Raw genomic sequence first — 55717 nt, 5'->3', positions numbered from 1 at the left:
GGAATGGATGAGGGCGGCGGCGGGGCACGGTCATGCTCTGGCGATACACACGCTTGGCATCATGTACATGAACGGCGAAGGCGTTGAGCCCGATGCGCACACCGCGTTGACGTTCACCCGTCGCGCGGCGGAGCTGGGGGTCACCGATGCCCTCAACAATCTGGCCTGGATGTACGAGAAAGGAAAAGGCGTGACCGCGGATCAGACCGTGGCCAACCGCTACTATCTGGATGCGGCGCGGGCAGGTGTCGGCAGCAGCCAGGCCCGCTATGGTTACATCCTCGAAACCGGTATCGGCATGGAACCTGACCCGCGGCAGGCAGCGTACTGGTATCGGCTTGCCGCGGCGCAGGGAGTCTCCGAGGCACAGGTGCGTCTGGGCGCGCTGTATTATGAAGGCACGGGTGTGGATGAGGATCTTGATGAAGCCTGTTTCTGGTTTGCGGTTGCTGCTGAATTGGGCGATCAACAGGGCATGAACAATAAGGAAATCGCCTGTGCGATGCTGTCTGCGGCACGGCGCAATGAGGTGGAGCCGAGAGTGCGGCAATGGCTCACGCAATACCGGGGCGAAACGCAATGATCATGGTATGGCGAGCATGCGCGTTTGCATTGCTGATTCTGTCTCTGGGCGGCACCGCGGCAGCCGATGAATCGACAACGCTGATCTCGTTGAGACCGGAACAAATCATCATCAAACCTGGCCGTAAAGAGCCGGTTGATCGCCCCCGCTATTATTATGATTTGTATCAGGCGGACATTCCGGAAACGTTGCCGGTGGAGCCGGTCTCCGAGGATGACCGTTATCGAGCCGCGCTCTTCCATCTTTATCGTTCCAGTGGACAGAATATTCAGGCGGTGGCTGATGCCCGGACCACTTTGGTGACTCTGGCCGAGGCCGGGCATGCCGCCGCTCAGGTCTGGTATGGCGTGCAGTGGGAGTTTGGAAGGTTGCCCCAGGGCCGCGATACGCGAAAGGCGGTGGGCTGGTATCAGCGCGCCGCGGATCAAGAATACGCCGACGGCTTGCTACTGCTTGGCATGCATCGCCATACCGCCGTCTCCGACGGTGAGGTATCTGAATCCATAAGGCTGTGGCGCCGGGCCGCCGTCGCCGGTGATCGGCCATCATCGGCCACCGCCGCCTACGCGGTGGGCTGGAGCTATTTCCATGGTGAAAACGCGCCGCGCAATCACGAGCGGGCGCTGCATTGGTGGCGCCGTGGCCTGGAATTGGGGCACGTACCGTCACGCTACGCCGTGGCGTATATGACGGAATTCGGATTGGCTTCGAAGGCCAGCTTGCGGGCTGCGCTGCCCCTTTATCAGCAGGCCGCGGAGGAGGGGGATGGGCGAGCCGCGGTGCGCCTGGCACAAATTTATGAGCGGGGCACGCCTTCCCGGGGGCGGGCCGAACAGGCGTTTCGCTACTGGATACAGGCGATGGGGTCGGGCCGGCCGGAAGCCCGTTTCCGGATTGCGCGCTATTTCGAGACCGACACGTTACCGGTCACGGAGATCGACGGCGAGCCGATTCCCGGGATTGCGTTGGCGCAGGTGATCGAGACCTATCAGGCGCTGGCGCGTGATGGTTTCGCGCCGGCTTTGTATCTGCTTGGGACCTTCTGCGAGCAGGGCCGTTATACAGCCAAGGCCCCGGAGCTTGCCGGCCAATGGTATGAACTGGCTCTGGCTTTCGGTAGCGAACAGGCGGTGCTCAAATTGGGGAAGCCTTTACCACCGGCCTTTCGTTGAAGGGAGCCCGCGTCAGATGCGAGTAGCGGCGAATCGCTCCCGCAGCCATTTGGCCGCCGGGCCGCTGGGCCGCTGCTTGTGCCAGACCAATTCCACCGCCACCGGCAAATCAAAGTCATCGAACTGCAGTTCCGGAATCACCAGATCCGCCGCCACCGGCGATGCCTCGATCACGTGACTGGAGACGAAGGCCCAACCGATTCCCTGTCGCACCAACTGCAGGATCACCCAGTGGCTTTCCACCCACCACACTTCCGGCGCTACTCGTAAACGTTGTTTCTCGGGGCCGTCGCTGTGCGCCGCCACCAGAATCTGGCGATGGCGTTTCAGGTCTTCCCAATCCACCCGTACCTTTGCCAGGGGATGGTGTTTGCCACAGACCATTTTGATCGGCACCCAGCCGAGGGTTTGGAATCCCAGCTCGGTGGGCAGAATTTCCTGCCGCCACATGACACCAAGGTCGGCCTTGCCGGTCAATACCAGGCGGCTGACGTCCTCCATCATGGGAAACAGCAACTCCAGCTCCACGTGGGGGAAGTGTTCGGCGAATTCGGCGAACACTTCGGCCATGATCCGTTCCGGATAAATTTCGTCGATCGCCACCACCAGACGCTGTTCCACATGAGCCTCGAAACTGCGCGCCACGCCGATCAAATGTTCACGCCGGTCGAGGATTACCCTGGCCTCCAGTAACAGGCGTTCCCCGGCCGGGGTCAGTGTGGGGCTGCGTCCGGCACGGCTGAACAATGCCAGCCCAAGATCCTCCTCCAGGTTGGATATCTGGGTGCTGACGGCGGATTGGGCCTTGTGCAAACGCCGGGCGGCGGCGGAGAACGAGCCCGTCTCGGCGGCAATGACGAAGGCCTGTAGTTGGTCCAGGGAGACAGTCATCTATCTGTTTTTAAGATGGTATCTAACTTTATTTCTGCAATATTGAAGATAGATTAGGCGCCAGTCAAACCAGTGAGGAGTGTTTCATCATGGCATTGCGTACGACTCAGGACCGGGTCCGTCACGCGGTATTGTTCGAGCTGATCGGCCTGGCAATCATGGTCCCGGTGGGCGCTTACCTGTTTCAGTTGCCAGTCGGCCATATGGGCGTGCTGGGCGTGGTGGGCGCCACTATCGCCACGGTCTGGAACTTTGTCTTCAATCTGGGGTTTGATCACGCCATGTTGCGTTGGTTGGGCCATACCAGGAAAACCCTGCGTATGCGGGTAGGGCATGCAGTGCTGTTCGAAGGCGGCCTGCTGGTAATGCTGCTGCCGATGGTGGCCTGGTATTTGGGGATCGGTTTGCTGCAGGCCCTGCTGATGGACCTCGCCATGGTGTTGTTCTATCTGTTCTATGCCTTCAGCTTCAACTGGGCTTATGACCGGGTGTTTCCGGTGTCACCGATGGCGAAAGCGGCGGTATGACGATGAGAGGCGGCCATGCATCATACTGGTGCATGGTCGGTTTCCGTATTAACATGGGTACCGTTAAATCCTGAACGAACGGATCCTCCCCCATGAACGTGATCGCACGCCTTGTCGCTGTAGTTGCCCGCTTCCCCGGCGACCGCGTACGCGATCATGGCATGTCCCCACCGGTTTCCTCCGTCGTCACCGCGGTTCGGACATCCGTTGCCGTAGTACGCCAAGTCGTTCGCGGCTGATACCGCTGATTTACCTCCCTGACCTGCTTTAACGGCTTCGCCGCCCGGTTTCCGCGGCGTCAGGTCGGGACCGTTCGTATTCGATGGATGAGCTTTGATGAAAACGGAAAATACCTTTTGGGCGGCCCAGGGCGCCATGGCCACGTTCGTGTTGCTGTGGGGCAGTGCCGCCATCGTCACCCGTTGGGGTTTGGACCACGGCTCGGTTCTTGCCCTGTTGATTCTGCGTTTTGCTCTCGCGCTTGGCGCCCTGCTGTTGATTCGTGGCGGTCGTCTGATGCCTCCGCGAGGACAGCGTTTGCCCGTGGCTGGCGTCGGCCTGCTGCTGATCGGTTTTTACACCCTGTGTTACTTCCTGGCTTTGGAGCATGAAGTCACGCCGGGGCTCCTGGCCACGGTGCTGGGGGCACAACCGATTCTCACCCTGGTGCTCACCGAGCGGCGCTTCTCGCCGTGGCGTCTGGCGGGACTGCTGCTGGCTTTGCTTGGGCTGACGCTGGTGGTCTACCAGAGTCTGGTTCTGGCCAGGTTGTCCTGGACCGGTATGGCGTTTGCTCTGGGCGCTTTGCTTTGTGTCACCGTCGGCGCGTTATGGCAGAAGCGTATCGCGTTGCCGCCGAGCGAGGTGCTGCCATTGCAATACGCGGTGACGCTGCTGTTGTGCGCTTTGCTGATCCCGTTCCAGCCTTTTCATTGGCAATGGAGTGTGGGGTTCCTGGTGCCGGTGGTATGGATGGGGCTGGGGGTGTCGGTGGCGGCACAGCTGCTGCTCTATCGGATGATCCGCTCCGGTAATCTGGTCAATGTCACCAGCCTGTTCTATCTGGTTCCGGTGGTGACGGTACTGCTGGATTACCTGGTATTCGGCAATGCTCTGTCGGCAATGTCGCTGGCCGGCATGATCGCGATCCTGGCCGGGTTGGCGGTGGTGCATGGCCAGCGGTAGCGGGTTCCCTCCAAGCCGTAGAAGTGAAAAACCGTAAGCACGGAAAAAAAGCAAGGACAGAGGGAGGCGCACGGGTTTATCCCCGGTGCGCCTCCCTCTCTTAATGGGTTTGCTTGCATCATCCGGGGCGGCGGACGGCTCTCAGCTTTCCGCTGCCACCGCCGCCGCAGAAGAAACGGTCCCGGCCATCGGATTCGAGCCCTGACACACCCATTCCGGCCGGCATCTCAATTCGCTCCAGCAGTTCTCCGGTGTCGGAGTCGATACGTCGCAGTTCGCTTTCGTCGTTTTCCCATGTGCCGTGCCATAACTCTCCCTCCAGCCAGGTGACGCCGGTGACGAAGCGGTTGGATTCAAGCGTGCGGAGAATCGCTCCGGTTTCCGGGTCGATCTGATGGATCTTGCGGCTTCGATGCTGGCCCACCCAGAGTACGCCTTCGCCCCAGGCGAGCCCCGAGTTGCCGCCTTCGGGAGCGGGGAGGGTGGCGATGATCGAGCCGCTTCGAGGGTCGATCTTCTGGATCTGGTTTCCGCTGATCTGAAATAAATGCTGCCCATCGAAGGCGGTTCCGGCGTCCGCGGGGACGTTCAATGAGCGCCCGGTTTGGCCGCTGTCGGGGTCCAGGGCGGTCAGTGTTTCTCCGGTGGCAAGCCAGACGTGCTGGCCGTCGAAGGACACCCCATGGACGGCCTCAATGTCGGGGAAAGGCCCGTATTCGCGGATCAGGTCGGCTGATGATGTGTTCATGCTGTTGTCCTCGTTGCTGCCCTGGGTGTTTTCATCCTAGCCACCCGGCAGCGGGGCCGGGAGTAACAAGGTTGTCGTGAATCCTGGAATGGGAGGAAGCAGCCAGCGGCGGGCGCGACCCCGTCCGAAACATTGCACTTTCTCCTCCCGTGCCAGCGATTCAAGGGCTCTCTGCACGGTACGCTGACTGGCGCCCAGTGCCAGGGCCAGAGCCGAACTGGACCAGGCTTCACCGTCGGCAAGCAGGGCCAGAATGGCGGGGTGTTTTTCGTCCACCGGAGGGGTGAGCACGGCCACGTCAGTGCCGGGTTCGGGGGTCAGGGTGAAGCCCCGGCGGGTTGCTTTTATTCCGGCGTGACCTCGCAGGCGCTGACGCAGACGCCCGACTTCCACCCGCAACCGGGCGCGATGGGAATCGTCGGCAAAGCGGGTTCGGAATACCTTCTCAATAAGAACGTCTCTGGGGACGTCTTCCGGCCAGGCCTCGGCCAGCATGCGAGCGAGAGCGAGCAGTATCGGGCGTCCCACAAGCGGGATCGAGGTGCCGCCGCTACGGACCCGATGGCGGCATTCATCCACGATCAGTGTATTGGAAGCCAGCAGCGCTTCCACTTCCTCAAGTAGCAGAGCCCGTTGCCGGCCTTTGTGAAACAGACGTGCCGCTGGCACCGTCAGTGTGAGTGCGGCCTGTTCCACCTCCGCGATCAGAGCCGGAATACCGCTTTGGCGGGCGGCCGTGCCGGCGCGGGCAAAAGCGGCCCGGGCCCGCCGCGTTTGTAGACGACGCAAGGCAATGCCGGCGATCACCAATTCATGGGCGGCTTGCAACGGGGGAGGGTAGGAAGCGGCGTCGATCCCGGACAGTCCCCGCTCCGCTTCGTCAAGACGACCAAGCAGGAGCTGGCGCCGGATTCGGATATGTCGGGCATGGGCGGCATTGATCCGCTCGCCGTGCTTTTCCAGCGTGGATCTTGCCGCCTCAAGGGGCTGTTCGGACCAACCCAGGTCGCGTGATGCCAGTGCGATCTCGGCCCGGGCGACGACGCAGCGGGCCCGGGCCAGGGCTTCTTTCTTCCCGAAGGCCCGTCCCGCGGCTTTCAGCAAGGCTCCGGCACGGGGCAGGTCTCCGAGTTGCGCCAACGCGATGCCGCGCATGGCCAGCGCGGCGGCATCATCACGCAGGGCGACCTGGTTGAGCGCGGTCAGCGGATCGCCCGCCGCGAGAGCACGCGCCGCCGCCGTGATCAATGAATCCATCGGAATCCCGCCATCTTTGTTACTCACGCTGCCCGCTGGTTGATACCTAGCATAGCCCATGACCAACAACCACTTGGAGGGTGTCACCATGACGAGCCATGCTATTGGAACCCATGAGGAATGGCTGAATGCGCGGTTGCAACTGTTGCGGGAGGAAAAGGAACTGACACGGCGCAGCGATGAGCTGGCACGGCGACGACAGGCCCTGCCCTGGGTGCCGGTGGACAAGAGCTATGTGTTTGAAACCGACAAGGGCGAGGCGTCCCTTGCGGACTTGTTCGAGGGGCGATCACAACTGCTGATCTACCATTTCATGTTCGGGCCCGATTGGAAGGCGGGTTGTCCATCCTGTTCGATGATTGCCGACGGCTTCAATGGTTTCGCCACGCATCTGGCGCAGCATGATGTCATGTTGTGGGCCGTCTCCCGGGCACCACTACAGAAGCTGCGGTCGTTCAAACAGCGTATGGGGTGGGATTTTCCCTGGGCCTCTTCACACGACAGCGATTTCAACTTCGACTTTTCCGCCTCGTACACCAAACGGCAGCAAAGCGAAGGCATTGAATATAACTTCCATCGTGAGCCGGAACGGCCCTGGCGCGCGGATAAGGAGGGCGGCGGCGAGGAAGCGGAAGCCATCTTCGCGGCCATGTGCGGTGTGGACGCACCGACCTTTGAACGCGACCGGCCGGGCATGAGTTCTTTTGTACTTGAAGACGGTGTCGTCTATCACACTTACTCTACTTACGCGCGTGGCCTCGACGGTCTTTGGGGAGTTTACCAATGGCTTGATCGGGCTCCCAAAGGGCGCAACGAAAGCGGTGGAGTCTGGTGGCGGCACCGCGATGCCTATGAGCAAGTGTAGGTAATGGGCGGGCATGGGAGAAACCGCGATGAATAACGGACATGAAGGGCGTTCTGCCTCCAGCGTGGCCGGCATTCTCGCCTTCGCGGCCACGCCTGTGTGCACCATGATGGCGTTGGTGATTGGCCTGAGCGATTCGCCTCATTCGATGCACGATTCGTCCTGGTGGACCGGGATGGCGGCGATGTATGTTCTGATGGGCATGCTGCATCTGGCGCCATGGCTGGATTGGCTGCTTCGTCGGTGGCGACGTGGCGCGGGCATGAATCAAAGTATTCCCGACGAGTTTTGATTTTAGTGTTCGATCGGTCTCCGGCAGCCTGGGTAGGTGTAAGCGTGCTGTCTCAAAGCGGTGGGATCGTGGCAGGAACAGGCAAAGGTGCGGTATTGACCTGACATCGCTTTTTAGCGGATGTTGGTAAAACAGCATCCGGAGACGAATGTGGCACAGAATCCATGGCACTGTCGTAATCGGATGAGTGTTTTTTTGCATCGTTCTTGATATGCGGTAGGGGCCCATGCCCTTATTGGTTATGGTCACCACGCTGATTGTGCAACGCAAAGGAGCTCGCCATGCCCCAGCTTAACGTCAATGGCCAGACCAGGGAGGTCGATGTTCCCGACGACATGCCGCTGTTGTGGGTTCTGCGCGACGAACTTGGCATGACCGGTAGCAAATTCGGCTGCGGCATGGCGCTGTGTGGCGCCTGCACCATGCATCTGGACGGGGCGCCTGTCCGCTCTTGTGTCACGCCGGTGTCCGCGGCCGCGGGGCGCGCGATTTCGACTATCGAAGGCATGGAGTCCGACCGTGTCGGCCAGGTGGTGCAACAAGCCTGGATTGAGAACAATGTGGCCCAGTGCGGCTACTGTCAGGCGGGTCAGATCATGACGGCGGTGGGGCTGCTCAAGACCACACCGGCGCCCACGGAAGAACAGATTGATGGTGCCATGGGGGGCAATATCTGTCGTTGTGGCACCTACCCTCGTATTCGCGCCGCTATCCTGCAGGCGGCGGATCGTCTGGCGCAAGGAGGCGAATAAATGTCCACGACCATACAACTCTCGCGGCGCCGTTTCCTCCAGGGCAGCCTGGGAGCACTGACGCTGGCGGTGACGGCGGGTGGTCTGGTTACCATCGTCAGAGCCGCTGATGCCGATTCCAAGAAGTACGGTGCCGACTCCATGCCGGGCGGTACGGTGGACGATCCTCTGGTCTTCGTGTCCATCGCCGAGGACGGCACTGTTACCATCGTGGCGCACCGTGCCGAGATGGGAACCGGCGTGCGTACCAGCCTGCCAATGGTGGTGGCCGATGAAATGGAGGCCAGCTGGGATCGGGTGCGGGTGGTACAGGCGGAAGCCAACGAGGCCCGCTATGGCAACCAGAACGTGGACGGCTCCCGTAGCATGCGTCATTTTCTGATGCCGATGCGGCGCGCGGGCGCGGCGGCCCGGCAGATGCTGGAAGCGGCTGCCGCTGCCCGCTGGTCGGTGCCCGTGGCCGAGGTCAAGGCGGTGCGGCATGAAGTGGTTCACCCGAGCTCCGGGCGCCGCCTGGGCTATGGCGAGCTGGCGGCCGACGCGGCCCGGCAACCGGTACCCGGGACGGAACAGCTTAAACTCAAGGCGCGCGCCGACTATCGCTACATTGGTAAGAATCAGGTACGCCTGGTTGACTTGGAGGCCATCGGCAAGGGCCAGGCTACCTATGGCATGGATATGCGCTTGCCCGGCATGGTCTACGCGGTGGTGGCGCGCCCGCCCGTGGTGGGCGGCAAGCTGCGCCGTTTCGACAGTGAGAAAGCGCTGGCCGTGCCCGGTGTTTTGAAAGTGGTGGAGATTCCCGCTTTCCAGGGGGCGCCGGCATTTCAGCCGCTGGGCGGCGTTGCCGTGGTGGCACGCAACACCTGGGCCGCGATCAAGGGCCGTGAGGCACTGGAGATTGAATGGGACGACGGCCCCAACGGCGGCTACGACTCCGTCGATTTCCGCAGGACACTGGTGGAGGCCTCTCGCGCAACGGGTAAAACCATTCGTGATAACGGTGACGCCGTGAGTGTGTGGAACGGCACCGCCGAGACGGAGCGGTTCGCTGCTGAGTACTACATCCCACACCTGGCGCATGCGTCAATGGAGCCGCCGGTAGCCACGGTGCAAATCAAGGAGGGCCGTGCCGAGGTCTGGACCTCGGTGCAGAACCCGGAGGCGGCACGGACCGCGGTGGCCACCCGGCTGAAGCTCAAGCCGGAAGATGTCAAAGTCAACGTGCTGCTGCTGGGAGGCGGCTTCGGCCGGAAATCCAAGCCGGACTATGTTGATGAAGCGGCCATTGTTGCCCGGGCCATGCCCGAGGGGACACCGGTCAAGCTGGTGTGGACCCGCGAAGATGACATCCACCACGACTACCTGCACACCGTTTCGGCGGAACGGCTGGAAGCGGTCATCGACAAGAGCGGGAAGGTTCGGTCCTGGCTGCACCGCAGTGCCGCCCCCACCATCGCTTCTCTGTTCGCCGAGGGCGCCAAGGGGCAGCAGCTTTTCGAGTCGGCCATGTCGGCCATCAATATGCCTTATCAGATCCCGAACGTGCGGGTTGAAACCGCGGAGGTTGCCGCCCACGCCCGCATCGGCTGGTTCCGCTCGGTGGCCAATATCCCCCATGCCTTCGCGGCACAGTGTTTCATCGCCGAACTGGCGCATCGCGCCGGCAAGGACCACCGGCAGTTCGCGCTCGATCTGATCGGTCCAGCGCGCCAGATCGATCCCGGCGACATGGCGGACACCTGGAACTACACCGAGTCTCCGGAACGCTATCCTTATGATACAGGCCGCTTGCGCGGCGTCATTGAGGCCGCCTGCCAAGGTGCCAAATGGGGGCGCGAGCTTCCCAAGGGGCATGGTCTGGGCCTGGCTTTCTGCTACAGCTTCATGAGCTACACCGCCACCGTGGTCGAGGTGGCCGTGGACGAGAAGGGCGGGGTCCGGGTTCTGGCTGTGGATATGGCCATGGACTGTGGTCCGCAAATCAACCCCGAGCGTATTCGTGCACAGATGGAAGGCGGCGCGGTAATGGGGCTGAGTCTGGCACTCACCAGCGAGATTACCTTCGAGAAAGGACGGGTAAAGCAGAGCAATTTCCACGACTATCAGGTGCTGCGCCACAATGCATCGCCGCGGGTGATACGTACCCATCTGGTCAACGATGACCATGATTTGCCGCCTGGCGGTGTGGGCGAGCCGCCGGTGCCACCCGTGGCCCCGGCCCTGTGCAATGCCATCTTCGCCGCCACCGGCAAGCGCGTGCGCAGTCTGCCGGTGGGGACGGTGGTCTGAATGTCGCGGCCGTGGATTGATCTGTTTCGGAGCCGGCCTTGAAGGAGAACCACTGGGTCAACACATCGCCGGTCCGAACGTTGCGGACCGATGATCCGCTGGAACTGCTGAAATTCGCGCGGGCCAGTTTCCGTGGCGGCGGCGTGGCGATCGCCATGCTGGTTGGCATCAGGGGAGGCGCGGCGCGCGCGCTCGGCTCGCAGGTGGTGGTCACCGAGGAGGGTGAATTCGCCGGCTTCGTTTCCGGTGGCTGTGTGGAAGCGGCCGTCGCGGCCGAGGCGCTTCTCGCCATATCCGAGGGCCGTGATCGCTCCGTGCTCTATGGCGAGGGCTCGCCATTTTTTGACATCGTGCTGCCCTGCGGAGGCGGCATCACCATCGCCCTTCATGTGCTCAGAGACATCGATGCCATCAATCAGGTTATCGAGTGTCTCGGCAAGCGCCGTCCGGCCGGGCTGGCTTACTCGCCACGGCAGCAATCGTTGAGCTGCGTCGAGCCGCCCGAACAGGCGGGGTGGCATGATGACACCTTTGTTTCAGTCTACCGTCCGGTGACGCGCGTGGTGATATCGGGGCGCGGTATCGAAGCGGAACGCGTTGCCCTGCTGGCGGAGTGCTCGGGCTATGATGCCGTCGTTCTGGACCCCTCCCGGGCCGCGGAAGGGCTGGACGGGGTGGCCGATGCCTATAGCGCCATTGTGCTTCTGCATCACGATCTGGACGAGGAACTGCCGTTCCTGGAAAAGGCGCTGAACGCCCCAGGCTTTTACCTCGGCGCCCTGGGCAGTACCCGAACCCATCGCAAACGTATCGAACGCTTGCGCGGCCTCGGTTTCAGTGATGAGGACGTGGCTCGGATCAAGGCGCCGATTGGCCTGTTCGGGCCGGCAAGAGAGGCGTCGTCCCTGGCCATCTCGGTGCTCGCCGATGTCGCCGCGACGCGCCTGGCGACGTTCGTCTGAATATCGGTAGGGTGGATCGTGCCAGGCGCTGGCGGTGGTCAGTTTTTCAGCTCGCCGCCTGCCCGGATGACCGCTTCGGGCGTGTCGACGTCGAGAAGCGCGGCGGGACCGGTTTCCACGTCGACGATCGGCAGCTCCGACCGCTCGATCAATGACCGCGCTCCGCTATCGCCGGACAGGTGCCGCATGGCGCCATAAAGGGCCTTGGGAATGATAACGGGATTGCCGCGTTGTCCATTGCAGCTTGCGCGCGCCAGCACGTTGCCGCCGTGCTGGCGGAATGTCTGGACCAGTTGGTCGATATGCCCCGGGTTGATCGCCGGCATGTCGGCCAGCATTACCAGAGTGCCGTCGGCTTTGGTGATCGCCGGATGAGAAAACCCGCGGGCCAGAGAGCTGCCGATACCGGTGCCATAGGCGGGATTGAACTGCTGTTCCACCTCGAGCCCCAGCAGTGCCGACCCGATTCGTGAGTGCTGATGTCCGGTGACGACGATGACCGGGTGAAGACGGGACGACAACAGGGTTTGCGCCGATCGTCTCACCAGCGCACAACCGTCGAATTCGGCCAATAGTTTATGTTGACCGCCTGGCCCCATGCGACGGGCCTCGCCGGCGGCGAGCAGCAAACCGGCAACCGTGATCTTCCCGCCTGGCACCGATAGCCCTCTTATCCGTATTCAGGAAAGGCAGTATGGCGCCGTCCCATTGAAAGTTAAACGGTGTCTATCCGTAAGCAGGCTGCTGTCTGATTGAAGGTGGGCTGAAAGGTTCATGGGCGGAAACCGGCGGGGCGGTTTCCGCCTGACGGGCGGGCTGGTTCTGGTCGCCTGTGGCGCGGAGCAAGCAGGATCAGACGTTGAAGCGGAAGTGCACCACGTCGCCATCCTTGACCACGTACTCCTTGCCTTCCAGGCGCCACTTGCCGGCGTCCTTGGCGCCCTGTTCGCCGTTGTAGGCGACGTAGTCGTCGTAGGCGGTGACTTCGGCGCGGATAAAGCCCTTCTCGAAGTCAGTGTGGATGACGCCGGCGGCTTGCGGGGCGGTGGCGCCGATCTTGACGGTCCAGGCGCGTACTTCCTTCTTGCCGGCGGTGAAATAGGTGTGCAAACCCAGCAGGCTGTAGCCGGCGCGGATCACCCGGTTCAGGCCGGGCTCTTCCATGCCCAGGTCAGCCAGGAAGTCGGCTTTTTCATCGTCGTCCAGCTCGGCGATTTCCGCTTCTATCTTGGCGCAGATTGGCACCACCGAAGCGTTTTCCTTTTCCGCCAGTTCCCGTACCGCGTCCAACAGCGGATTGTTGTCGAAGCCGTCCTCGTCCACGTTGGCGATGTACATGGTGGGTTTGAGGGTGAGCAGGTTGAGGCTGCGCAGTTGTTTGCGTTCGTCGTCACTCAGTTCGGCGGCCCGGGCCGGCTCGCCTTCGTTCAGTAACGGCAGCACCTTGTCCAGTACCGGCAACAGCGCCTGGGCTTCCTTGTTCTGGCCCTTGGCGGCTTTGGTGGCGCGCTGATGGGCGCGTTCCACGGTGTCCAGATCGGCCAGCGCCAGTTCCGTGTTGATGACGGCGATGTCATCCAGGGGGGACACCTTGCCGGCCACGTGGATCACGTTCTCGTCATCGAAACAGCGCACCACATGCGCGATGGCGTCGGTCTCCCGGATGTTGGCCAGGAACTGGTTGCCCAGGCCCTCGCCCTTGGAAGCGCCGGCGACCAGGCCGGCGATATCGACGAATTCCATGGTGGCCGGCAGCACCCGTTCCGGGTTGACGATGGCGGCCAGCTTGTCCTGCCGTGGGTCGGGGATGGGCACCACGCCGGTGTTCGGCTCAATGGTGCAGAAAGGGAAGTTTTCGGCGTCGATGCCCGCCTTGGTCAAGGCGTTGAAAAGAGTGGACTTACCCACGTTGGGAAGTCCCACGATGCCGCACTGAATACCCATAGCCATACCTCCACGTTCGAGGGCGCAATGCTACTCAAGCCGTCGGCAAAAAGCGACCGTCCCGGCGGGTTGCCAGGGAGCCGGGGCGGCCAGGCGCTGGCGCCGGGAGGCCGGCCGTGGGGCGCCGCTAGACTGGTCGGTCAGAAAACCAAGAGTCTGATGATCATGCGTATCCTTTACCAGTTTCCCATATCCCATTACTGCGAGAAGAGCCGTTGGCAATTGGAGCATAAGGGACTGGCCTACGAGACCCGTGACCTGCTGCCCGGGGCGCACTGGCCACGGACCCGCTGGCTGGCCCGGATCGGTACCGTGCCGGTGTTGCGCGACGGCGAGCGCAGGGTGGGGGATTCCACCAAAATCGCCTACTACCTGGAAAAGTACTATCCCGAGCGCTCCCTGATTCCCGAGGACGCGGCTCTGCGTCACCGGGTCATTGAACTGGAGCAGCAGTTCGATCGCCTGGGTGTCCATCTGCGAACCTGGATGTACGGGCATGTGCTGGATCGCCCGGAAACCATGGAGTTACTGCTGGCGCCGGCGGGAATGGCCCCCTGGATAACGCGATTGCTGGCGCCGCCATTGCGTGAAGCCATCCGCCGCAAATACGCCATCAATCCGAAATCGGTGGTTTATGCCGGTGAGCGGGTGGAGGACGGTCTGACCCTGGTGGAGACGCTGCTGGTACAAAACGGGGGAGACTATCTGGTCGGGGATCGTCTGACGCTGGCGGATATTACCGCCGCCAGTCTGCTGGCGCCGATGATGGGGATCGCCGGCACCCCCTGGGAGGGGATCGAGGTTTCCAGCTTGCCGGAGCCGGTCCGGCATCAGTTCCGGTTGGTCCGTGAACGCCCTGCCGGGCAATGGGTGAAGGAACGCTACCTGCGCGATAGATAATGGGAGGCTGGCTTGGGGCCGGCGGTCAGGCGCGAAAACCGTTCAGGTGGTTCATGGCGCTGTTAAGGTCGCCGCGCAGCAAATCGGGGGTATAACGCACCGCTTCGTCGATGGCGTGTTCGATAAGCGTACGGTCAGCGGTGGAGGGTTTGTTGAGCACATGGGGCGTGACCAGCTGGGCGCTGCCCGGGTGGCCGATGCCGATGCGCAGCCGGTAAAAGTTCCGGTTGTTGCCGTGGCGGCTGATGATGTCCTTGAGGCCATTGTGGCCGCCGTGCCCGCCGCCTTGCTTGAAACGGGCGGTGCCGGGTGGCAGGTCCAGTTCATCATGGGCGACCAGGATTTGCTCGGTGGGGATCTTGAAGAAGTTGGCCAGGGCGGAGGTGGACTGCCCGCTGCGGTTCATAAAGGTGGTGGGGACCAGCAGGCGAATGGTTTCGCCCTCGAAAGTAAAAGTCCCGGTGACGCCGAAGTACTTCTTTTCTTCGTTGAGGTGAACCCCATGGGCGCGGGCCAGCGCGTCCACGTACCAGACGCCGGCGTTGTGGCGGGTCTGCTCGTATTCCTGCCCCGGGTTGCCGAGGCCGACGATCAGTCGAACCGGTGCCATGTCCCTATCCTGAAATCATAAAAAACGGGGGCCGAGGCCCCCGTTTTGTCTCGGGCCGGTTATTCCTGGCCTTCGCCTTCTTCCGCTTCGCCGCCTTCTTCGGCGTCGTCGCTACCGCCGCGCACTTTCGGCTTGTGCACCGCGGCAACCGGCTGGTCGTGGCTCTCGCCGTGGCTCAGTTCGACCAGGGTCACGCCTTTCGGCAGTACCAGATCGGACAGGTGAACCACCTGCTCCAGTGCCACCTCGGCCATGTCCACTTCGATGAATTCCGGCAGGTCCTGCGGCAGACAGCTGACCTGAACCTCGGATACGTTGTGGTGGATTTCACCGCCTTCCTTCTTCACGCCCACGCAGGTTTCTTCGTTAATGAAGTGCAGCGGAACGGTCATGGTGATGGCATGGCTGGTGTCCACGCGCAGGAAGTCAGCGTGGATCGGAAAGCCGCTGGACGGATGGCGCTGCAGATCACGCAGTACCGCCTGGTGCTCTTTGCCTTCCAGTTTCAGGGTCAGCACGTGGCTGTAGAAGGCTTCGTTTTCCAGGGCTTTACGCAGTTCGCGCATTTCCAGGGACAACATGGCGGGTTCGGCGGTACCACCGTAGAGAACGGCGGGAACCCGGTCTTGCAGACGACGCAGGCGGCGGCTCGCACCTTTCCCCTTGTCGCTGCGTGCTTCAGCGTTCAGTACAAACTCATTGCTCATGAGTGTTCTCCAGTAAAGCTCCGCGGCACCCCGCGACCAGGCGCACCGGGAGGGATCAGTCGAATAAAACCGGCAACGGGCCGGAAGGGGGCGGATTATGCCGGAAAAGCCCGCCGGACGCCAGATGCCCCGGCCCGCGACGAAAGAGGCCGCCCCATCGGGCGGCCTCTTTTTATCTTTTCGCTGTCAACTGTCCACCATCAACTGTCGGCTGCCTTCACACCAGTTCCAGGCGGTCGAACATGGCGGAGAGGGACTCCTCGTTGTTCACCCGGCGTACCGTTTCAGCCAGGATCGGCGCCAGGCTGAGCACGCGGATGTTGGGGCAGGCTTCGCCTTCCGGGGACAGCGGGATGCTGTCGGTGACCACCAGCTGATCCAGCGGACTGTTGCGGATGTTGTCGATGGCCGGGCCGGACAGCACCGCGTGGGTGCAGTAGGCGTAGACCTTGGCGGCGCCATGGTCTTTCAGGGCCTGGGCCGCCTTGCACAGGGTGCCGGCGGTATCGACGATATCGTCCACCAGGATGCAGGTGCGGCCTTCGACTTCACCGATGATGTGCATGACCTGGGATTCATTGGCTTTCGGGCGACGCTTGTCGATGATCGCCAGATCCAGGTCATTGAGCTGCTTGGCCAGGGCGCGAGCGCGAACCACACCGCCCACGTCCGGGCTCACCACCATGGCGTCGTCGTACTTCTGGCGCTCGATATCGGCCACGAACAGCGGCGTGGCGTACACGTTGTCCACCGGGATATCGAAGAAGCCTTGAATCTGGTCGGCGTGAAGGTCCACCGTCACCACCCGGTCGATGCCCACCGCGGTGATCATGTCGGCCACCACCTTGGCGGTGATCGGTACCCGCGCGGAGCGCACCCGGCGATCCTGACGGGCATAGCCGAAGTAGGGCATGACGGCGGTGATGCGGCCGGCGGAGGAGCGGCGCAATGCATCCGCCATCACCAGCACTTCCATCAGGTTGTTATTGGTGGGATTGCAGGTGGACTGGACGATGAACACGTCCTTGCCGCGCACATTCTCCTGGATATCCACCGCGACTTCGCCGTCGCTGAAGGTGCCGACTTCGGCATCACCCAGGGGAAGGCTGAGGTGTCTGGCCATGGCGTCGGCGAGAACCGGGTTGGCGTTACCGGAAAAGATGACGAGTTTGGACACTGGCGTCCCCTAGGATGTTGAAAGTACCGTTTTGAAGTACTACAGGAAAGATGGCTGGGGTACCAGGACTCGAACCTGGGAATGACGGGATCAAAACCCGTTGCCTTACCAACTTGGCGATACCCCAACACTAACTTGCTCAGGACGTTCCTGAATTCTGTCTGGCCCGAAGCGTTGCCAGTGCCTCCCGGAGTGGGGAGATTTGTTTGCTTCGTGCCACAAAACCTGTCCAGTGCTGTGGCAACCTCGGCAGTAATTGCCGGGCTGCTTGCTCACCGGCAAGGCGTGCGAAACAGCAGGCGCCGGTGCCGGTCATACGGGCGTTGCCCGCTTCTCGCTGGAGCCAGTCCAGGGCTTCCGCTATGGGCGGAAAGTGCCGTTTGGCCACGCTTTCACAGTCGTTTTGCAGACTGTCCAAGGAGCCCCTGTCCAGCGAGGCCGGTACTGTAATGGGGGGTGTGTGCCTTGTCAATTCCTTGTCGCTGAAAATTCGAGCGGTCGGAACGGCAATGCCGGGATGCACCACCAGAAACCATTCCTCGGGCATGAACACCGGGGTCAGGCGCTCGCCGACGCCTTCCGCCCAGGCGCTGTGGCCGGCCACGAACACCGGCACATCGGCACCCAGTTTCAGCCCCAGAGTGATTAATTCCGCCTCTTCCAGGTTCAGATCCCAAAGCAGGTTCAGACCGCACAAGGTGGTGGCCGCGTCGGAGGAGCCGCCGCCGACACCGCCCCCGGCTGGCAGCCGTTTTTGCAAGCGCAGGCGCGCGCCCTGGCGGCAGCCGGTGTGCTCCTGCAGAAGCCGGGCGGCCCGCAGTACCAGATTGTCATCATCGGTGGGCAAATCGGGATCGTCACACTGAAAGTCGAGATGAGAGTGCGGTTCAAAGTGGAGGCGATCGCCATGGTCCAGCATCACGAACAGGGTTTGCAGCTCATGATACCCGTCCGCCCGGCGCCCGGTGATATGCAAAAACAGATTCAGCTTGGCCGGAGCCGGCAAATCGAAGGTGGTCATGGCAGGGGGCGCCAGTCGCGGATCAACAAGGTGAACCGGTTACCGTCCTGCTCCGCCTTGATGCGATGAGGCAGGGTGACCCGGCCCACCGGCTGATAACGGTCGAATTGCAGCTGCCAGCCGAGTTGATTCAGGGTGATCAGATTGCCGGCTTGATCACGGTCGCTTTGCGCCGGCGCGCCCGGCCAGACCAGACCGCGGCTCCAGTACTCCAGCGCCGATACTGGCAACCAGAATCCGGTCAGATGCCAAGCCAGCTCCCCGGGGGTGCGGGCCTGCCATTCGCCCTTGGCGGTGCGCAGGTGGGCCAGTCCCGGGTCCCAGCGCAGTTCGGCGCTGCCGAAACCCAGAGGGCCGGAAAACTGGATCTCCCCCTGGCGTGGCGTCTGATGCCAGTCGAAGGTGGCGGAGCCGCCGTCAGCTTCGGTGCGGTAGCCCAGTTTGCCGGACATGCGCCACTTCAGGATCTGGTCGGGACGGGTGAAATCAGTGCTGACCGGCTGCTGCTGACAGGCGGCCAGCAGCAAGGCCAGTGCCACGGCGGCGACGCGAATCATAATGACACTCCCAGGCGTTGCAGGGTGCCGTGCAGCAGTTCGCTCTCCGGGTCGTCGGCGAGGGCGTCGCGCCAGACCGTGCGGGCTTTGTTGCGCTGACCGAGATTCCACAATACCTCGCCGAGATGGGCGGCGACCTCGGCGTCCGGAAACTGGGCGTAGGCCCTCTGCAGATACTCCAACGCCTGTTGAGGACGCCCCAGCCGGAACAGCACCCAGCCCATGGAGTCGAGAATAGCGGGATGATCCGGCTCCTGTTCCAGGGCCTGGCTGATCATGTCGTGGGCCTGATCCAGATTGATGCCCAGATCCGCCCAGGTGTAGCCCAGGGCATTGAGAGCATCGGTGTTGTCCGGTCTCAGCGCCAGCACCTTGCGCAGATCACCGGTGGCCTGGTCCCAATCCTTGAGCAAGGTGGCGGTCATGGCGCGGGCGTACAGCAGATCGGGGTCATCGGGTTGCTCGCCGACCGCTTCATCCAGCAGGGCCATGGCTCCGGGCACGTCGCCGGTATCGGTGCGGATCTCCGCCTCGGTGACGTACAGCAGAGAAGTGTGAGCCGGATGCTGTTGCACCAGACTGGTCATCAGGGCGTGGCCCTTGGCGGTCTGGCCGCGCTCGTACATCAGCCGTACCGCCTGGACCCGGGCGGGCAAGGTCTGAGGGCCCTGTACCTGCATATAAAGGTCGATGGCCTGGCTTGGCACGCCCTGTTGTTCCGCCGCCTGGGCCAGCTGCATACGTACCTCGTCCGGACGGTAACCCTGATCCAGCAGGACCTGGAGGCGCTCCTGTGCCACCTCGGCGGCGCCGGACTCCAGCGCCATCAGGGCCAGGGAATACTGGAGATCCAGGTCGTCCGGGTCCTGGGCGGCGAGAATCTCCAGTTGCTCCTCGGCGCGTTCATGCTCGCCATCGGCCAGCAGCACACGAATATAGGCCAGGCGGTAACGGCGTTGCTCCGGTGCTTTTTTGACGATCTTGCGCAGATGCCGCTGGGCGCGCTTTTGCTGGCCCATGTCGTGCCAGAGCTGGGCCTTGAGCAGCAGTGCTTCGTCATGATCCGGGTTGCGTTTGAGGGTTTTGTCGGTGGCCTCCATGGCCCCTTCCAGATCGCCTTGCTCGCGCCGCTCCAGAGCCCGCGCGTACCACAGTGGGGCATGTTCCGGATAACGGCCGGCCAGGCTGGACAGGGCATGCAGTAATTCGCGGTTGCCTTGCTGGTCCAGGTTCTGAGCCTCCGCCACCAGCGGTATCAAGGCTTCGGTGCCGTGATGGGCCACCAACTGGTCCACATGAGCCGCCGCGGCGTCGCCGTCACCAAGTTGGATGTCGGCCAGGGCGGCCAGGCGCAGCGCGTCAGGGTCTTGGGGGGAATGCCGCAGCCATTGACTGGATAGTACCCGGGCCTGCTCGAAGTGGCCGAGATAGGCGGCCAGTTGGGTGGCCTGGCCAAGCACCCCGGGGTCGCCGGTGCGCTCCGCCACCGGGGCGTAGTAATCCAGGGTCAAATCCAGCGCCTGGCGCTGGGCGGCGGTTTCCGCCACCAGCAGGTCACCGATATCGGTGCCGTTGTACTCGATCGGCCGTTTGGGGGGCGCGGGCTCGGCGGTGGCGGCGGGATCCTCGACCCGGGGGGGCGGGCTGGCGCAACCGCCAAGTAAGAAGCTGGCGATCAGCGGCGGGATCGCGGCATAAAACGGCGAACGTGGTTTCATCGAACTCGCTGTCACGGCACGGGTGAGCGGCTATCATGGCACAGACATTTGCGTCACCCAAGGGGCGGACCGGCAGCGACCCGAAGGCCTCCGGAGCCGTGCTGATGAGGGCACCGGTGAGGCTGGTGGCCGCGGCGCCCGGGTTATAACATTGTTTCCGCGTGCTCTTTCGCGCAAAATGCGTGGCCCTTGCGCGTGTAGCTAACCCAGGCCGGGTCGTCCTTGTTTCTTATGAATCTCTTCGCAGTCGGGGTCAATCACACCACCGCGGACGTGGAGTTGCGCGAGCAACTGGCGTTTTCAGCGGATCAGGCCGACCAGGTACTGGCCGTCTTGCGCGATGAGCTGCCCGGCGTTCGCGAAGCGGCGCTATTGTCCACCTGTAATCGCACCGAACTTTATTGCCTGGTGGACGGCCCCATCCCCGATTTCAGCGACTGGCTGGCCCGTGCCCGGCGCATGCCCTCGCAGCGGCTGCGGGACGTGGTCTACCAGTATCGGGACGAGCAGGCGCTGGAACATATGATGCGCGTGGCCGGCGGGCTTGATTCCCTGGTATTGGGTGAACCTCAGATTCTCGGGCAAATGCGTGAAGCCTACGCTCGTGCTCACGAGGCCGGCCTGCTTAACAGCGATCTGGGACGAGTGTTCCAGGATGTTTTCTCGGTAGCCAAACGTATTCGCACCGAAACCGGTATAGGTGCCAACCCGGTGTCGGTGGCCTACGCCGCGGTTTCCTTCGCCCGGCACATTTTCTCCGACCTGAAGAAGAGCCGGGCCTTGTTGGTCGGCGCCGGGGAAATGATCCAACTGGTGGCCCGGCACCTGCATGAACAGCAGGTGCGGGAGATCGTTATTGCCAACCGGACACTGGATCGGGCCAGTGAGCTGGCAGCCGAGGTGGCCGGGCGCGCCATCGGCCTGGAAGAATTGCCGGTGGCGCTGGAGCACGCGGACATCGTCATTTCCTGTACCGCTTCGCCACTGCCGGTGCTGGGCAAGGGCACGGTGGAACGCGCTCTGAAACGGCGCCGGCACCGCCCCATGTTCATGGTGGACATTGCCGTGCCCCGGGATATCGAGCCGGAAGTGGGTAAATTGGACGACGTCTATTTATATACGGTGGATCACCTTCAGGAAGCCATCGAGGAAAATGTACGTGCCCGTCAGGAAGCCGCGCGCGAGGCCGGTGAGCTGATTCGCGAGGCGGTGCACCGTCATCGCCGTTCGCGCCGTGAGCAACGCGCCGCCGGTGTGTTGCGGGATTACCGGCAACAGCGTGTGGCGTTGGCGGACCAGGAACTGGAGCGCGCACTGTCGCAGCTGCGGAACGGCGCGGATCCGGAGGATGTCCTGCGCCGCTTCAAGCACAACCTGGTTAACAAATGGCTGCACCAGCCCAGCGTGTCACTGCGGCGGATGGCCGCCGAAGGTCGTGTGGAGGATCTGCGCACCGCCCGGGAACTGCTGCTCGGCGACGAGCCTGATCAGACCTGACGCCGCGTCGCCCGGTCCCTCTTTTTCAACATCGGAAACCTCTATGAAAGCTTCGCTGAGCGCCAAGCTCGAGAAATTGACGGAACGTTTCGAGGAACTGAGCGGCCTGCTGTCCGATCCGGACGTCATTGCCGAGCAGAAACGCTTCCGTGCCTTTTCCAAGGAATACGCGGAGCTGGAACCGGTGGTGCAGGGATTCCGGGAGTACCGCTCCACCGAGGCGGATATGGACGCAGCCCGCGCGCTCGCCGAGGACAGCGATCCGGAAATGCGCGCCATGGGGCAAGAGGAACTGCGCGAGGGGCAGGCGCGTCTGGAGCAACTGGAAAGCGATCTGCAACGGGCCATGCTGCCCAAGGACCCCCGCGATAACGCCGGGGTTTACCTGGAAATCCGCGCCGGTACCGGCGGTGATGAAGCGGCTTTGTTCGCCGGCGATCTGTTCCGCATGTATTCCCGCTACGCTGACCAGCGGGGCTGGAAAGTGGAAACGGTAAGCGCCAGTGAAGGCGAACACGGTGGCTATAAGGAAGTGATCGCGAGGGTGATGGGCGATGGCGTCTATTCCCGTCTCAAGTTCGAATCCGGCGCCCATCGGGTACAGCGTGTACCCGCCACCGAATCCCAGGGCCGTATCCACACCTCCGCCTGTACCGTGGCGGTGATGGCGGAGGCCGAGGAGGCCGGTGATATCGAGATCCGCAACGAAGACCTGCGCATCGATACTTATCGTTCCTCCGGCGCCGGCGGCCAGCACGTCAATACCACCGACTCGGCGGTACGCATCACCCACTTGCCCACCGGGGTGGTGGTGGAGTGTCAGGACGAACGCAGCCAGCATAAAAACAAGGCCAAGGCCATGTCCCTGCTGAAAGCTCGTTTGCTGGACGCTCGCGAAAGTGCCGCCCAAGCGGAACAGGCCGCTCAGCGTAAATCCCTGGTAGGCTCCGGTGATCGCTCCGAGCGTATTCGCACCTATAATTTCCCTCAGGGCCGCCTCACCGATCATCGCATCAACCTGACCCTGTACCGTCTCAACGAAATTGTCGCCGGTGACATGGACGAAGTGCTGGACGCTCTGCTCGCCGAACATCAGGCGGAACAGCTGGCGGCGCTGGCGGACGCCGGCGGCGCGGAGTAACCGGTGCGCATCGATCAGGCGTTGCGCGAGGCCCGCTCCCGTTTGCGGTCCTCGCCCAGTGCGGCGCTGGATGCCGAGTGTCTGCTGTCCCATGTGCTGGCCCAATCCCGCACCTATCTGTTCACCTGGCCGGAGCGGACCCTGAGCGAATCCCAGCAGCGGCGCTTCCTGGAATTGCTGGCTCGCCGTGAAACCGGTGAACCGGTGGCTTATCTGATCGGCGAGCGGGAGTTCTATGGGCGGCTGTTCAAGGTTACCCCGGATACGCTGATCCCGCGCCCGGATACCGAAACTCTCATCGACATCGTGTTGGAACGGCTGCCGGAATCGCCGTTGCGGGCGGTGGATGTGGGCACCGGCACTGGCGCCATCGGTATTACTCTGGCGCTGGAAAGGCCTGCCTGGTCAGTGTTGCTGGTGGATATCAGCGATGCCGCCCTGCGGGTGGCGAAGGACAATGCCAGAGCTCTGAACGCGGAAGTCGGAGTCGTCGGCGGAACCTGGCTGGCGGCGTTGCCAGGCCCGTTTGAGTTGATCGTATCCAACCCGCCTTATGTCGATCCCGAAGACCCGCATCTGGGGCAAGGCGATGTCCGCCATGAACCGCGTACCGCGCTGGTGGCGGCGGAACGGGGGCTGGCGGATATTCGCGTGCTTGCCGATCAGGCCATAACGCGTCTTGTGGAAGGCGGTTGGCTGGTGCTGGAGCATGGTTATGATCAGGGAGAGGCGGTTCGCACCCTTTTGCAGGATCGGGGGTATGGCGAGGTGGAGACGCTCCGCGATCTGGGAGGACAGGATCGCGTTACTTTAGGGCAAAAATAGCGGCGCGGCCCCTGGCCGGAGCCGACGACAGGCGGAGGCACCATGTTCAACGACGACCAGTTAATGCGCTACAGCCGCCAACTGCTGCTGGCGGATTTCGATCTGCAGGGTCAGGAAGCGTTGAGCCGCGCCCGGGTGCTGTTGGTGGGGTGCGGCGGTCTGGCCAACCCGGCAGCCCTGTATCTGGCCGGCGCTGGCGTCGGTGGGTTGTTGCTGGTGGACGACGACCGCGTGGAAGTCTCCAATCTGCATCGTCAAGTGGCTTTCCGCGCCGATCAGGTGGGGGAGGAAAAAGCCCCGGCCCTGGCGGCGCAATTACGTTCGTTGAACCCCGATGTGCCGGTCACGCCAGTGGTGGCCCGTGTCGACGCTGGCTGGCTCGATCAACAGCTGGCGGAAGTGGACCTGGTACTGGATTGCACCGACAACTTTGCTACCCGGCAAGCGGTCAACGCCGCCTGCGTGCGTCATCGTAAACCGCTGGTAAGCGGCGCCGCCATTCGTCTGGAAGGGCAAATCGCCGCGTTCGATCTGCGGCAAGCCGGCAGCCCCTGCTACGCTTGTTTGTTTGGTGACGGTACCGAGGGCGATTTGCTGTGCAGTGAGGCGGGAATCCTGGGACCGGTGGTGGGTACCGTGGGCACCCTGCAGGCGCTGCTGGCCATGCATTTGCTTACTGGCAAGCCGGTGGCTCCGCAACTTCACGCCTTCGATGGCCGAGCCCTGAGCTGGCGGCAATTGGCACTGCGCAAGGACCCGCATTGCCCGGTGTGCGGCGATCCCGTCGCCGGGGAAGACGGATGATCAGACTCCGGAGACATGGATTGGCGTTGTATTCGCAGCCAAGGCGACTTCCCACGGCGGGAACTGCAAAGTCACCGTGGGAAGCGGCTTTGGCCGCGAATGGAGGGGATGCTCAACGATTACGGATCAGAGCACCTTGGTCGGAAAGGCGCACAACGGGCTGCCGGAGCAGTTTTCCGGGGTGACGAACAGCAGCCGTTCACCAGTGGGGTCGTTGACCGGATCATTGCTGATGAAGGCCACGAAGCCGAAGAAGTAAATCCCTTCCGCACCCTTGGCGTTGGCATCCGCCACCACCTCCGTGTAAGTGTCCGCCGACTGCATTAGCTCATAGTTGAAAGTGGCCTGGCTGTTTTCATCCTTGATGTAGAGATTGGCGAATTCCGCTGCGCCGTTGGTATTGACGAACGCAAAAGGATAAATCCACAGGTATCCTTGATCGCCTTGTTCGGAGACGGCGGTCAGGAACTCTTCCTCGGTTTCTTCATAGTCGGCTGGCGTCGACCGGTAGCTGTAACGGGTCGTGCCATTGACGGCGCGCTGCCAGAGGTAGCCGGCATTGCCGTTGCCATCCGTGATGGGGCCCAGGAGCAGATAACCGTCCTTTCCTTCTTCATTAGCCGCGTCGATGAGTGCCGAGGCGCTGGTTGCAAGACCCGGCGTCACCTTGGTTTCGTAGGTGGTATTAGTGCCTTGTTGGTGCATGTAGACGGTTTGAATGGTGGTGTCGCCATACAGACTGATATAAGGAGCACTCAGGGCAAAACCCTCTTGTCCCTGAGCATTGGCCTCGGCCACGAACTGGTCCAGCGTGGGTTGTTGCGGACTGATCCGGTACTCATAGGTGGCATCTTGTTGGCGGCCGAACAGCAGCCCCCCCACATCCACGTCGGAACCAAATTTCACTGGCCCCAGGAAAACATAGCCTTCGGCACCCATATTGATGAATTGCGTTTCGCTGAACTGGGTTCCAGGAAGAAATTCATAGTGGTATGTGCTGGCGCCGCCATCGCCACCGCCGTCACCATTTCCCCCACCGTTGTCCCCACCGCCGTTATTGTCGCCGCCACCGCTGCTTCCGCCTCCGCCACCACAGGCGACCAGAGTGATGGAAAATAACGAAACGAAAAGGAATGTAAAGGTACGTTTGAACATAACAGCATCCTTGTTCATGCATCGTGTTGGGCGCCCCTGCCGTCAGACCAGGGGCGCCAGGAAACGAAACTGTAATAAACGATGCTCCCCGATCCGGCGCTCCCGGGAGGGTCGGTCGAATAGCGATTTGCCGGATTTGGCAATCAGTCGTCGTTCTTGCCGATGGAAGTCATGTCATCCTTGGTGTCCTGGACCGCCTGGCCGGTGTCCTGCACGGATTTAACCGTGCCATTCACGGCGTTGGTGGCCTTGTCGGAAGTTTCCTGCACCTTGTTGATGGCGTTGGAGGTCTTGTCCAGGGCGTCATTCATCTTGTCGAGGAAGCCGGCCTGGGCGTTCACGGAGAAAGCCAGTGCGCAGGCGGCGGAGGAGGCGATGAGCAGGGATTTAAGTGTCATTGTCGGTCTCCGTACGGTTAACCGTTGTTCATAGAAGAGGTCCGGAATGGTCGCGCCCTCCGGACAATTGGCAAAAATAGTCACCGACGCGGAGAACCCATACCGATTCCGACGCCGGGTGTCGTAAAATGGGGACAATACGCTGGGTTGCTTTGCCGTGGCTCTCGGGGAAGGGAACACTCCCATCAATGTGTTCCCTGCGCAGCTTTCAGGGTGTTGTCTCCCGGGTAAATGAAAGCTATCGCCGGTGCCCGGTCTGAACCACCCTACCGTGGTAGGGTTTTCAGCCGTCGCCAATGGCCTAGGATGGAACGGCGAATGAATGAGGAAGCAGGGCTTCACGGGAAACCGGAAGAAGGGAAGGGAAACACCGGGTACGCCCTGGTGGTGGATGACCACCCTTTGGTGATGCGCGGTGTCGCGGAATATCTGATCTCACACTGCGGCTATCGTTCCGTGCACAGCGTCGCGGATGGTGATGCCTGCATGGCATTTATCGCCGATAACGGAGCGCCCAATCTGGTCATTATTGATTTCTGGCTTGCCGATGGCGCCGCGCCGCCTCTGGTGAAAGCATTATCAGATCATTGTCCCGCAACCCGTCTATTGGTCATGAGTGGTGATGATGGGGTCGGTATCGACGCTCAGGCACGGGACGCCGGCGCTCACGGTTTCATTCATAAGAATGAATCGCCGGAGACCTTTGCCCGGGCGGTGGCGGCGTTGCGCCGGGGGAAAACCTGGTTCGCGGATGCGGACCCGGCGTCGGCGGCAATACTCCGGTCCCGTCGTGAACTGCTGATCAGTCCGGCGGATCTGGGATTGACCCGGCGCCAGGGCGAGGTGTTGGCGATGATGCTTAAGGGACTGCCTAATAAACGGATTGCCATGGCGCTCAATGTCACCGAGCAAACGGTGAAGGAACATGTGTCGTCCATCCTGCAGAAACTCGGCGCCAGTAATCGGGTGGAAGCGATCGCATTGCTGCACGGTCGACGCTTGCGGCTATGAACGCCCGGCCCGCCAGAGGTAACACCGTGGCACCTTCCATGGCCAGTTTGAGCGCCGATGGCCGCGCCCGCTTGTTGGACATTACTCGTGTCAGGCTGTTTTACAGCGCTTCGGTAACGCCATTCGCGGGCATGGCCTTTATCATTTGGTTTTATCTTCTCGGGCAGGACATTTCCTGGTTGCTTGTGGAGCTGGCCGCGTACTTGCTGGGTGTCTGGCTGCTGTTCGTTTTGCGTCGGCGTTACCTGGCGGATAGGGCGTCTCTTGATAGCGAGAAGGTGCTGGAAAAATGGCTGCCGGTGGTCAAGCGCATCGCTGTTCTGCATGGCTTCGGACTGGCCTTGGTGGTGTTCCTGACGGCGGGAAAGGTGACGTTTGAGTTTGCCGCCGTGCTGCACATTACCTTCGCCGGTACCATCGCCGCCAACGCAACGCATCAGACCCCGGTGTGGGGGGTGTTCCTGCGGTTTTTCCTGTGTTGCTGGGTGCCGGTGGTTTTAATGATGCCCTGGACGGTTCCCGAGCATTGGCATTTCGTTTTGCCGATGGCGGTGCTGTTCGGTATCGCCATGTACCGTCACGGGGTGACCTCCCACCGTTTTTTCGTGCAGCAGATCAAACTGGAAGAAGACAGTGCCGCCCTGGCGAAGCGTTTTCGCGACGCCAAGGAACAAGCGGAGCAGGCCCTGCAGGACAAGAACCGGTTTCTTACCACCGCCAGTCATGATTTGCGCCAACCGGTGCATGCCATGGGGTTTCTGATTCAGGCCATTGCACATCGCAATCGCGATGAAACGCTCAGGGAACCGATTCGGGATTTGCAACAGAGCGTGCGTTCGGTGGATCTGATGTTCAATTCGCTGCTGGACCTTTCGAAAATGGAAACCGGCGCGGTTACCGCGCAACGCACACCGGTATTGTTGGACGCCATCGTCGAGGACGTGGCGACCACGTTTCGCGAGGAAGCCAACAGCCGTGGCCTGGATCTGCGTATTCGCATCGCCCGCAGAGAGGCGGTGGTTCTGGGCGACGCCAGTCTGATTCGCCGCTGTTTGATCAATCTCACCCACAATGCTTTGCGTTATACCCCCCAAGGTGGTGTGCTGCTGTCGGTACGCCACCGTCAGGGGAGCTGGCTGCTGGAAGTATGGGATACCGGAATCGGTGTGGCGCTGGAGGAACAAAAGAATATTTACACGCAGTTCTATCGCAATGCTTATTCCTGGGGAATCGACAGCGCCGGCCACGGCCTCGGACTGGCGATGGTGGCACGCAGTGCAAAAATAATGGGTGCCGGCTACGGTCTGAATTCCGTGGAAGGGCGAGGATCCCGATTCTGGTTGTCGTTGCCAGAGATGAAGCAAATGAAAACCGGGCATATGGTATCGGGCAATGCCATGCGCTCGTCATTGACCCGACTCGTGCCGTTAACGGGGAGTTGCCTGGTCATCGACGACGATCCGCTGGTCACCAAAGCCTGGCAGAGCCTGATGGAAGCCTGGGGCGTGGAGGTTCGCTGTGCCGCGTCCGGTGCCGAGGCGTTTGCGTTGTTGCGTGGAGGGTTTCAACCTCAGGCCATTCTTTGTGACCAAAGATTGCGCTCCGGAGAAAGTGGTTTCGAAGTTTTTCAGGCGCTGCTGGAAGCGTGCCCGGAATCCGGTGGGGCCATGGTCAGCGGTGAATTTCACTCCCCCGTGCTGGAGCAGGCGGAACGGGACGGCTATCTGGTGCTGCGTAAACCTCTACAACCGCCGCAACTGCATGCCGTGTTGTCGCAATGGCTCGAACCGGCGGAGGCAGTCACCGAAAGTGATCGCTCCGAGTCAGCCGGATAGGGCCACCACCTGATGATTGAGCCGGGTGATTTGCCGTGCCATATCGGTCATCAACCTCTGAATCAGGGTGGGATGAGCCCGGATCAGGTGATGGAACTGGCTACCGGGCACCCGCACCGCGGAACAGCGGGTGAGCGCCCGTACCGTGGCGCTGCGCGAGGAGCCGGTAAGCACGGCGATGGCGCCCAGTACCTCGCCCTCGCCAACCCGGCCCACGGCCACATTATCCACCAGCACATCCGCTTCACCTTCGAATAAGTGATAGACGTCAGTGGCATGCTCCCCCTGACGGATCAGTACCTCTCCAGGTTGAAAGTAGACGAAGGCGGAGTGGGCGTGGTGGTCTTCTCCGACTCTGGCCGCCAGCATGTGCAGCAGAAGACGTTCCCTCAGATCCCGCAGGCGCTCCCATAAAGCCGCGAGATGGGGCTCTTTTCGCAACCTCTGAAGCACGATCTTCCAGGGATAGGCGGCCAGCAGCACGGCGCTATCCGCCTTGTAGCTCAGTCCCGAATCCCGTGGCAGCACGTCTCCTTCATCACACAGGAACAGGGGGCTTTCGCCGTGACGGGCCACCACCATGCCACCACGTACCACATGCAAACATTCTTCGTGGAGCGGCATCTTGTCCACCGGAGGTTGAGGGCGAGGGCTGGCCAGATCCGCCAGAGCCACGGTCAGTTCACTGCCCAGTCGCTTGTAGTCCCGTGCCAGCGCGGCAAAGCCGGGAAGAGGGTCGCCAAGTGTCATCATGGTGTTCTTTCGTCCACGGTAGCCGAAAAGTAACCTGTAGTTGATCAAGCAGGGGTCGTGCCATTCCCGAATGTCCTTAATCATCGCCTCTGAGCGTTATGGATAGACGTGAACGCAGGCACAATACTGTGCAAAGTGACAAAAAAAGTCAGGGAGGAGTGCCGTGGGATACCGGATCCGCATGATGACAGTGGTGTTACTGGCGACCCTGGGCCTGCTGGGACTGGGGTTGATTGCGGTGGGGATGATAACAATGGGGGATTGTCCGTCCCGCTCCGATTGTCTGGCCTGGCGCATGCTGGGCGTCGTTATCTGGCTGCCCACGTCACTGGTGCTGTTGGGCACCGCGCTGTGGCTCTGGCGCTGGCCCTCCTGGTGGGCGCTGACGCCGCTATTGTTGCCGCTGTTGCTGATTGGTGTCTTTATAGCGGGCTGATCCGTCACCGGCGCGGTGAAGCCATCCGCCGCAACGTGTCGTCATGGTCGATGAAATGATGCCAAAGGGCACCGGCCACATGGATGCCCACCAGGGCTAAAAGCACATACCAGAGCAGGTCCTTGTGCAACCAGGCCAGTATTTCGGCTATTTGGGCGTTGGGCGTCAGTAGTTGAGGCATGGGACCAAGCCCGAAAATCATGGTGCCTTTGCCAGCGAACTGACGCATCAGAAAGCCCGCTATGGGCATGGCGATCACGGATAGGTAGAGCCCAAGGTGCACCAGTTGGGACAGCCCGCGCTGCCAAGGCGCACCAATAAACGGTGGCGTGGGGTGACGGACCCGCAGGTACAGCCGGAAGAGCATCAGGATCAGCACGGTGACGCCAAAGGAAATATGCAGCATTACCCAGCGGTCGCGCCATGGTGCCCCCTTCTCCACAAACTCGTGCAACTCCACCGAGGCCCAAGTCATCACCAGAAGAATGGCGACCAGCCAGTGCACCCCTTTGAGGGTGCGGTGCCAACCGGTACTCGTTGCCATGCTCGTCTCCCGTACGGATAAAACAGGAGTGTCTTTTGAATCCAACAAGGGTGGTTTGATTTATATCAATGAATCCTATATCACCGGGGCTATGCCATGGAGTTGATCATGTATAAAAGCCGTGTCGATAACCCTCTCACCGTACATCTCGGGCATGAGGAGCTGGTGATCCGCCGCCGTTATGAAACGCTCAGTATCGCCAATGATTTCCTCATCGCCATTTGGTTTCTACTGGGCAGTATCTTTTTTCTATACCCCAGCATGGAAACGCCGGCAGCGTGGTTGTTCGTGGTGGGTAGCTTCCAGTTCTTGATCCGGCCCACGATCCGTTTGTGCGGGCATATTCACTTGAAACGTTTGCCGGGCAATCAATGGGAGGAATGAGATGCGGATCCGACCGGGGCACAGTGTGCAAAGATAGAGCCGGGGGCAAAAGTTTGTAACCTCATATTGTCTGGTCTTGGCATGGCCATGGTTTTGTAGAATTGTCAGAAACGATCCCCCTTGGGGCCGCACTCTCCAAGCCGGCGGGAAGTGCCCGGGTCAGGTACGATGGAGGCAGTACAGGGAACCGAGAGCCAGGGAGCAAGGATGTGATGGAAAGAATCCGACTTCTTTTCCTGTTAATAGTGTTTTTGAGCGCTTCCGTTCAGGCCACCCGGCCACCTCCTCATGGTGGTGAGTGGCCGGTTTGTGACCGGCTGGAGATGAGCTTTTTTATTGTTGCTTCACTGCGCTATGAAGACGGCCAGTCGCTGAATTGGGTATTGGAGGAGTTGGAGAAAGAGAATACGGAAACGCCCGTGGAGAAGGCGCTATTCGAAAAGATGGTCCGTCGGGTCTATGAATTGCCCGACAATCCGGAAGACCTGGCCGAAGAGGGCCAAGAGGTGGCCGTGGAGGATCTTGTCGGTGATATCCTGGACGAATGCGGCGAGCAATTCCCGTAACACCTGAAGAGACCAGGCAAAGAACCTGAAGGGCGGAAATGGAATGACCACAAAGGATGAGGATGCCATGAGCCCGAACCGTATACCCCGCTGGCCGCTTGCATCAATGGTATTCATGGCACTGGCTGGCGCGCTGGCGGGTGGGGCCGTGATGGCCTTCGTGGCGATGCTGCTGGGAGTTCTGAGCGGGTCCTGGATCGCGGCGGGCATCTTGTTCGCGGTGTTGGGTACCCTCGGAGCACTGACCGGCTTCGCCATTGTTCTATTGGTGCTGATCCGGGACCGGGTGACGGCCAGCGAACAACGGATCCGGGCATTGCTGGCGTCGGCTGATGGGGTGCCTTCGTCTCGCGCCGCATTGCCATCAGAGGCGGCGCCGGCACCGACGTCCGTGGAAACGCCAGTGCCTCGTCCGCCAGAATCACCGCCCTCACGGCAGCCACCAAGGCAACCGCAACCGGAGCCGCCGCCCGGACCGCCGCTTGCCCCGCCAGAGCCGTCCCTGTTTTCACGGGGCTTTCAGCGCATCGGTGCCTGGCTGAAAGGCGGCAATACCATTGCCCGCGTGGGCGTTCTGGTGCTGTTTATCGGCGCGGCGCTGTTGGCCAAGTACGCGGCGGAGAGCGGTTTGTTTCCGCTGGAGGTCCGGCTGGCGGCGGTGGCGGTACTGGGGATGGCGTTATTGGGGCTGGGCTGGCGGCTGCGCATCCGGCATGTGGGCTATGCGCTGATTCTGCAGGGCGGCGGCGTGGCGATACTGTATCTGACCCTGTACGCCGCTTTCCGCCTGTTCTCGGTGATCCCGTCCGGGCTCGCGTTTTCCCTAATGGTGGTGGTGGCGTTGGCCGCTGCGGTACTGGCGGTGGCGCAGAATGCGCTGATTCTGGCGGTAATCGGCTTTGCCGGCGGTTTCCTGGCGCCGCTGCTGACATCCAGCGGCGCAGGCAGCCATATCTCTCTGTTCAGCTATTACACCGTGCTCAATCTGGGTGTTTTCCTGGTGGCCTGGTTCCGGGCCTGGCGTCAGCTCAATCTGCTCGGCTTCCTGTTCACGTTCGGCATCAGTGCTCTGTGGCGTGGAGGGGGCTATTCGCGGGAGCACCTGATCAGCACGGATCTGTTTCTGGGCCTTTTCTTCTTGATGTATGTGGCGGTGTCCCTGTTGTTTGCCCGGCGCCAGGCGAAGGCCGATCTGGGGTATGTCTCGGGGACGCTGGTGTTCGGGTTGCCGGTGGTCACTTTCGGTCTGCACGCTTCCCTGGTTTCGCATCTGTCCTACGCCTTGGCCTGGAGCGCCTTGGCTTTCGCGCTGTTTTACCTGTGGCTGGCACTGATTCTGTTTTATCGGCGCCGATCGGAATGGCGCCTGCTGGCCGAGGCCTTTGCGGCTCTGGGGGTGATATTTGGCAGTCTGACGGTGCCGCTGGCGCTGTCCGGAAGTGCCACCGCGGCGATCTGGGCCGTGGAGGGCGCTGGGCTGTTGTGGCTCGGAGTGCGTCAGAAGCGAAAACTGGCGCGGGCTTTCGGGGTGCTGTTGCAAGTGCTGGCGGCCGGGCAGCTGCTGATCGCCATGCCGGATTACCTGCAACCAACCATGCCGCTCTTCAACGGAGTCTTCATGGCGGCGTTCGGATTGGCGGTGGCCGGATATGCGAGCGGCGTGTTTCTGTCCCGGCTGGGCGCGGCGCGGGCCGCCTACGAACGAGGGAGCGCCCAAATCCTGTTGGCGTGGGCGGTGTTCTGGGCTTTGTTTGCCGGTGGCGCGGAAGTGGGCGAGTACGCTCCCTTCCATAGCGAGGCGGGCTGGTTACTGCTGGTGCCAACCCTGATCATCCTACTGCTGACCTGGGCCGGACGGTGGCTGGCCTGGGAAACCAGCATTCGCGTCGCGCCTTGGCTGGGCGCGGGTTTTGTCGCCATTGCCAGCCTGACGTTGTTGACCCTGCCTCATCCACTGGCGGACGGTGCTCTGTGGGGCTGGCCGGCGCTGTGGCTGGTGTATTACCACACACTGTGGCTGCGGGACCGCAGAGAGGAAACGCTGCTGGCCGCGATGACCCCCTGGCTGCACGCCCTGGGGCTATGGAGTCTGGCACTGGTGCTGTTGCCCGAGTTGTCGTGGCGGATCGGCAATGTGCTTGATGGCGTCTGGCCGGTGCTCACCTGGGGCCTGGTGCCAGCGGCGCTCATCACTCTGTGTGCCCGCTCTCCGGGTGTCTGGCCCTGGCGGCGGCATGCGCCGGCGTACCGCTGTCCAGGGGCCCTGCCCCTGGCGGCGTTGGCCGTCGGCTGGCTGATCTGGATCAATCTGTTCCACAACGGTGCTCCGTCGCCGTTGCCGTATTGGCCGTTACTTAATCCTCTGGATATCAGCGTGGCGCTGACCATGCTGGCCATTATCGGTTGGTGGCGGGAGACGCCCCGGCCGTATCCGGTACCCGCTGTATCGATGCTGGCGGCACTGGTTTTCCTGTGGTTGAGCGCCGCCCTGGTGCGTGCTCTGCATTATGGCGTGGGCACCCCGCTTGATGCCGCCGGAATAGTGCATTCGGTGACAGTGCAAATGGCCTTGTCCCTGTTCTGGGCGCTTTTGGGGCTGGCCGCCATGATCACTGCCACCCGCAAAGGATGGCGCCCCGTGTGGATTCTGGGAGTGGCCCTGTTGGGCGTGGTGGTGGTGAAACTGTTTCTCATCGATATGGCGGGCACGGAAACCCTGGCCCGTATCGTCTCGTTCCTGGGCGTCGGGCTGATACTGCTGGTTGTCGGCTATTTCTCGCCATTGCCGCCCCGGGGAAAGGAGTGTTCCTGATGCGTCTCTGGATTCTGCCTTGTTTCATCGCCGCGCTCGGTTATGGTTCCGCTACCCTGGCGGCGCCGCTACCGGATGATTTCGCCGAGGGCATTCCGATCACGCCGGTGGGGGAAGGGCGGGCCTATCAGTTGTCCTTGCCGGAACCGGTTTATCAGGTCAGCACCCGGGCCGATCTCGGTGATGTCAGGGTCTTCAATCGTGACGGCGGTGTGGTGCAGCACGCTTTCTGTGAGATCGAGGATCAGACCGAGCAAAACACCGTGGCGCATCCGGCGGCGTTGTACGGCCTGCCACCGGGGCGCCGCCCGGCCGAGCATCTGGGCGGTCAACTGGCCATCGACACCGCCGATGGGCTGAGCATGCGCTGGCAGCGGTCGGAGCCGGAGGAGGGCGCATCGGCGGAGGCCGGTGCCTTTGAATACATTGTGGATGCGCGTGGGGTGGAACAGGCCATCTCCGGAATTCGACTGGACTGGCGCTGGCGCTCCCCGGAAGGACGGCAGGAACTGCCGATTCGCATCGCCGCCAGCGACGATCTGGATCAATGGAGAACCGTCGTCACGCGAACCACATTGTTGCGGCTGGACGGGGAGGCGCTGGAGACCGTTGCCGTGGCGTTGCCGGAGCATCGCTACCGGTTTCTGCGCCTGATCCCCGAGGATGAGCGGGCCCGGGACTGGTTACACGGCGCACAGATTCTGACCACGCGCACCGAGGTGGAATCCGTTCCCCTGATATGGGCGGAGACGGAACGGAGCGCGGGCGATGCCCTTGATGGCCGGTTCCACAGTTCCCGCCCCGCGCCAGCGCGGCAATGGCGATTGACCCTGCCGGGGCCGAATCGGGTTCTCGAGGTGCGGTTGAGTTCCCGTGCCGACGAAATAGCCGTCTGGCGGCAACGTTTTCAGGGCCCGGTCACCTCGGGTCCGGAGACCGGTGCTACCGAAGCTCGGCACATGACCCCGACGAGTGATGGGCTATGGCGTCTGGAAGTGTTGTCCGGTGGGGAAGTGTTGTCCGGACAACCCCCCGCGTTGCAACTGGGGTACCCGCCGATCAGGCTGGGCTTCCTGGCCCAGGGGGAAGGGCCCTTCCTACTGGCCTATGGCAGCCGCCGGGCCGCGCCCGCCCAGGTGCTGGATTGCGCTGCTCTGGGGGATGAACCCGCGGCCGCGCGGGCGGAACTGAAGCAACGGCGCGAGTTGGGGGGCGACGCGGCTTTGCGGGCTCCGCCGAAGCAAACCCCGATACGGCGGATGGTATTGTGGGGGATTCTGATCCTGGGCGCGGTCCTGGTTGTCGCCATGGCGGTGGGTTTGCTGCGCAAGCTGGATAACCGCTGATTGGCGGTGGACCGCGACGGGGCGCACCGGCCGACCTCCACCGTACCCGGTCAATAATTGAAATATACCGGGAAGGGGGCGTCTGCTTTTCGCCAGATGCCGTCCAGGTCTCCGTCGTGATCCACCTCCAGCAAAAATTCTGCTTTACCATCCGGCCGGGTCAGTCTCGTTGCAACGGGCGGTGGGCCCACAGGAAGAGTCAGTGATCCAGGGAAACCGGAAGGTGGTCTCCAGATCGGGGGGCGTGGCGGTGATCGCCGCCACCGACAGCCGGGTTGGCCAGGGGCTGGGGGGCTGCGCTTGCACGGTGGCGGACACCACGGACAGTGCGGCAAGTACGAAGGCGCCCGCCATACCCAAGCAACAGGAACGATACCCCTGTCTAGCAGCAGGAGAGGGCTTCGACTCCAAGGGTATATAGCCCCTCCTGCCAGCTTTCGTCCGAAGAGCGAATGATGAGTTCATAGTCTCCCGGTGCCCTTAAAAAGACGTCGAGGTGCGCGTCGGTGTCGTCACCGCTGTCGATGGCTTCGTAGTGGCTGCCATGGTCGACCAGCAGATAAGCGCTGAAATCGTCGGAGCCGAAGCGAATCCGGTATTGTCCGATCTTGTCGACGTGCAAGGTGTGTTTTGCATCGAGCCCTCGCAGCCAGTCCTTGATGGTAACCCCGGGCACCAGAGGGGCGATGCTCTGAAGCTCGGTGGTCTTGACGCTCACTGTGTACTGTCCCAGAGAGCGTGGGGAATTCCCACCCACGGCCAGTAGATAAGAGCCTTCCCTTTCGATTTTCTGGCTCAGATGGGCATGGTAGCTGTGCAGAGCCGTGTCGCTTTGGCCGTTTTTTTCGTGCTGTAACAGGGTTCCGTCGGGAGCGAACAGGGAAAGATAGCTGTTGAGCCCGCCGGTGACGTCGAACCTGGCCACCTGGTTGGCCGCCAGCTCAACCCGGTAGAGATGATAACGACTGCCGTCGTTGAAGTTCATGGGTGCTTCGGCCGTCAACCTGTCTCCGGTCTCGTCGCCGGGCTCCAATGGCCGGGGCGTGGCCTCGGATGCCCTGGCCTGGAGAGCGGCGAATAGCAGAATCAGGCTGAAAAGCGCCATCAGCCGGCGTTTCCCGCCGGTTACCGAAAGACAGGGTGGTGATGAGAGTGTCATGGGGTCATCCTGAGGCAGTGGCTTGGAGAGCGCTCTTTGGAGGATCAGCGCCGGCGTTTTTTAGCAGACTCCTGCAAAAAGGCATCGAGACTCCGAACATGACTTTGCAGCTTGCCGTCGTCGATAACGCGGTGAACCAGCCAGAGTATTGCCGTGACGACCGGGAGTGGCCAGGCGATGAATAGATCCAGACCCTCGAGGGACGTGTCGGTATACAGCGCGAAGCTGATGACAACGATTGCGGTCAGCATGAAACCGCCGCAGCCGGCCAGAGCGATGAAAAACACCACCCGCCAGAAACCCGCGTAGTACCAGGAAAATTCGGGACAAGCCGATTGAGGCGAGTGGGTGGGTGTGGTCATCACTCATGGCTCGAAATGAAAGGCGTTGCGGGAGCTGTAAAAATCTTCCAACGCCTCGGTTCGCTTGTTGCGGTAGTTCATATAGTAGACCACGTGGGTTTGGCCAAGCCGGACGTAGCGTGCCAGATGCCAGTTTTGTTTGGACTCAAACACCAGCCCGTTGTCGTCGGCGACCAGGATGCTTTGATCGCCGGCCACTTTGTCGGCATCGAACACGAAGCCGTCGTCATCGCGCATATAAATCCCGCCGGATGGACGTTCGAACTCCGATTCCCCTGGTTTCAGAGCGCCTTCCACTCCAATGTAATCGCTTTCCCCATCGCCGCTTTCGAAAATCATGTTTGGCCCGAGGGAAAGCACGAAATAGCCACCTCCGGACCAGCGCTCGGCCGTGTAATTCAGAGGCAGAGTCATTTTCGCGCCCTCGAACAAGGAGACCGATTGTGCCGGCGAGAGCAGTCCGAGGGTATTGTCCGTGTAATGATTCACACTGACGGTGTCGTCCGTGGCAGCGGGTCGGGCGCTGTTGGCGATGGCAGCGAATCGTTTGATGTCGTCGGCGCTTTTCAGTGTGCGGGTGGTGATCAGCAGGGTACGCCCCTGGCTCAATGGAATCGTTCGATACAGGTCATAGCCGGCGAGATAGGCCTCATCCTCGGATTCGTCGTACTCGGTGAAGGCGTCGACAAACAAACCGTCCTGCTCATAAAGACGATACGTTCCGGGCCAGCGGGTTTCTTTGGCGACGTCTTTGGGAGACGCTTCCTTGAGCGCCAAAGTGAGATCCGGGTTCACTTGATTGAACAAGGGCTGGTTGCTTTCGGGGTCGGCCAGGCTGAACAGGAGCCAGCGTGTCGGGTTCTCCTGGTGGATGTAAAAGCCGTCATCGTTCGCCGGCAAATTCAGAGTGAAGCCACCGGGAAAGACGACCTTGTCGCTGTCACCGCCATCCGTGCCAGGGAACTCCATAGTGCCATGCTTTTCGGCCGCTTCCCGTTTCAGGGTTTCGATGTGCTGATGGCGCTCATTGAGAGCGCTCTGAAACGCCTCCTCATCAGCCAGTGGGCGGGGTTTGATGAAGAAAATGTTTTCACGGCCATCGGACATCAGCAGTTTCAATTGACCGTCCATCAGCTTCGCCGTCAATTGCGTCTTCAAACGCTTCATGCGCTTGTCGTCCGGCTCGGGCAGCAGAGTACGTGGTTTGTCCGGTGTCTTGGCGTCGTACTGAATCAGACTGCCGTCCTGGTCATCATAAACGAAGAAGGTGGAGGCACTCAGCCCGGCCAGGGACAGAGGGGACAGCATGGCGGTTTCGAGAACGAATTTGGTGTCATCCGGGCCTCGCACCTGCCAATAGCTTTTGTCCGCCAGGGTGATGCCGGGTGCCGTGATCAATGCCGTCAGCAGACAGAGCCGGGTCGCGATTTTAGTATTCGTAGTCGTCATCATGGAAACTCGGCAATTCGGGGTCGTAGTACCGGGCGAGGGTGCCGCCCCGCCCGCCCTCGGGGCGCTCGTCGCCAGACCATCGGCTCGCCGGTTCGCACAGACACTCGTTCTCAATGGCGAGTCGCACGGCGCCATCCGGCACTCGCCAGAAATAAACCTTGCCGCGGAAATCCTCTTTGCTGGCGGTGGCGGGGCCGTAGTCGTCCTCGAATCTGGCTTTGAGGGCCATGATCTGGTCGTCGTCGAAGGCGCCCATCGCGACTTCCCCTTTCACGCCATCGGCATTGCCGATGCGGGAGGTCACGATGTACAGAGTGTCGTCTTTATCGGTCAGAAAGGACGGTGCCCGCAGTGGAATATCGTGGAAGTAGACATTGGGGCGGGCCGTTTCCGCTTCCCAGTCAATGGTGAAGGCGCTTCGCAGAACATCCCGGGCCTGATACTTCTCGCCGAACAGAAGAACCTCAAGGTTTCTGATCTCATCGGAGGGGGTTTGGGTGTAGGGGATGTCGGCTTCGTCGAGGGCCCGGGCGATGGCGGTATTGCCGTCCAGTTCCGCCAGATCCAGACTCGGGGCACGATCCGCACAGCCGCTCATCGCCAGTATCGCTCCCAGGCAAAAGCACGCGGGCCGGAGCAGATCTCCGTTGATACTCATGAGTACATCCTTTGCAGTTTTATCGGCATGGTTATCCCGCCATGCGTGATCAGAGTATAGGCAGCCCTTGTTTAACCCGCAAAACCGTGGCCCGGGGACAGGCAATCAACGCAACAGCCCCCGCTTCGCGCCAGCCACGGTCAGCGCCATCTGGCGTGGCAGCCAGGGCATGCGATACATCAGCGGAAAGGCGACGTCACGTAATGCCGGGATCCACTTGCCATGGGATTGGAACAACGGCGTCAGCCAGCGGCTCATGTTCTGGTAGAAGCGGATCGAGCCGGCCCGCCGCCGCTGGAAGCCGGCCCACACCTGGGGCCACTGATCCGCCTCCGCCATCGCCTGGCCCAGAGCCTGGGCATCCAGCAGCGCCATGGTGCCGCCCTGGCCCAGTTGCGGGCTCATGGCATGGGCGGCGTCACCGATGATACCCAGTCGACCCTCGCCCCAACGGCGCAAAATCACATCACGATAGGTGGCCTGAAGCAGATCCGCGGAGGAAGGCAGCCGTGCCAACAGTGGTTTGAGATCCGGCCAGAACGCGGCGGTTTCCTGTTTCCACTGCTCGAACGGATGGGCGCCATTGCGCCAGTGGGGCATGTCGGCCACCGGCAGGCTCCAGAAAAAGCTCAGCAGCGGCGTGTCGGGGGCGTCCGGAGTACGGCCGGTGGGCAAAACGCCGGCCATGCGATGGGCGCCCTCGTAACACTGGCGCAGCCAGCCACCGTCGAAACCGGCTTCCATGGGCATAATCGCCCACAGTGCGCCCCACGGATATTGGCGGTCATAGCGCACCCAGTCGGCGGGACGCAGATGGCTGTTGCTGCCGTTGGCGATCAAGGCGGCGTCGAAGCGATGTTCGCCCTGGTGAGCCCCGGCGCCCACGGCCACCGTGACCCCCTGAGGATCGTGGCGCAGGGCGTCCACCCGGGTGCCCAGCCAGCGTTGATGGGGGTAGCCATCCAGACTGTTGCTCAGAACGTGGCAAAGACTGGCCCGATGCACGCCAAGCCCCTGCACCCCGGGACCCAGCAGGTGATACCGGGTATCCATCAACACCCGCCCGGAGCGGGTCACGCCATGGAGGCCGTCCACGGGGGCGCCCAGTTCGGCAAGGGCCTGATAGCAACCCAGCTCTTGAAGGACCGACAGGCCGGTGGGCTGCAACAGAATGCCCGCGCCCACCGGTGCCAGCGCCGGTGCCTGCTCCAGCAGGGTGATGTCGTGTCCCTGGGCGGCCAATACCCGGGCGCTGGCCAGTCCGGCGGTGCCGGCGCCGATAATGGCTATGGATTGCGACTTCACAGGTGATGCTCCCCCGGTGATCAGCTTGGCATTATACGCACCCGGCACCCTCGTGCAGTGGGCTGTCTGGCATTGAAACCGTGCCTGTGCCATGATTTTGGCCGTCATCAAGGACGTAAGAGCCTCTGGACAGGCTCTGAGACTGAATGGAGTCAGACCATGCCCCCCTTTGACGAGCTGCGGGACCTGTTGGCGTCCGCGCTGTCGCTGAAAGACCATCGCCGCCTTTATCGCTTCTCCCTGGACGACGACGCCACGCCCTTGCTGGTGGAACGCTGGTGCGGTGACGAAGCCCTGTCCGCCCCTTCGATGTGGTGGGTGGATGTCCTTACCGGTAATGCCCAATGCCCGTTGGGAGAGTGGCTGGGTCGTAAAGCGACCCTGTTCACCCGTCTCGGCGATGGCAGCGAAACCCCCCGCACCGGTCTGGTGGAAGAAGTGACCCTGCTCGGTGCCGATGGCGGCCTGGCCCGCTACCGCTTCACCCTGAGACCCTGGAACTGGCAGCTCAGTCATGGCCGCCATAGTCAGGTATTCCAGGACAAGAGCGTGGTCGATATCGCCGGCGCCGTGTTCGGGCGTTACGGTGAGTGGGCCAGTTGGCGGCAACGGGATGACGTGGCGCCTTTTCTGCAAGCCGTGAGGCCGCGCAGCTATTGCACTCAATACCGGGAAACGGACGCTGATTTTATCCTTCGTCTGCTTGCCGAGGAGGGGCTGGGGTTCCGTCTGATCGAAGCCCGGGACGCTCCCGCTGGACATCAACTGGAACTGTTCTCCGACAGCCGCCTGTTGCCGGAGGACGCCACCTCCGAGGCTCAGGGCGGCGTGCTGGTGCATCGCGGTGATGCCAGTGAAGAAGGGGATGGTCTGCACCGCCTGGGCCGCCGCCGCCGCGCCGGGGCTCAACGGTTGACGCTGCTCAGCGAGGACTACAAAACCCGTCAGGCCACCCCGGTTCAGGTGACGCTTGCCGCCGGCGGTGAGCGCGATCAGCCGGTGGAACAGTACGACAGTGTAGGGCAGTACGCCTGGAAGGACGCTGACGAAGCCCGCCATTACGCAGAATTGCGCGCCGCCCATGCCGAAAGCGAGCGTGATTATTGGCAGGGGGAAGGCGCGGTGCGCACCTGTCGCGCCGGCACTTTCCTGCGGTTGCGGCAGCCGCCGCAAGGGCTGGCGGTACCGGAGGCACTGCTGCTGACCCGGGTCCGCCATCTGGGCATCAACAATCTTCCGGCCACGGCCCGGGAGCAAGTGGCGCATACCCTGGGAGACGCGCCTCCCTGGCCCGATGCGCAGGCGCAGGCGGCCAGTGAGCAGCTGGCGGAACGGGCCGCGCAACTGGGCTACGCGAATCTTTTTGATGCCCAGGATCAGGGGCGCCCGTGGCGGCCCCGTGCCACCGATGAGCAAGGCCGCTGGCGCGGTCGCCCGGTGGCACGGGGCTATCAGACCGCCCGGGTGGTGGGGCCGGATGGTGAGCCCCGGGTGAGTGGTGGCGAGGAGGTGTTCAGTGATGGCCTCGGACGGGTCAAGGTTCGTTTCCACTGGCAGCACGGCGACAGCGAGGACGATCGTGGCACCTGCTGGCTGCGGGTTGGACAGTGGCAGGCGGGGCCCGGCGCCGGCGTGCAGTTCGTGCCGCGCATTGGCCAGGAAGTGGTGGTCGGGTTCATCGGCGGCGACATCGACCGGCCGGTGGTTCTCGGGGCGCTCTATAACGGTCAGGGTGAAGGCGGTATAGCGCCGACGCCAGGCGGGACCGGGGCGAGGGAAAGCAGCACGGAGGTTTTCGCCCGGGCCCATGATCTTGCCGCCAGCGCCCGTGCCAATCACGGTGGCGGCGCCGCGCCGCCCTGGCATGGGGCCAGCCCCGATGCCGCCGGTCACGGCAACGCCGCCGCCTTGTGGGGCGTGCAGTCCAAGGAGTGGGGTGGAGACGGCTATAACCGACTGGTCTTCGACGACAGTGACGACCAGTTGCGGCTGCAACTGGCCAGCAGTCATGGCGACAGCCAGCTCAACCTCGGTCACCTGATCCACCAGGCCGGTAATTACCGCGGCAGCTTCCGGGGTGAAGGGCTGGAATTGAGAACCGATGAGTGGGGCGCGGTCCGGGCCGAGCGGGGATTGTGGCTCAGCGCCTGGGGGCGGGAGGATGCCGATACGCCCGCCGGCGACGTGGAAGAAGCCGCCGTTTTGCTGGATCACCTGCGGCAACTCGGGCGAACCCTGTCCCAGGCCTGCGCCCGCCATGGCACGGCGGTGCTGGCCGCCGCCGAAGGCTCCGACCGTTCCGGTGCCTCCTGGCTGATCGATCAGGAAGCGCCTCTGAACGCCCTTTATACCAGCGCCTCAACCCGGGTTACCGGCGCTGATTGCGGCGCGGCTCTGGGAGAAGCTCCCCAGCACAACACCAGCGGCGGCAATGACCGGGTGCCCCACAGTAGCCATGCCTTGTTGGGACTAACGGCCCCCGCTGGCATCGGGGTGCTGGCGGGCCAGAGCCTGACCTGGAGCAGCGCCGAGACCCTGGCTCTGGCCAGCGGGCAGGACAGCAATCTGGCGGTGGGTGGCGATTTGCGTCTGCACAGCGGCCAGTCCCTGGGGCTGCTCGCCGCCGCCGAGGGTGTTGATGGCGATGCGCTGACCCTGGTCAGCGCGGAAGGCGAAGTACGCTTCGAAGCCCAGCATGAACGCCTGCGCGTGCAAAGCCGCGATGACCTCAACATCACCAGCGCCAACGGCCCGCTGGAACTGGCCGCCGGACAGTCCCTGCACCTGGCCACCAGCGCCGGTGCCCGGCTGACCCTGGAAGGCGGCGACCTGATCGTCAGTTGCCCCGGCGAAATCAAGGTGGAAGCCGGCAAGAAGTCGTTCCTGGGGGGGACCCAATTGAGCCGGGAGATGAACAGCTGGCCTTCGTCGAGCCTGTCGCCGAGCCAATATAACGAAGCATTCAAAGTACACTTTTCGAGCGGCCAGGCAGCGGCCAATCAGCGTTACCGGCTGACCCGCAAGGATGGCGCGGTAATCGAGGGTATAACCAACAGTGACGGTGAAATTGACTTGCAGCAGGGGATCGGGGCGGAAGTCACTTCGTTGACCCTGCTGGGGCCGGCGGACCAGGGAGGGAGTTCCTGATGCGCGATACTTCCACGGCCCGCCGCGCCCCGGTCCGGATCGACCCGGTGTCCGGTTACCCCGCGATTCAATGGAATCTGACGCCGCCGGACCAACGCGACAAAGTGCAAGTGTGTCTGCCAGAGCCTCAGCAGGCCCGCATACTCTACCCCGTGCGCTATGGGATTACCCGAGCCCCGTTACCTGCCGGTGATTTTCCCGATATGGATCTTTCCGGCTATGAAGGCTTGGGCGAAGGCTGGCATTTCGGCTTGCGCACGTTGCGCCCTTTGACCTATGTCTACCTGCTGGCGCAAGTGAAGGAAGAATGGCGTATTCGTGTCTGGCAAGTCGCGGAAGATGGCTATTTCAATCCTATTTCCTCAGTCTCTACTGAGGAGGCATCGCAACCTCCCTGGCAGGACATGCCAACGCTGCCAGAAGTTACCGCGGCACTGCCTTATATCACAGCCCCGCTACCCACTCCCGAACTGGACGTCGGAGAAAGGGCTTGGTTACTTGTCAGTGATTCCCGTCTTACTCGTGGTGTTCTGGATGCCTTGACATCGGATCAGGATGGTCTAAGAAGTCAACTGGCCACGGAAATTCGCCTCACCGATGATGGTCCACAATCGCATACGGGGGATACCGCTCCTCTTGCTGACTTGCCGGGCCTGAATGGTGATCTTGATGCTTTCGTATGGAGCGAGAGCAACTCACCTGTCACCCCGGCTAACCAGTTACTGAGCTTGCTGGACGCCAGTGTCAGCCCCCGTTGTGGTGTTATGCAACAGCATCCCGCGAAGGTTGTGGCGGTGCATGACACCACCGGTGTGATGAGTGAGCTGGGACATCTGGCTGGTATTGAATTGGAGGCATTGCAGAGCTACAGCGCGGATGCTGCCCGCAAGCTCAGAATCTCAGAGTGGATCGATTTGCTTGGGGAGATGAAACGCCGGGAAGTGGAGATGGATACTTTTCGCAACGATCCGGTGGGAAGTGCGTTGCCGGGCGGTGTCGCTGGAGGTGCTGCAAATGCAGCCCGGGATCGGGCCTACCAGGAAGGGTTGGATGCGGAAGCAGGAAGGTTGGCAATGGTGCGTAATGAGGAGCGCCACCAATTTGTCAATGATCATCCAAATAATATGGAACGACTTGGCGAGGCGGTAACCCAAGCGGCATCAGCAGCCACACAGGTCTATCGTTCGATAAAAGCTCGCCATAATGCCACGTTGATGCTTTACGACGAGACCGATCGAGAAAGCTACTTGGCATTACGTCGTGTCGTCACTTTCAGTCTTGGGGTTTTGACCTTGGATGATGAAGGTGTCAATGAGGTTTCCGGTGAGCTTGTCGAGAGCGGCCCAACCGGGATTATGGAGCGAGTTCTGCTCGGCCATCCCCAAGTATCGGAGTATGTGCGCTGGCGTAGTAGTGCGGCTCGCTTTGCCCGAAATGTGGTGGGTGAAGTGATTGAGAAGCTGAATACAGTAATATCCTCGTTCCCGGCGGATAGTGCCTCTCGACAGTTGAGTCTGGTGGTTGGAGCTCTGGTGGCGAAGGGGCGTTTGGGCAGTATCAATGAATTGTGGCGCACTCCATATGGACCCGCCCTGGAAATTCTCAGTGGCGAGACTGGCGTTAAACGCCAAGTGCCGCTGAGCGAGGCTGGAGCATGGTTGCGGGACCGCACCGGAGGACGTGGGGTGAATGGTTTCCGGCCGATTACCGTGGCCCGTGCGGCCAATGAGGTGGTGGAACTGTATGAGAGCCAGCAGGTTCAGGCCCAAATAGAGGCGGACCAGCGTGGATTGTCACAGAGAATGCATTTCTGGCACGGCACCAAACTGGGAATTTCCGGGCTTGGGATATGGTGGTCTCTGGAAAACGCCGCGGCGGCTATAAAGAAGTTGGGCCGCGACGACGGTATGGTGTTGGCGAATTCGCTTAATCTAGGCAGCGCCATGCTGGCCACCAGTGCTGGTGTGACTGGGGGGATACAAGCGGTGCTCGACATCCGACGCAACCAGGCAAGGATAGCGGCTGACCAGGCCTTGGAACAGTCGATGGAAAAGCAAGTTGACCTGCTTGGTAATTGGGCCCTCGGGCTTGCCGCCGGAGCAGCACTGGTCACATTTGTCAAGGATGCCGTGGTCACCCCCATTTTCAATGAAGACGGCAACGAAGCCGCAATAAGCATGACAGGAGGAATATTACAGTTGGGTAATGCCTCTCTGGGTATGCTGCATTTGACCGCCCGGTTGGCGGATCAGGCGGAAAAAATGGGGGCCACTGCGGCCCGTGGCAGAATCACTCAAAGCGCGACTCAGGTCATGTCCCGTTTGGAATCTGGAGGTGCGGCATTGCGTGGGCTTGGCCGATTTGCCCGGGCAAGCAATTGGGTGGGCTGGGTTATGCTGGCGGTTGAAGCCAGTTATGTGGCGGTGCGCCATTGGCACGACACCACCGTGGAGGAGAACAAGGTTTTGCGCTGGATGGCCGGTAGTGTATGGGGAAATGGCTCTATCCCCGCCTGGTTTGGCCTCAGTGACGAGGAAGTGACCACGTTGGATGCAGATGCTGAATTGAAAGAGTTCTACCGGATGTTCCGTGAGCCTTCCATCGAGACTAATACGGATACTCTGAAGTGGTTGTCAGGGAATCTGCCGCTAGTCAGTTCCTATCGCCGTTGGACGACGGGAAGTCCATATCCAGAGGGTGTTGAACAGATCGCTATTCTTCTGCCAGGTTGGCAGGCTCAGGTCAGCAGTGTTCGTGTTACCGTGTCGGCGCCACAGACAATTCCACCGGTGGAAGATCAGATCTACACCGAAGAGAATGCTTCGGTATCGGTGGAGCGAGGTTTGGGGATTATGATGATTGATACCAATAATCCGTACGTCAGTGTGAAGGTGCGGTATTACGTTAACGGCTTTAGTGATCCGGAACTGATGTACGAAGTGGAAAATTGATGACGCGATCCAGAAAGGAGTTGGGTGCTTCCCCAGGTCAACAGATGTCTATCTGGGAACAGTCGCTTGAGCGGGCCCGCCGCCACCCCGATTATGGACTGGCTGACTTCCTGGCACTTTTGAAAGAGGAGAAGAAGAAAAAGACCTTTGCGGCGCTTCCCCCTCTGGATGTGGCTCTTTGGCCGGAGGATGCCTTGAAGCCAAACGATTTGGATATTGAAAACTCGCGTTTGTTTAACGAGCGCTACATTGAGCTGCCGACTGTTGAAACCGTTGGGGGGAACGGAAAGCTGCACTGGTTGCCGCGCCTTTTCCTGTTGTTTCATAACCTGGCCCTGCTTTTGTTCCTTGGTCTTTATGTGGCGGCTTTCGTGGATGAGAAGCTTGATGTGTGGTCGGCGATAGGGTTGTTTGCGGGTTATCTTTGTGCCGGCGGAATTCCCTTTTTGTTCTTTTATTTCCTGTCTCCCTTCTCACCGATGATGCGCCATGCAGAGAAGAAAGGGTCCGCTCGCTATAATCGACAAGCCCAGCTCGTTCACATCTCTTGCGGGGGGGATAAGGTCCTGCATGTGCCTTGGCGTCACGTAAGAGCATTGGTTGAATTCAGTGTGATGCCGGGCAGTTTAGGTGGTACTGGGTTGGTTCTGACAGCTCCGCGCCCGTGGGTGTTGGATGAGCTGGATCGTTTCTCGTCGCGAGGGAAGCCACAAAAGGAACTGTTCTCCTTACCCTACGGATTCTGGACCGGAGGTGATCGGAGTATCCCAGGAATACTGCGCCGTTGGGAATTTATCAGACGATATATGGAGAAGGGACTGGAGGCGATTCAACCGGATCCAGACTTGAAAAAGGGAGGCTTGCTATATTCGCCGGGTGCGGAACCGACCTCCACCAGAGAACTGGGACATGTCTATGCCCTTGTATTTCACCCCTTGGAACGTTTGGGGTACTTTCTGACTTTTGGAGCCTGGCTGGATCGTCAGGCTGCTGTCGCAGAGGAAGCGCTGGATGGGTTTGAATGGCCCGAAGAGGTGGAAGAACTGTGCGCTCCGAGTGCCGATGTTGCGGCATTCAACCACCAACCCATACCAGCGCGTACAGATATATACTATCGATTTGCCGGCTTTAACGGTTACGAGTACGTTGATAGTCGTGGTCAGCCGGCTTCTGGAAGGCATGGCATTGATGAACTGATGGCTGAGGCCAAAGAATGGCCTTCAGGGAAAGCGAAGCCTGTCAAAGATGATTGGGAGGGAGCAGGTTAGTCCGGACTTCTCTAGGAGTGTTTGTGAAAAATTACACTTTCAAACTGAGTAAAGTAAAAGAGAGTAGTCTTCCTCTCATCGAAGAGGTGCTATCGCCATATGGGGAGGATTGGCGACGTAGCGGTGACGGTGACAACGTGAATTTGATTGCCTGGAAAGGAAAGCCGCTGCTCGAGCATCAGGGGGAGCGCTTGTATGTGTACGCCTCTCTCTCGACCAGGACACTGCTTAAAGAAATTCTCATAACACTTGATCGCAATGCTGCCATTCATTTTCCCAGTCCTTCCCAGTGGGTAGTGGCGTTTATAGTGGGAACACTGTTTTTTTTGGTTCGATTTCTCGGTATGGCCACTTCGAGCAAAGATTTTCTGTTTCTTTATGTCGTCTTTGGATTGAGTGGCGTATTGATGAGTGCGGGACTGGTCCTGGGATCTCGGACGACCCGGCGGAGTTGGCGGTGGCTGTTCGTGGTGGCCTGGGTTGTGTTGGCGGGGCTTTCTGTTCTGGGATTGTACGCTATGAGCCGAGGCGCGGAAGGGGCTTGGCTGTTGTTCCTGGTGCCCGTTCTGGTCGGGGGCGTTGGTTGGTTCGCATACCGTGATCTGATGGCCTGGCATTATGTGAAGTGGATATTCGCGGGGGAGGGGATGTCGCAGGAATGCGGCTCGGGTGAGGTGTATCAACCCACCGAGCCTTCTCGCGACGAAGTGGCGAAAAAGAACTTGATCAACTCCGCGATCTTCTTGGCGGTTGGGACGTTGAGCCTGCTTAGCGGTGAAAAACTCGTGGCTTTGTTGGCGACGTTCATGGCAGTGGGGGCATTTGTGGTGGGCACGGTCAAGGGCCAGCAAAAGGGCGGGGCCTAGCCGACCCGATATTTTTCTGGTTGTTACGCTATATAAAACTCAGTAATCCCGCTGTCGCGGCCCGAACCGCGGTGTTTCCTTCTTGAAATTGGCGTTCATTGCCGTGCGTTGATTACGGCTGCGCAACAGTTTGAACTGCAGCCGGGATTCGCGCAGAAAGGCCTGTTCCTCCGGGGCATTCCAAGTGTCATGGAACAAGGCCTTGGCGGCACTGACGGCATCCGGGGACCGTTCCAGCAGCGCCTCGGCCAGTTCCCGGGCGGCCTGCTCAGGCGTCTCGGAAACCCGGGTGACCAGGTGCAGGCGCTCCGCCTCAAGGGCGTCGAAGCGGCGGCCGGTCATGGTCAGTTCCTTGGCCACGTCCAGGGGTAACAGCTCGCGCAGGGTGACGGTGCCGGTCATGTCCGGGATCAGTCCCCATTTGATTTCCATTACCGAGAATTCGCAATCCGGCGTGGCGATACGGAAGTCCGCGGCCAGCGCCAGTTGCAGGCCGCCGCCGTAGCAGTAGCCATGCGTCACCGCGATGACCGGCATGGGTAATTGCCGCCAGGCCCAGCAGGCTTGCTGGAACAGATTGGTTTTCTTGATGCCGAAGCGGGTGAAGGCGAGCAGCATCTTCATCGGAGTCTTGGTGACGCGGCCAAAATCCAAGCCGGCGCAGAATGCTTTGCCATCCCCCTTCAGAATGACCACCCGCACCTGGCGGTTCTTCCTCAGTTTTTTCGCGCAATCGACCAGGGCCTGAAGCATCTCCAGATCCAGGCCATTGTATTTTTCCGCCCGCGCCAGGGTGACGGTGGCGACGTGGCCGGCGATGTCCAGGGTCAGACGATCCCGAAAAATGTCGGTCATGGTGGTGCTCTCCTATCGCTGGTCAGCGGCCGGGGGCAGGGATGCAGGAGGCTTCCACCATCTCCCATCGTTTACCGTCGCCAAGCCGTTCCAGCCAGCAGCGTTCGTTATCGAGCAATAGCCGGAAAGTCTCCGGCCGTTGCAGGTTCCGACCATTCAGCGGCGGATGTCTCAAATCCCGAGGCGAAGCGCGCTCGATCACCAGCAGGCTGTCTCGCGTGAGCGCGTCATCGGCCAACAGGACCGGTCTGTCCGCCGACAGGGCGTCCCGGATCTTTTCCCGCAGTTCCTTGTGGTCCGCTTCCGTGCCGGACAGCAGCGCCGGAGTGTCGCCGCCCGCCGGTTGTGACTGGCAGGCACAGAGCAGTACCAGAATGCCCAGTGCCAGTGTTGTTTTCGCAGGGCTCATGGTATCACCGGGTCGGAGTCATTATGCGGTTTTCGCGCCACGGTGCCTTGTGGACACGGCCATCGCCGATGGGCGGCGCGGTCAACGATTGGCGCAAGGACTGGCGGCTCGCCGATGGTTGGCAATACCCATTGTCGATGTAGTGCAGCGCCGTGGCCAGGCGTGCTTCATCGATGTCGCCAAGATCATGATCGTAATCGTCCGCCACCTGGCAACCCTGCACTCCGGCCTGGCCGTTGTCGTTACCGGGTACGAAGCCGTCCGGGTAATCACCGAAGCCCTTGGCATTGACGCCCTGGAACTGGATCGTGAAGTAGGTGGTGCCGCAATTGTCGGTGGGATAGAACCCGTAGGGTTTGCCGCAGGTGCGATCGCCGATCTGAATCACCTCAACATTCACTCCGCGTAACCCGTTGATGAGGGATTCGCTGGCGGAGCAAGTAGTGGCGCCAGTGAGTACGAACACTCGCGGCAGGTTCAGACTGGGCAACGGCTCTTCGGCCGGAACCGAGAAGCCCAGGGTGATGTTGTAGAACGGTGTCGCAGTCAGGGGCTGGCCTGTGACCGGGTTGGTTTGCGGATGCTGATCATTGAACCGGGAGATTTCGAAAGCCTGACCGGCGGTCTGTTCAGGACCGGCGATCATGTATGAAAGCTGACTGGCCAGCGCCAGATAACCTCCGCCGTTATAGCGCAGGTCCAGTACCAGATCGTCGATGCCATTGCCTTGTTGCAACTGCTCAACAGCGTCCCTTAGCGCTTTCTCCGCGGTGGCGATGTGGTCGTTGAACAGCATGTAGCCCACTCGTTTGCCGCCGGTGCTGGTCAGCACTTTTACTTTCTGTACCGGCTCGGAGGTGATGGCTTCGGCGGTAAGCATGATGGTATGCAGGCTGTCATCGGGATATGCGAACTTGAACTCATGTTGCTCGTCTTCTTGGGTGGGAAACAAGCCCGCGTTCAGCGTATCCACGTCATTGCTCCATTCCATGCTGACGCCGTCGACGGACAAAATCCGGGCACCTCGTGGCGGCAGGCCGGGGCGGTCTTGCTGATCGTGATAGGCCACCCGCACGTCCCGTGGCAGGTCGGGATCGACGATCACCCACTGCATGCCGTAACCCAGTGCCACGCCGGATTGGGATTGCGCGTTCCATTCGTCGCTGGGCATGGTGAAATGAAATTGATCCTTCGGCGTGCCGCTGGCGGTGATGGCTTCCGTTTTCAACAGGTCGAAATAAGCCAGCGGGTTATCGTAATTGCCAGGATTGCGATCCAGGATCTCGTCGTACCAGAGATAGGTCTCGTGGCTCCAGGCGCGCAACCAGTTGTTTTCATCCAGGACTGATCCCGCCACATCGGGGTACTGGTTGCCGCCGCGCGGTCTGAGGCACTGATTGGCGAATTGGCCGGCGTCAGCGAACTGGCCGGCTTGCCAGGTAGTTGCCGGGCTGCTTGAGCCACCACCGCCACTTCCTCCGCACGAGGAAAGAAGGACGAGGGCAGACAATAGTGTGGCGTAACGAAAACCTTCCATGGTGATTTCCTTATTATCGTGTTGTTGTGTGGGCGCCGGGGCGGCCCATCCCGGGCCGCAGCGTAAACCGGCTCCTGTGACGGTTTGATTAACCGTTCAGTTTTTGTTGCAGCAACTGGTTCAGTTGCTGGGGATTCGCCTTGCCCTGCGTGGCCTTCATGGCCTGACCGACGAAGAAGCCGATCTTTTTCTTCCGTTTGGCGTCATCGGAGCCACGGTAGTCCTCCACTTGTGCCGGGTGGTTGGCGATGATGTCATCGACGATCTTTTCCAACTCGCCGGTGTCACTCATCTGCTTGAGGCCTTTGCTCTCGATGATTTGATCCGGGCTGCCCTCGCCGGCCCAGCAAGCGTCGAAGACCTGCTTGGCGATCTTGGAGCTGATGGTGCCGTCCTTGATGCGCAGGATCAGTTCGCCAAGATGCCCGGCGCTCACCGGGCTTTGCGCGATGCCGATGTCATCGGTGTTGAGACGCGCGGTCAGTTCGCCCATCACCCAGTTGGCCGCCAGCTTGGCGTCGCCGCCCTGTTTGGCCGCCGCTTCGAAGTAGGCAGCGGTGGCGAGATCGGCGGAGAGCAGGTCGGCGTCGTATTCGGAGAGCGCGTAAGTTTCAACGAAGCGTGCTTTGCGGGCGTCCGGCAGTTCCGGCAGCGCGTCGCGCAGTTCGTTGATTTCCTCTTCACTGACCAGAACCGGCAGCAGGTCCGGGCAGGGGAAGTAGCGGTAATCGTTGGCGTCTTCCTTGCTGCGCATGGCGCGCGCGGTGTTGGTTTCGCCATTGTACAGGCGTGTTTCCTGCACCACTTCACCGCCATCCTCGAGCACATCAATTTGCCGTTCCACCTCCAGCTTGATGGCTTTTTCCATGAACCGGAATGAGTTCAGGTTCTTGGTTTCAGTACGCGTACCCAGCGGCTCGCCGGGACGGCGCACGGAGATGTTCACGTCGAAGCGCATGTTGCCCTGGGACATATCGCCGTCGCTGATGCCCAGGGAGGTGACGATGGCGTGCAACTTGCGGGCAAAGGCCACGGCTTCTTCCGCGTTGCTCATGTCCGGTTCGGAGACGATCTCGATCAGCGGCGTGCCGGCCCGGTTCAGGTCGATGCCGGTCATGGCCCGCCCGGTTTCGTCGGAGAACGCTTCATGCAGCGATTTGCCGGCGTCTTCCTCCAGGTGGGCGTGGTGAATGCGCACGCTCTTGCGAGTACCGTCCTCCAGTTGCAGCTCGACCACGCCGGCGCCGACGATGGGCTCGGCCAGTTGGGTGGTCTGATAGCCCTTGGGCAAATCCGGATAAAAATAATTTTTCCGTTCGAACACTGACCGGCGGCCGATTTCCGCGTCAATGGCCAGGCCGAAGCGGATTGCGTGACGGATTGCTTCACGGTTGACCACCGGCAGAGTGCCGGGCATGGCCAGATCAATCAGACTGGCGTTGCTGTTCGGTTCGTCGCCGGTGCGGGTGCTGCTGGCGGAGAACAGTTTGGAGGCGGTGGCCAGTTGCACGTGCACTTCCAGGCCGATGACGGTTTCCCAACTCATGCGAATGCTCCCGGAATCCGTTGATGCCAGTCGGTGGCCAGTTGATAACGATGGGCCACGTTGAGGATGCGGCCCTCCTGGAAGTAGTTGCCGATGACCTGAGTGCCCACTGGCAAGCCGTTGACGAAACCACTGGGCATGGACAGTGCCGGCAGCCCCGCCAGGTTGACGGCGATGGTGAAGACGTCGGCCATGTACATGTTGATCGGGTCATCCACCTTGGCGCCGATCTTGAATGCGGTCTCCGGGCTGGTTGGCCCCATGATCACGTCCACCTCGGCGAAGGCGCGGGCGAAGTCGTCGCGGATCAGGCGGCGGACCTGCTGGGCGCGGCGGTAATAGGCGTCGTAGTAGCCGGCGGACAGGGCGTAGGTGCCGACCAGAATGCGGCGTTTGACCTCTTCGCCGAAGCCCTCGGAGCGGGAACGCTTGTACAGATCCAGCAGATCCACCGGATCGTCACAGCGGTGACCGTAGCGCACGCCATCAAAGCGGGACAGGTTGGAGCTGGCCTCCGCCGGCGCGATCACGTAGTAGGCCGGCACCGACAGTTTGATGCTCGGCAGCGACAGCGGTACCAGTTTGGCGCCCTGCTTTTCCAGCTCCCGCAGAGCGTCGCGGCTGTTTTCGGCAATGGCGTTGTCCAGAGTGTCCGGGAAGAATTCTTCCGGAACGCCGATCCTGAGACCCTCCAGATTCTGGTTCAGGTCGCTGAGATAGTCGCCCACCGGCTCGTCCAGGCTGGTGGAATCCTTGTCGTCGTGGCCGGCCATGGCGGCCAGCATCAGCGCGCAGTCGGCGGCGCTCAGCCCCATCGGGCCGGCCTGATCGAGGCTGGAGGCGAAAGCGATCATGCCCCAGCGCGATACCCGGCCATAAGTGGGCTTCAGACCAGTGACGCCGTTCAGCGCCGCCGGCTGGCGGATGGAACCGCCGGTGTCGGTACCGGTAGCGGCCGGAGCCAGGCGCGCGGCCAGAGTGGCGGCGGCGCCGCCGGAGGAACCGCCGGGCACCCGCTCCTGGTCCCAGGGGTTCTTCACCGGGCCATAAAAGCTGGTTTCGTTGGAGGAGCCCATGGCGAACTCGTCCATATTGGTCTTGCCCAGCATCACCGCGCCTTGCGCCGCCATCTTCTCCACCACGGTGGCGGTGTAGGGGGCGATGAAGTTGTCCAGCATGCGTGAACCGCAACTGGTGCGGACGCCTTCGGTACAGAAGATGTCCTTGTGGGCCACGGGCAGGCCGGTAAGCAGTCCACCCTCGCCCCGGGCGAGGGTGGCGTCGGCGGCATCGGCCTGGGCCAGGGCCTGCTCCTCGGTGACGGTGATCAGACTGTTGAGCTCACCGTCGAATTGCCGGATGCGGCGCAGAAAGTGTTCGGTCAGCTCGCGGGAGGAGAATTCCCGGGCAGCCAGGCCGGCTCTGAGTTCGGTCAGGGTCTTGGTATGCATGGCGTCTTATTCAATGACTCGGGGGACCAGGAAACAGCCCTCTTCGGTGGCCGGGGCGATCGGCATGACCCGTTCGCGCACGTCCGGTTCGGTAACTTGGTCGTCGCGTAGCGGCTGACTCACATCCAGGGGATGGGCCAGAGGCGCGACGCCTTCCACATCGGCCTGCTGTAACTGGTCCACCATGGCGAGGATGTCGTTGAGCCGTTCGCTCAGCGCCGCGGTCTCGTTGTCGTCCACTTGCAGGCACGCCAGGTGGGCGACTTGAGCAACCACCTTGGAATCAATGGCCATGGTTCTCTCCGTTCTCTCCGTAGAATTGGCACACCCCGTGGCATCAGTACGCCGTGGCGTCGGCACGGGATCGGAAATCGGCTTCAGGAAGGCGCAAAAAGTACCACAGACCGGCCTCGGGGAGCCACTGAACCGGTATCCGAGGGGGGTAAATCCGGGTGCTTGCCCCGGTGATTACGGATGATCGCCTCCCGGTACGACCAAAAGAGGGGCGCCGATGGCGCTTGCGCCGATCCGCCGGCCTTGCCGGATGGGCCCGCCGTTGCTAGAGTTGCGCCATCTTGCCGTCGCCTGTGAAAACGGGATCAAGACGGCGCTTTCCTCTCGACGAGACTTCAGGAAACTGGCCAGGATGTCCGTTATCAAACGTATTCGGGGGATGTTTTCCACCGATCTTTCTATTGATTTGGGGACCGCCAACACGCTGATCTATGTGCGTGGTCGGGGTATTGTCCTCGATGAGCCCTCGGTGGTGGCGATTCGTCATCACGGTGCCCAAAAGAGCGTGGCCGCGGTTGGCGCCGACGCAAAACGGATGTTGGGTCGTACCCCCGGCAACATTACCGCCATTCGTCCGATGAAGGACGGGGTAATCGCCGACTTCGACGTCACCGAGAAAATGCTCCAGTACTTTATCAAAAAGGTGCATGACACCGGCTTTTTCCCGCCGGCGCCCCGGGTGCTGGTTTGTGTGCCTTGCAAATCCACGCAAGTGGAGCGCCGGGCAATTCAGGATTCCGCCTACGGCGCCGGGGCCCGTGATGTGTTCCTGATCGAAGAGCCCATGGCC

The 55717-nt window shown here is 61.5% G+C and carries 53 protein-coding genes and 1 tRNA gene (2 of these 54 running past the window's edge); 26 read left to right on the top strand and 28 right to left on the bottom strand.

All coding sequences use genetic code 11. The features are described 5' to 3' along the window. Both RYH70_RS16245 and RYH70_RS16240 read left to right on the top strand, forming a co-directional pair. Positions 1–583, top strand: the 3' portion of a protein-coding gene (locus RYH70_RS16245) for a tetratricopeptide repeat protein (RefSeq protein ID WP_080531470.1). Its footprint begins 506 nt before the window's first position; only the last 583 of its 1089 coding nucleotides appear in the window; the start codon falls outside the window, past its left edge; its stop codon occupies positions 581–583. Positions 584–585: 2 nt separating this feature from the next. Then, positions 586–1755: a tetratricopeptide repeat protein gene (locus RYH70_RS16240; RefSeq protein WP_317009410.1), complete on the top strand. Its 1170-nt coding sequence runs from the start codon at positions 586–588 to the stop codon at positions 1753–1755. 12 nt (positions 1756–1767) lie between these two features. Here the strand turns inward: RYH70_RS16240 and RYH70_RS16235 are convergent, their stop codons facing one another. Further along, positions 1768–2646, bottom strand: coding sequence for a LysR family transcriptional regulator (locus RYH70_RS16235; protein ID WP_022996326.1), 879 nt, complete (start codon positions 2644–2646; stop codon positions 1768–1770). Positions 2647–2735: 89 nt separating this feature from the next. On the opposite strand from RYH70_RS16235, the gene RYH70_RS16230 reads away from it, so the two are divergent. Both RYH70_RS16230 and RYH70_RS16225 read left to right on the top strand, forming a co-directional pair. Continuing rightward, positions 2736–3173, top strand: a complete 438-nt coding sequence (locus tag RYH70_RS16230; RefSeq protein WP_022996325.1) for a PACE efflux transporter — start codon at positions 2736–2738, stop codon at positions 3171–3173. A 336-nt stretch (positions 3174–3509) separates the two neighbouring features. Next, positions 3510–4358, top strand: coding sequence for a DMT family transporter (locus RYH70_RS16225; RefSeq protein ID WP_317009409.1), 849 nt, complete (start codon positions 3510–3512; stop codon positions 4356–4358). A gap of 118 nt (positions 4359–4476) precedes the next feature. On the opposite strand, the gene RYH70_RS16220 is transcribed toward RYH70_RS16225, so the two are convergent. Together RYH70_RS16220 and RYH70_RS16215 are read right to left on the bottom strand one after the other, a co-directional pair. Next, positions 4477–5106: a Vgb family protein gene (locus RYH70_RS16220; protein WP_022996323.1), complete on the bottom strand. Its 630-nt coding sequence runs from the start codon at positions 5104–5106 to the stop codon at positions 4477–4479. A gap of 36 nt (positions 5107–5142) precedes the next feature. Continuing rightward, positions 5143–6363: a helix-turn-helix domain-containing protein gene (locus tag RYH70_RS16215; protein ID WP_055098992.1), complete on the bottom strand. Its 1221-nt coding sequence runs from the start codon at positions 6361–6363 to the stop codon at positions 5143–5145. An 88-nt stretch (positions 6364–6451) separates the two neighbouring features. On the opposite strand from RYH70_RS16215, the gene RYH70_RS16210 reads away from it, so the two are divergent. The 5 genes from RYH70_RS16210 (at position 6452) to RYH70_RS16190 (ending at position 11526) form a co-directional block, all read left to right on the top strand. Beyond that, positions 6452–7228 carry a DUF899 domain-containing protein gene (locus RYH70_RS16210; protein ID WP_055098991.1) on the top strand — a complete coding sequence of 259 codons (777 nt, stop codon included), beginning with the start codon at positions 6452–6454 and terminating at the stop codon, positions 7226–7228. A gap of 28 nt (positions 7229–7256) precedes the next feature. Then, positions 7257–7520, top strand: coding sequence for a hypothetical protein (locus RYH70_RS16205; RefSeq protein WP_022996320.1), 264 nt, complete (start codon positions 7257–7259; stop codon positions 7518–7520). A 281-nt stretch (positions 7521–7801) separates the two neighbouring features. Beyond that, a complete protein-coding gene (locus RYH70_RS16200) occupies positions 7802–8272 on the top strand; it encodes a (2Fe-2S)-binding protein (RefSeq protein ID WP_022996319.1) in 471 nt (156 codons plus the stop codon). Next, complete coding sequence (locus RYH70_RS16195) at positions 8273–10564, top strand: xanthine dehydrogenase family protein molybdopterin-binding subunit (RefSeq protein WP_317009408.1); 2292 nt, start codon at positions 8273–8275, stop codon at positions 10562–10564. Positions 10565–10602: 38 nt separating this feature from the next. Then, on the top strand, positions 10603–11526 hold the full coding sequence (locus RYH70_RS16190; protein ID WP_317009407.1) for an XdhC family protein: 924 nt from the start codon (positions 10603–10605) through the stop codon (positions 11524–11526). Between the two features lie 38 nt (positions 11527–11564). Here RYH70_RS16190 and RYH70_RS16185 read toward each other — a convergent pair whose 3' ends face one another. Next, entirely contained in the window at positions 11565–12185 is a 621-nt protein-coding gene (locus tag RYH70_RS16185) for a nucleotidyltransferase family protein (protein WP_317009406.1), read from the bottom strand. A 193-nt stretch (positions 12186–12378) separates the two neighbouring features. Beyond that, the gene (ychF, locus tag RYH70_RS16180) at positions 12379–13470 is read right to left on the bottom strand and encodes a redox-regulated ATPase YchF (RefSeq protein WP_055100885.1); all 1092 of its coding nucleotides are present in this window, start codon (positions 13468–13470) and stop codon (positions 12379–12381) included. Between the two features lie 165 nt (positions 13471–13635). On the opposite strand from ychF, the gene RYH70_RS16175 reads away from it, so the two are divergent. Then, the gene (locus RYH70_RS16175; RefSeq protein ID WP_231504685.1) at positions 13636–14370 is read left to right on the top strand and encodes a glutathione S-transferase family protein; all 735 of its coding nucleotides are present in this window, start codon (positions 13636–13638) and stop codon (positions 14368–14370) included. A 25-nt stretch (positions 14371–14395) separates the two neighbouring features. Here the strand turns inward: RYH70_RS16175 and pth are convergent, their stop codons facing one another. From pth to RYH70_RS16140, 7 genes are all read right to left on the bottom strand, one after another. Next, positions 14396–14980 carry an aminoacyl-tRNA hydrolase gene (pth, locus tag RYH70_RS16170; protein WP_022996313.1) on the bottom strand — a complete coding sequence of 195 codons (585 nt, stop codon included), beginning with the start codon at positions 14978–14980 and terminating at the stop codon, positions 14396–14398. Positions 14981–15039: 59 nt separating this feature from the next. Further along, entirely contained in the window at positions 15040–15687 is a 648-nt protein-coding gene (locus RYH70_RS16165; RefSeq protein WP_022996312.1) for a 50S ribosomal protein L25/general stress protein Ctc, read from the bottom strand. Positions 15688–15904: 217 nt separating this feature from the next. Next, positions 15905–16864, bottom strand: coding sequence for a ribose-phosphate pyrophosphokinase (locus tag RYH70_RS16160; protein ID WP_022996311.1), 960 nt, complete (start codon positions 16862–16864; stop codon positions 15905–15907). 51 nt (positions 16865–16915) lie between these two features. Then, a tRNA-Gln gene (locus tag RYH70_RS16155) sits at positions 16916–16991 on the bottom strand. Between the two features lie 12 nt (positions 16992–17003). Next, positions 17004–17885 carry a 4-(cytidine 5'-diphospho)-2-C-methyl-D-erythritol kinase gene (gene ispE, locus RYH70_RS16150; RefSeq protein ID WP_022996310.1) on the bottom strand — a complete coding sequence of 294 codons (882 nt, stop codon included), beginning with the start codon at positions 17883–17885 and terminating at the stop codon, positions 17004–17006. Continuing rightward, on the bottom strand, positions 17882–18442 hold the full coding sequence (lolB, locus tag RYH70_RS16145) for a lipoprotein insertase outer membrane protein LolB (RefSeq protein ID WP_022996309.1): 561 nt from the start codon (positions 18440–18442) through the stop codon (positions 17882–17884). Before lolB ends, ispE begins: the two co-directional genes overlap by 4 nt. Then, the gene (locus RYH70_RS16140) at positions 18439–20160 is read right to left on the bottom strand and encodes a tetratricopeptide repeat protein (protein ID WP_317009405.1); all 1722 of its coding nucleotides are present in this window, start codon (positions 20158–20160) and stop codon (positions 18439–18441) included. Before RYH70_RS16140 ends, lolB begins: the two co-directional genes overlap by 4 nt. A 231-nt stretch (positions 20161–20391) precedes the next feature. On the opposite strand from RYH70_RS16140, the gene hemA reads away from it, so the two are divergent. Genes hemA through RYH70_RS16120 form a run of 4 tightly spaced genes read left to right on the top strand, consistent with a single transcriptional unit; the run spans position 20392 to position 24427 of the window. Further along, positions 20392–21657 carry a glutamyl-tRNA reductase gene (hemA, locus tag RYH70_RS16135; RefSeq protein WP_026948561.1) on the top strand — a complete coding sequence of 422 codons (1266 nt, stop codon included), beginning with the start codon at positions 20392–20394 and terminating at the stop codon, positions 21655–21657. 43 nt (positions 21658–21700) lie between these two features. After that, positions 21701–22798 carry a peptide chain release factor 1 gene (prfA, locus tag RYH70_RS16130; RefSeq protein WP_022996306.1) on the top strand — a complete coding sequence of 366 codons (1098 nt, stop codon included), beginning with the start codon at positions 21701–21703 and terminating at the stop codon, positions 22796–22798. A gap of 3 nt (positions 22799–22801) precedes the next feature. Further along, entirely contained in the window at positions 22802–23623 is an 822-nt protein-coding gene (prmC, locus tag RYH70_RS16125) for a peptide chain release factor N(5)-glutamine methyltransferase (RefSeq protein ID WP_026948562.1), read from the top strand. A 42-nt stretch (positions 23624–23665) separates the two neighbouring features. Next, positions 23666–24427, top strand: a complete 762-nt coding sequence (locus RYH70_RS16120) for a HesA/MoeB/ThiF family protein (protein ID WP_317009404.1) — start codon at positions 23666–23668, stop codon at positions 24425–24427. A 126-nt stretch (positions 24428–24553) separates the two neighbouring features. Here RYH70_RS16120 and RYH70_RS16115 read toward each other — a convergent pair whose 3' ends face one another. Further along, positions 24554–25582 (bottom strand): hypothetical protein, encoded by a 1029-nt coding sequence (locus tag RYH70_RS16115; protein WP_317009403.1) that lies wholly within the window; start codon positions 25580–25582, stop codon positions 24554–24556. Positions 25583–25725: 143 nt separating this feature from the next. Then, on the bottom strand, positions 25726–25980 hold the full coding sequence (locus RYH70_RS16110; RefSeq protein WP_317009402.1) for a hypothetical protein: 255 nt from the start codon (positions 25978–25980) through the stop codon (positions 25726–25728). A gap of 318 nt (positions 25981–26298) precedes the next feature. Between RYH70_RS16110 and RYH70_RS16105 the strand changes: the two genes are divergently transcribed. Together RYH70_RS16105 and RYH70_RS16100 are read left to right on the top strand one after the other, a co-directional pair. Then, positions 26299–26991, top strand: coding sequence for a response regulator transcription factor (locus RYH70_RS16105; RefSeq protein WP_316308787.1), 693 nt, complete (start codon positions 26299–26301; stop codon positions 26989–26991). A gap of 38 nt (positions 26992–27029) precedes the next feature. Beyond that, a complete protein-coding gene (locus RYH70_RS16100) occupies positions 27030–28826 on the top strand; it encodes a hybrid sensor histidine kinase/response regulator (RefSeq protein ID WP_055100880.1) in 1797 nt (598 codons plus the stop codon). Here RYH70_RS16100 and RYH70_RS16095 read toward each other — a convergent pair. After that, a complete protein-coding gene (locus tag RYH70_RS16095; RefSeq protein ID WP_316308786.1) occupies positions 28815–29579 on the bottom strand; it encodes a Crp/Fnr family transcriptional regulator in 765 nt (254 codons plus the stop codon). The two genes, RYH70_RS16100 and RYH70_RS16095, sit on opposite strands and share 12 nt — an antisense overlap. Before the next feature lie 163 nt (positions 29580–29742). On the opposite strand from RYH70_RS16095, the gene RYH70_RS16090 reads away from it, so the two are divergent. Further along, entirely contained in the window at positions 29743–30015 is a 273-nt protein-coding gene (locus RYH70_RS16090; RefSeq protein ID WP_026948566.1) for a hypothetical protein, read from the top strand. Positions 30016–30019: 4 nt separating this feature from the next. On the opposite strand, the gene RYH70_RS16085 is transcribed toward RYH70_RS16090, so the two are convergent. After that, a complete protein-coding gene (locus RYH70_RS16085; protein WP_051414191.1) occupies positions 30020–30559 on the bottom strand; it encodes a cytochrome b in 540 nt (179 codons plus the stop codon). 108 nt (positions 30560–30667) lie between these two features. On the opposite strand from RYH70_RS16085, the gene RYH70_RS16080 reads away from it, so the two are divergent. The 4 genes from RYH70_RS16080 to RYH70_RS16065 all read left to right on the top strand — a co-directional run bounded on the left by RYH70_RS16080 (position 30668) and on the right by RYH70_RS16065 (position 35667). After that, positions 30668–30943 carry a YrhK family protein gene (locus RYH70_RS16080; RefSeq protein ID WP_022996297.1) on the top strand — a complete coding sequence of 92 codons (276 nt, stop codon included), beginning with the start codon at positions 30668–30670 and terminating at the stop codon, positions 30941–30943. Positions 30944–31155: 212 nt separating this feature from the next. Next, positions 31156–31509, top strand: coding sequence for a hypothetical protein (locus RYH70_RS16075; protein WP_031228653.1), 354 nt, complete (start codon positions 31156–31158; stop codon positions 31507–31509). A 43-nt stretch (positions 31510–31552) separates the two neighbouring features. After that, a complete protein-coding gene (locus tag RYH70_RS16070; RefSeq protein ID WP_317009401.1) occupies positions 31553–34321 on the top strand; it encodes a DUF2339 domain-containing protein in 2769 nt (922 codons plus the stop codon). Beyond that, positions 34321–35667, top strand: a complete 1347-nt coding sequence (locus RYH70_RS16065) for a DUF3999 domain-containing protein (protein WP_317009400.1) — start codon at positions 34321–34323, stop codon at positions 35665–35667. The genes RYH70_RS16070 and RYH70_RS16065 overlap by 1 nt, the downstream gene beginning before the upstream one ends. Before the next feature lie 144 nt (positions 35668–35811). Here RYH70_RS16065 and RYH70_RS16060 read toward each other — a convergent pair whose 3' ends face one another. From RYH70_RS16060 to RYH70_RS16035, 6 genes are all read right to left on the bottom strand, one after another. Further along, positions 35812–36021, bottom strand: coding sequence for a hypothetical protein (locus tag RYH70_RS16060; RefSeq protein WP_022996293.1), 210 nt, complete (start codon positions 36019–36021; stop codon positions 35812–35814). Between the two features lie 28 nt (positions 36022–36049). After that, positions 36050–36772, bottom strand: a complete 723-nt coding sequence (locus tag RYH70_RS16055; RefSeq protein WP_055100876.1) for a hypothetical protein — start codon at positions 36770–36772, stop codon at positions 36050–36052. Positions 36773–36870: 98 nt separating this feature from the next. Beyond that, a complete protein-coding gene (locus RYH70_RS16050) occupies positions 36871–37188 on the bottom strand; it encodes a hypothetical protein (RefSeq protein WP_022996291.1) in 318 nt (105 codons plus the stop codon). A gap of 3 nt (positions 37189–37191) precedes the next feature. After that, positions 37192–38640 (bottom strand): hypothetical protein, encoded by a 1449-nt coding sequence (locus RYH70_RS16045; RefSeq protein WP_145953613.1) that lies wholly within the window; start codon positions 38638–38640, stop codon positions 37192–37194. Continuing rightward, positions 38618–39298: a hypothetical protein gene (locus tag RYH70_RS16040; protein ID WP_080531454.1), complete on the bottom strand. Its 681-nt coding sequence runs from the start codon at positions 39296–39298 to the stop codon at positions 38618–38620. Before RYH70_RS16040 ends, RYH70_RS16045 begins: the two co-directional genes overlap by 23 nt. Before the next feature lie 105 nt (positions 39299–39403). Continuing rightward, positions 39404–40603, bottom strand: coding sequence for an FAD-dependent oxidoreductase (locus RYH70_RS16035; RefSeq protein ID WP_316308783.1), 1200 nt, complete (start codon positions 40601–40603; stop codon positions 39404–39406). 159 nt (positions 40604–40762) lie between these two features. Here RYH70_RS16035 and RYH70_RS16030 point away from each other — a divergent pair, with 159 nt between their 5' ends. Genes RYH70_RS16030 through RYH70_RS16015 form a run of 4 tightly spaced genes read left to right on the top strand, consistent with a single transcriptional unit; the run spans position 40763 to position 48835 of the window. Beyond that, positions 40763–43750, top strand: coding sequence for a type VI secretion system Vgr family protein (locus tag RYH70_RS16030; RefSeq protein ID WP_317009399.1), 2988 nt, complete (start codon positions 40763–40765; stop codon positions 43748–43750). Then, positions 43750–46701, top strand: coding sequence for a toxin VasX (locus RYH70_RS16025; protein ID WP_317009398.1), 2952 nt, complete (start codon positions 43750–43752; stop codon positions 46699–46701). Before RYH70_RS16030 ends, RYH70_RS16025 begins: the two co-directional genes overlap by 1 nt. Then, complete coding sequence (locus RYH70_RS16020) at positions 46701–47969, top strand: hypothetical protein (RefSeq protein ID WP_317009397.1); 1269 nt, start codon at positions 46701–46703, stop codon at positions 47967–47969. Before RYH70_RS16025 ends, RYH70_RS16020 begins: the two co-directional genes overlap by 1 nt. Before the next feature lie 23 nt (positions 47970–47992). After that, a complete protein-coding gene (locus RYH70_RS16015) occupies positions 47993–48835 on the top strand; it encodes a hypothetical protein (protein WP_022996284.1) in 843 nt (280 codons plus the stop codon). 39 nt (positions 48836–48874) lie between these two features. Here the strand turns inward: RYH70_RS16015 and RYH70_RS16010 are convergent, their stop codons facing one another. From RYH70_RS16010 to gatC, 6 genes are all read right to left on the bottom strand, one after another. Continuing rightward, positions 48875–49690, bottom strand: a complete 816-nt coding sequence (locus RYH70_RS16010; RefSeq protein WP_317009396.1) for a crotonase/enoyl-CoA hydratase family protein — start codon at positions 49688–49690, stop codon at positions 48875–48877. A 22-nt stretch (positions 49691–49712) separates the two neighbouring features. Next, positions 49713–50099 (bottom strand): hypothetical protein, encoded by a 387-nt coding sequence (locus tag RYH70_RS16005; RefSeq protein WP_233918303.1) that lies wholly within the window; start codon positions 50097–50099, stop codon positions 49713–49715. 4 nt (positions 50100–50103) lie between these two features. Beyond that, positions 50104–51636 (bottom strand): S41 family peptidase, encoded by a 1533-nt coding sequence (locus tag RYH70_RS16000; RefSeq protein ID WP_063142437.1) that lies wholly within the window; start codon positions 51634–51636, stop codon positions 50104–50106. Positions 51637–51724: 88 nt separating this feature from the next. Further along, positions 51725–53182, bottom strand: coding sequence for an Asp-tRNA(Asn)/Glu-tRNA(Gln) amidotransferase subunit GatB (gene gatB, locus RYH70_RS15995; RefSeq protein ID WP_063142438.1), 1458 nt, complete (start codon positions 53180–53182; stop codon positions 51725–51727). Then, on the bottom strand, positions 53179–54633 hold the full coding sequence (gene gatA, locus RYH70_RS15990; protein WP_022996279.1) for an Asp-tRNA(Asn)/Glu-tRNA(Gln) amidotransferase subunit GatA: 1455 nt from the start codon (positions 54631–54633) through the stop codon (positions 53179–53181). Before gatA ends, gatB begins: the two co-directional genes overlap by 4 nt. 6 nt (positions 54634–54639) lie before the next feature. Next, on the bottom strand, positions 54640–54927 hold the full coding sequence (gene gatC, locus RYH70_RS15985; RefSeq protein ID WP_063142440.1) for an Asp-tRNA(Asn)/Glu-tRNA(Gln) amidotransferase subunit GatC: 288 nt from the start codon (positions 54925–54927) through the stop codon (positions 54640–54642). 352 nt (positions 54928–55279) lie between these two features. On the opposite strand from gatC, the gene RYH70_RS15980 reads away from it, so the two are divergent. Beyond that, positions 55280–55717: the beginning of a rod shape-determining protein gene (locus RYH70_RS15980; RefSeq protein ID WP_014995922.1), read on the top strand. Its footprint extends 606 nt past the window's final position; only the first 438 of its 1044 coding nucleotides appear in the window; the start codon lies at positions 55280–55282; the stop codon falls past the right edge of the window.

It is taken from the genome of Alloalcanivorax xenomutans, from assembly GCF_032810065.1.
Taxonomy (GTDB): Bacteria; Pseudomonadota; Gammaproteobacteria; order Pseudomonadales; family Alcanivoracaceae; genus Alloalcanivorax; species Alloalcanivorax xenomutans.
The sequence above is the reverse complement of the archived record's forward strand: the minus strand, read 5'-3'. Positions and strand labels throughout refer to the sequence as shown.

Excerpts from the sequence above, each read along its gene's own strand:
- RYH70_RS16240 (WP_317009410.1), top strand. The coding sequence starts at position 586 with ATGGTATGGCGAGCATGCGCGTTTGCATTGCTGATTCTGTCTCTGGGC.
- RYH70_RS16235 (WP_022996326.1), bottom strand. The coding sequence starts at position 2,646 with ATGACTGTCTCCCTGGACCAACTACAGGCCTTCGTCATTGCCGCCGAG.
- RYH70_RS16230 (WP_022996325.1), top strand. The coding sequence starts at position 2,736 with ATGGCATTGCGTACGACTCAGGACCGGGTCCGTCACGCGGTATTGTTC.
- RYH70_RS16225 (WP_317009409.1), top strand. The coding sequence starts at position 3,510 with ATGAAAACGGAAAATACCTTTTGGGCGGCCCAGGGCGCCATGGCCACG.
- RYH70_RS16220 (WP_022996323.1), bottom strand. The coding sequence starts at position 5,106 with ATGAACACATCATCAGCCGACCTGATCCGCGAATACGGGCCTTTCCCC.
- RYH70_RS16215 (WP_055098992.1), bottom strand. The coding sequence starts at position 6,363 with ATGGATTCATTGATCACGGCGGCGGCGCGTGCTCTCGCGGCGGGCGAT.
- RYH70_RS16210 (WP_055098991.1), top strand. The coding sequence starts at position 6,452 with ATGACGAGCCATGCTATTGGAACCCATGAGGAATGGCTGAATGCGCGG.
- RYH70_RS16205 (WP_022996320.1), top strand. The coding sequence starts at position 7,257 with ATGAATAACGGACATGAAGGGCGTTCTGCCTCCAGCGTGGCCGGCATT.
- RYH70_RS16200 (WP_022996319.1), top strand. The coding sequence starts at position 7,802 with ATGCCCCAGCTTAACGTCAATGGCCAGACCAGGGAGGTCGATGTTCCC.
- RYH70_RS16195 (WP_317009408.1), top strand. The coding sequence starts at position 8,273 with ATGTCCACGACCATACAACTCTCGCGGCGCCGTTTCCTCCAGGGCAGC.
- ychF (WP_055100885.1), bottom strand. The coding sequence starts at position 13,470 with ATGGGTATTCAGTGCGGCATCGTGGGACTTCCCAACGTGGGTAAGTCC.
- RYH70_RS16175 (WP_231504685.1), top strand. The coding sequence starts at position 13,636 with ATGCGTATCCTTTACCAGTTTCCCATATCCCATTACTGCGAGAAGAGC.
- pth (WP_022996313.1), bottom strand. The coding sequence starts at position 14,980 with ATGGCACCGGTTCGACTGATCGTCGGCCTCGGCAACCCGGGGCAGGAA.
- RYH70_RS16165 (WP_022996312.1), bottom strand. The coding sequence starts at position 15,687 with ATGAGCAATGAGTTTGTACTGAACGCTGAAGCACGCAGCGACAAGGGG.
- ispE (WP_022996310.1), bottom strand. The coding sequence starts at position 17,885 with ATGACCACCTTCGATTTGCCGGCTCCGGCCAAGCTGAATCTGTTTTTG.
- lolB (WP_022996309.1), bottom strand. The coding sequence starts at position 18,442 with ATGATTCGCGTCGCCGCCGTGGCACTGGCCTTGCTGCTGGCCGCCTGT.
- RYH70_RS16140 (WP_317009405.1), bottom strand. The coding sequence starts at position 20,160 with ATGAAACCACGTTCGCCGTTTTATGCCGCGATCCCGCCGCTGATCGCC.
- hemA (WP_026948561.1), top strand. The coding sequence starts at position 20,392 with ATGAATCTCTTCGCAGTCGGGGTCAATCACACCACCGCGGACGTGGAG.
- prfA (WP_022996306.1), top strand. The coding sequence starts at position 21,701 with ATGAAAGCTTCGCTGAGCGCCAAGCTCGAGAAATTGACGGAACGTTTC.
- RYH70_RS16120 (WP_317009404.1), top strand. The coding sequence starts at position 23,666 with ATGTTCAACGACGACCAGTTAATGCGCTACAGCCGCCAACTGCTGCTG.
- RYH70_RS16115 (WP_317009403.1), bottom strand. The coding sequence starts at position 25,582 with ATGTTCAAACGTACCTTTACATTCCTTTTCGTTTCGTTATTTTCCATC.
- RYH70_RS16110 (WP_317009402.1), bottom strand. The coding sequence starts at position 25,980 with ATGACACTTAAATCCCTGCTCATCGCCTCCTCCGCCGCCTGCGCACTG.
- RYH70_RS16105 (WP_316308787.1), top strand. The coding sequence starts at position 26,299 with ATGAATGAGGAAGCAGGGCTTCACGGGAAACCGGAAGAAGGGAAGGGA.
- RYH70_RS16100 (WP_055100880.1), top strand. The coding sequence starts at position 27,030 with ATGGCCAGTTTGAGCGCCGATGGCCGCGCCCGCTTGTTGGACATTACT.
- RYH70_RS16095 (WP_316308786.1), bottom strand. The coding sequence starts at position 29,579 with ATGATGACACTTGGCGACCCTCTTCCCGGCTTTGCCGCGCTGGCACGG.
- RYH70_RS16085 (WP_051414191.1), bottom strand. The coding sequence starts at position 30,559 with ATGGCAACGAGTACCGGTTGGCACCGCACCCTCAAAGGGGTGCACTGG.
- RYH70_RS16080 (WP_022996297.1), top strand. The coding sequence starts at position 30,668 with ATGTATAAAAGCCGTGTCGATAACCCTCTCACCGTACATCTCGGGCAT.
- RYH70_RS16075 (WP_031228653.1), top strand. The coding sequence starts at position 31,156 with ATGGAAAGAATCCGACTTCTTTTCCTGTTAATAGTGTTTTTGAGCGCT.
- RYH70_RS16070 (WP_317009401.1), top strand. The coding sequence starts at position 31,553 with ATGACCACAAAGGATGAGGATGCCATGAGCCCGAACCGTATACCCCGC.
- RYH70_RS16065 (WP_317009400.1), top strand. The coding sequence starts at position 34,321 with ATGCGTCTCTGGATTCTGCCTTGTTTCATCGCCGCGCTCGGTTATGGT.
- RYH70_RS16060 (WP_022996293.1), bottom strand. The coding sequence starts at position 36,021 with ATGGCGGGCGCCTTCGTACTTGCCGCACTGTCCGTGGTGTCCGCCACC.
- RYH70_RS16055 (WP_055100876.1), bottom strand. The coding sequence starts at position 36,772 with ATGGCGCTTTTCAGCCTGATTCTGCTATTCGCCGCTCTCCAGGCCAGG.
- RYH70_RS16050 (WP_022996291.1), bottom strand. The coding sequence starts at position 37,188 with ATGACCACACCCACCCACTCGCCTCAATCGGCTTGTCCCGAATTTTCC.
- RYH70_RS16045 (WP_145953613.1), bottom strand. The coding sequence starts at position 38,640 with ATGATGACGACTACGAATACTAAAATCGCGACCCGGCTCTGTCTGCTG.
- RYH70_RS16040 (WP_080531454.1), bottom strand. The coding sequence starts at position 39,298 with ATGAGTATCAACGGAGATCTGCTCCGGCCCGCGTGCTTTTGCCTGGGA.
- RYH70_RS16030 (WP_317009399.1), top strand. The coding sequence starts at position 40,763 with ATGCCCCCCTTTGACGAGCTGCGGGACCTGTTGGCGTCCGCGCTGTCG.
- RYH70_RS16025 (WP_317009398.1), top strand. The coding sequence starts at position 43,750 with ATGCGCGATACTTCCACGGCCCGCCGCGCCCCGGTCCGGATCGACCCG.
- RYH70_RS16020 (WP_317009397.1), top strand. The coding sequence starts at position 46,701 with ATGACGCGATCCAGAAAGGAGTTGGGTGCTTCCCCAGGTCAACAGATG.
- RYH70_RS16010 (WP_317009396.1), bottom strand. The coding sequence starts at position 49,690 with ATGACCGACATTTTTCGGGATCGTCTGACCCTGGACATCGCCGGCCAC.
- RYH70_RS16005 (WP_233918303.1), bottom strand. The coding sequence starts at position 50,099 with ATGAGCCCTGCGAAAACAACACTGGCACTGGGCATTCTGGTACTGCTC.
- RYH70_RS16000 (WP_063142437.1), bottom strand. The coding sequence starts at position 51,636 with ATGGAAGGTTTTCGTTACGCCACACTATTGTCTGCCCTCGTCCTTCTT.
- gatB (WP_063142438.1), bottom strand. The coding sequence starts at position 53,182 with ATGAGTTGGGAAACCGTCATCGGCCTGGAAGTGCACGTGCAACTGGCC.
- gatA (WP_022996279.1), bottom strand. The coding sequence starts at position 54,633 with ATGCATACCAAGACCCTGACCGAACTCAGAGCCGGCCTGGCTGCCCGG.
- gatC (WP_063142440.1), bottom strand. The coding sequence starts at position 54,927 with ATGGCCATTGATTCCAAGGTGGTTGCTCAAGTCGCCCACCTGGCGTGC.